The sequence below is a fragment of the Ruminococcus sp. FMBCY1 genome (assembly GCF_023921805.1).
GTDB lineage: Bacteria > Bacillota > Clostridia > Oscillospirales > Acutalibacteraceae > Ruminococcoides > Ruminococcoides intestinale_A.
Window position 1 is genome coordinate 2,245,032 of the sequence record NZ_CP074197.1, and the last position, 57,671, is coordinate 2,302,702.

Here is a 57,671-nt window from a genome sequence, read left to right on the forward strand (position 1 = left end):
TTGAACTTATCGATAAACTTAAGAAAGACTACGACTGCAGCGATTATGCGGTACAGCTGCAGGATGACTACAAAAGATATTACCCGAATAACGACCTTGCGTCTAATGTAATTGGATTTACAGGCAGCGATGAACAGGGTCTTGAGGGTATTGAGTATGAGTACGATACTTATCTTAAAGGTACAGCGGGCAGAATCGTAACCGCCAAAAACTCAATAGGTACTGAAATGCCTTTTCAATATGAGCAGAATGTTGCAGCTAAGGACGGTAATAACCTTTATCTTACAATCGACTCAACAATTCAGTCTATTTGTGAAAAATATATGGCACAGGGTATCATTGATAATGATGTTCTTAACAAAGGCGTATGTATATTGATGGATGTAAATACAGGCGCTATTCTGGCTATGGTTACGGCAAACGGTTATGACCTTAACAATCCTTATCAGCTTTCAGACGAAGAACAGAAAAAAATAGACGCTCTTCCCGAAAATGAACAGGATGCAGCGGAAAGTGCGGCTTTGTCAGCAATGTGGCGTAATAAGGCTGTTGCCGATACTTACGAGCCGGGTTCTGTATTTAAAATGTGTACAGCGTCAATGGTTCTTGAAGAAGGTCTTGTAAATCCGGACACAAGTACATTTTATTGTGCGGGTTCAATGACAATCGCTGATGCCGATCCTATTCATTGTCATAACCTTGCAGGCCACGGCACACAAAGCTTTACAGAGGCAATAGTAAACTCTTGTAACCCTGCTTTTATGCAGATGGGACAGTTGCTTGGCATTAACAAATATACACAGTATTATAAAGCATTCGGTTTTGCGGACAAAACAGGAATTGACCTTCCCGGTGAGGCTGATGACCAGTTCTTTACAGATATGGATGAAGTTGACCTTGCGGTAGGTTCATTCGGTCAGAACTTTAAAATCACACCTATTCAGATGATTACAGCTTGTGCCGCTGTTGCAAACGGCGGTTATGTACTCCAGCCTTATGTGGTTTCAAAAATCACAGATTCAGATGGCAATGTGGTAAAAACCGTTGAAAAGACAGTTAAGCGCCAGGCTGTTTCAAAAGAAACATCTGATAAGATGAACGAAATTCTTGAATACAACACATCAACTGCAGGTTCGACTTCGGGTTATGTTGCCGGTTATCGTGTAGCAGGTAAGACAGGTACTTCCGAGAAAAAGGGTGGGGAAATAATCAGTAACTATAAGGAAGACTATATTGCATCTTTCTGCGGATACGCTCCTGCCGATGACCCTCAGGTTGCTATGCTTGTATTCTTTGATACACCAAACGGTGCTTCATACTACGGTTCTCAGGTAGCATCTCCTGTATTTATCAATATTATGACAGAGGTTCTTCCTTATCTTGACATTAAAACAAGCTACTCGGATGACGAGCTTGAGTATATTGATACAGTAGCCGGTTCTTATGTTGGACTTTCAGTATCCGAGGCTACAACAAATGCAGAAAATGACGGCTTTACAGTTACTGTAAAGGGCGAGGGCAATAATGTTATTTCTCAGATCCCTGCTCCGTCATCACAGATACCTAACGGCGGCAACATTGTGCTTTACACAGATGAGGCAAGTACAGCCGAAAAAGTAACAGTACCGAAGCTTGTGGGATATTCGGTTTCTGAGGTAAATGCCGTTGCAAGCTCATACGGACTTAATGTAAGCCTTGTGGGTGCGGCATCGGGCAGTGTAGTAAGTACATCACAGGATATAGCAGAGGGCACTATGGTAAGCGAAGGCTCACTTATTACCGTAACCTTCAGTTCGTCGGTGAGTGTGAACGATTAAAATTTGCGGTTCAGAGGGGACTGCAATGTTAAATAAACCATTGGGCAGGGCTTTGATTATTCAAGCCCTTTGCCCGTATGAAAGGAACGATAATTAATGGTATATGGAATTTGGACTTTTGCAGCGGCTATCGTTGCATTTATTATTTCTGCGGTTGCGGGTGCATTTTTAATTCCAATGCTTCGCAAACTTCACTTTGGTCAGACTATTCTTGAAGACGGCCCTAAGTGGCATAAGAAAAAACAGGGTACTCCGATTATGGGCGGTTTTATGTTTATTATAGCTATTACAGCCGTTACATTAATAAGCACAATTGTATATATGTGCATCGGTAAGAATTTCATAAACCTTTATTTTGCGGATATTAATAAAGAAACCGTAATGATATTTGCGGGACTTTTCCTTGCCCTTGCAAACGGTGCTATCGGTTTCATTGATGACTACACCAAGGTAGTAAAAAAGCGTAATTTAGGTTTGACAGCAAAGCAAAAACTTATTTTACAGTTTGCCGCCGCTATTGTTTATATTATTATTCTTGCAGTTGCAGGCTGCGGCACTGCAACAACAATTCCTTTTGTTGGCAGAGTTGACCTCGGATTTTTCTACTACATTATTTCGGCAATTGTAATTGTCGGCATTGTCAATGCGGTAAATCTTACCGACGGCGTAGACGGTCTTGACGGTTCAATTACATTTTTTGTATGTATAAGCTTTATGGTAATAGCATGTATGATGAGCGCTCTCGGTGTAACAGCGTGGAGTGCGGCATCGGCAGGTGCTTGCCTTGGTTTCCTTGTTTGGAACTTCCACCCTGCAAAGGTATTTATGGGCGATACAGGTTCACTTTTCCTCGGCGGACTTGTATGTGCAATAGCTTTTGCTGTTGATATGCCTATACTTCTTCTTCCGATAGGTATTGTTTACCTTTGTGAGATGTTCTCTGTTATTTTACAGGTTAGCTACTTTAAGGCTACCCACGGCAAAAGATTATTTAAGATGAGCCCTATTCACCATCATTTTGAGATGTGTGGCTGGAGCGAGGTTAAGATAGTAAGCGTATTCAGCATTGTAACAGCAATATTCGGCGTGATTTCTGCGTTGATTGTTTACTTTGGTGTAGTTGCTTAATTTATTTTTTCAGACTGACGGGAGGTTTTGCGAATGGCTCCGTATCTGAATATGATACTCAAGGCTGATATAAACAGAATATATGACGAGAAATATCTTGAAGCAGAGCAGGCTAAGAAAGAGAAATTCTTTAACGCTCCTAAAAAGAATTCCGCAAATTCTACAGGTAAAAAGCGCAGAAGAAAGCCGGGTTGGATTACAACGGGTATGGGTATAGATTTGCCGTTCTGCATTATTATTCTTGTGTTGCTTACAATAGGCTTGATTATGATGTTTTCGGCAAGTTACCCGGTCGCATACTATAGCCTTGGCAACAGTTACTACTACCTTGTAAGACAGTTGATTTTTGCCGCTATCGGCGTAGCGTGTATGTTTGGTATTTCGTTTTTTAACTATAATAAGCTGCACAGAGTTGTTCCTCTTATTATGGGTATTTCATACCTTGCTTTGATAATTGTACTTATCGTGCCGTCAGGCGAAGCAGGCGTACACCGTTGGATTCCTTTAGGTCCTTTTAATATTCAGCCGTCAGAGATTGCAAAGTTTTCTACAATACTTTTCTTTGCTCATTGGTGCAGTAAGCATTATGATAAAATGCAGTTGCCGAAATTCAGTGTACTCCCCGGTATTACAGTATTCGGTACGACTGCAATGTTACTTTTCCTTGAGCCTCACTACTCGGGTATCGTTATTATTGCAATGCTTACCGTCCTTATGCTTTACATTGGCGGTATGAAAACAAGATACCTTGCAATAGGCGGTATTATTCTCGGCGCATTGGTAATTGTGCTTGCTATGACAGGCGGACTTACATATGCTATGAGCCGTATGGACGGTTGGGGACAGTCGCTTGAATACACAACCGAAGATATGTGGCAGACAACATGGCAGACAAGAAACTCACTTTACGCAATCGGTTCCGGCGGACTTTGGGGTCTCGGACTCGGTCAGTCAAGACAGAAATTCCTTTATTTGCCTGAACCGCAGAACGACTTTATTTTTGCTATTGTAGTTGAGGAACTCGGACTTGTGGGTGCAGTCCTCATACTTCTTATATTTGCACTTCTTGTATGGAGAGGAATTACACTTTCACTTCGTTCAAAAGATAATTTCGGAAAACTTTTGGGTATAGGTCTTACTTCACAGATCGGTTTGCAGGTAATACTTAATATTCTTGTAATTACCGACTGGTTGCCTAATACAGGTATCAGCTTGCCGTTCTTCAGTTACGGCGGCAGTTCGCTTATTATGCTGCTTGCGCAGATGGGACTTGTGCTTTCGGTTTCAAGAACGGCAAACATCGAAAAGCAGTAAGTGTTTGGAGGTATATAAATGAGAGTTTTACTTGCAGGAGGAGGCACGGCAGGACATATAAACCCTGCTCTTGCCATCGCAGGATTTATAAAGCAGAAGAAACCCGATACGGAATTTCTTTTTGTGGGCAACAAGGGCGGTATGGAAGAAACCCTTGTTCCGCAGGCAGGATATAATATGAAATTCATTGTTATCAGCGGTTTTAACCGTAAGCTTTCACCGAAAGGCTTGGTTGACAATGTAAAAACTGTAAAAAGAACAATCACTTCTTCTATTGACGCAAAGAAAATTATAAAAGAATTTAAACCTGATATTTGCATCGGTACAGGCGGATATGTTTCAGGTCCGGTTATCAGAGCTGCCGCAAAGCTCGGTGTAAAAACCGTTATTCACGAGCAGAATGCTTATCCGGGAATTACAAACAAAATGCTCGCAAAAGAAGTTGACAAGGTAATGCTTGCAGTGCCCGACGCTAAAAAGCATTTTGATAAAAAGGCGGATTTTGCCGTTACGGGTAACCCTGTAAGAAGTAAAATCCTTACAGCAAACAGGGAAGAGGCACGGGCAAAGCTCGGTGTTGACGAAAGACCTGTAGTGCTTTCATTCGGCGGCAGTCTTGGTGCAAGAAAAATTAACGAGGGTGTAGCCGATTTAATTGCAAGGAGCGGAATAGACGGAAGATACCAACATATTCACGCTTACGGCAAATACGGAAAATGGTTCCCCGACCTTTTGAAAGAAAAGGGCTGTGACCTTGAAAAAGCTGACAATCTCGATATAAGAGAGTTTATTAATGATATGGATGTTTGTATGGCGGCTGCGGATTTGGTAATCTGCCGTGCAGGTGCTATTACACTTAGCGAAATTCAGGCACTCGGCAAACCCGCAATTCTTATTCCGTCACCGAATGTTGCGGAAAATCATCAGTATCACAATGCTATGGCGCTTGTTAATGCAGGTGCTGCCGATATTATTGAAGAAAAGGATCTTACAGGCAGATTGCTTATGCAAAAGGCAGACAATATGCTTTCAAATCCCGAAAAACTTGCCGAATATGCAAAAAATGCAAGAAAAACCGCTATAACAGACGCTAACGAGAGAATTTACTCCGTTATAAAAGGTGTGCTTGGTCTTGTGTAACACATTTTGCATCTGATACATAGAATGTAAAGGTATTTTATGTAGGAGGGTGTTATTGTGTCAAGACTTCTTGTTACGGGACGGGAAAAGCTCAGCGGTGAAGTTAATGTTCAGGGTGCAAAAAACAGCGCCTTGCCGATTATTGCGGCTTCGGTTCTGACAAAGGGCGAGAATGTGCTTTTCAATTGTCCCGCTCTCTCGGATATTGAGGCATCCTCGCAGATTCTTCGCTATCTCGGCTGTAATGTAAAGCGATTTCATACTACTATGCTCATTACCGCTGACGGATTGTGCAGAAATGACATTCCTGATGTTCTGATGAGAAAAACAAGAAGTTCAATTATTTTTTTAGGTGCTGTTCTTGCACGGACGGGTGCGGTCAAACTTTCGTTCCCCGGCGGATGCGATCTTGGACCTCGTCCTATAGATATGCACCTGAATGCACTCATACAAATGGGTGCGGAAATTGTAGAAAAACATGGCGTAATAGATTGTACTGCACCAAAGGGGCTGAAAGGCACAAAAATAGCTCTTTCGTTTCCGAGCGTAGGTGCAACCGAAGATATTATGATAGCCGCAAGTACCGCTGACGGTACAACTACAATTATAAATGCCGCTTGCGAACCTGAAATTTGCGACCTTGCAGATTATCTCAACAGTTGCGGAGCAAAAATCAGCGGCGCAGGCGAGGGAGTTGTTGTGATAGACGGTGTTTCGTCGCTTAACGGCACTCAACACACAATTATTCCCGACAGAATAGTTGCGGCAACTCTTATGTCTGCTGCGGCTGTTACTCAATCAAAAATTACGCTGAAAGGAATTGTGCAGAGTCATCTCGGAACAGTTATTCCCGTTCTTGAGGAGGCAGGCTGCAAGATACGCTCAAGCGGCGGAAATCTTACGATATCCGCACCGCAAAAACTTTCGGCTATCAGAACTATTCGTACAATGCCGTATCCCGGTTTTCCTACCGATGCTCAAGCACCTCTTATGGCAGTTGCAAGCGTAGCGGAAGGAACTACCGTGTTTGTCGAAAATATTTTTGAAAACAGATACCGACATACAGGCGAACTTTCCAGAATGGGTGCAAAGATAAAAACAGAAGGAAAGGTTGCCGTTGTAGAGGGTGTGCGGTCACTGTACGGAGCAAAAGTTGATGCGCCCGATTTGCGTGGAGGAGCGGCACTGGTAATTGCCGCACTTTCGGCAGACGGTGTTACCGATATAGGTAATTCGGAGTATTTGGAAAGAGGATATGAAAATATAGAGCTTATGCTCGGTTCTTTGGGTGCGAGTATATCAAAGCTTTAGGATGGGTATATTTGTAAGGAGGATAATATGGCAGAAGATAAGAGGAAGGAGCTTTCGGCGGAAGAACGCAGAAAAATCGGAAAGCAGCGAAAGCAGGCTGCCAAAGAGGCACAAAAGTACCGAAAAAACAGGGAAAAGGCAGTAAAATCCTCCGCTAAACAGGAAAATAAAGACAGTGCCAAAAAGCAGAATGAGCCTAAAAAACAAGGCGAAAACAAAAAGCCGAAAACCGCACCGTCAAAGAAAAATTACAATGCACAAAAGGCAAAAGCAACAAAAAATAATACAAAATCCGAAAAAAAGACAGAGAACAAATCTCACAGCAAAATTGAGCAAAAACTCAATGAACAGATGAAAAAGCAGAGAGATGATCTCAGTCAGGAAGAACGCTTTATAAGAAAAAGTGAAAAGAAAATCAAAAATCTAAAGCCAAGGGCTTATGATGACGGTTTTTATATAGATGAATTCGGTGAGCGCCAAAAGCAGCAAAGAGTTGCCCAAAGTATTCACGAGCAGGAAAATGAAAAAGTTAAGCGCCTTAAAAAGCCTATGACTTCAAATCAAATTAAAAAACGCCGAATTATGGCGTCGGCAATTACCTGCGGCGTGGTGCTTTTAATCGGCGTAATTTTGTCGCTTACAGTTCTTTTTAAAACCGAAAAAATTGAGGTAGAGGGAAACAGCTTTTACAGCGAAGATCAAATACTTTCGTATGCAAATGTAGCTTTGCAGAGTAATATTTTTGTGGGTAAAATGACTGCAACACCCGATAAAATTGCAGAGAAACTGCCTTATGTCGAATCTGCAAAAGTTGATTTTGTAGTGCCCGATACAATAAAAATAACCATAACGGACGCTGTTCCGTCTTATGTTATTATAAATGACGGAAAATTCCTGCTTATCAGTTCAAAAGGCAGAATACTTGATGTTATGGCTGACAATTCGTCAAACTACCCCGTACTTTCAAGCAGTTCACTTAAAAATACAACAGTCGGCGAATATGTATCATACAGCGATGAAAATGTGCCTGTAATTCTTGAAGAAATTTCCGACTCGTTAAGCAAAAATGAATTTAAAGGAATAACGGGTATTGATGTTACAAATACAGCGAATATAGAGCTTGTTTATGACAACAGAATAGCTGTTATTATCGGTTTGCCGGAAGATATTGATTACAAAATCAGAACGGCAATGGCGATAATAACCGAAAAGCTTGACCCTAACAAAACAGGTGCAATTTACGGTACTCTTGATGTTTCATCTTGCAGTACGACAAAGACATCAAGATTTAATCCTAACGAAACAATAGCGGTTACTACTGCGCCTGTCGGTACTACAATTGCGTCACAGGCTGCTGACAATACTTCCCCTGCTGTAACAACACCGCCTGCTACACTTGCCACTAATAGCAACGGCAATTATGTAGGCAGTATTCCTGCAACCGGCACAGATATAGGAAACGGTATTGTTGCTTTTGATACTGACGGCGACGGTATTGCAGAATGTTTTGATACCGACGGTGACGGATACGCCGATGTATATGGCTCGCTTAATTCGTCAGGCTCGAACGGTTCAGACAACAGCTCCGACAGCTATTCTGACGGCAGTGACGGATACAACAGCGGCGAACCGTCAGAAGATTATTCGACGCAGTATGATGACCCGAATAATTCGTATTTATAATTCTTATATGTAAATATTTGACATAATAAAAAGCATTTTAGAGAAAAATATATTTGTGTAAACAAATAGGAATAAAATGGAATCAGCAAATTAAAAAAAACACGCAAAAGCATTGATATTTTTACAAAAGTGTGTTAATATATGAATTATAATCGCCTTAAATGTGATATTATGATTTATAGACGGGATGAATATAGATAACAAGGAGGATGTTTAAATGGCTTTTGAACTTGAATTGGAAAATGAGTATATGCCTAAAATTAAAGTAATCGGTGTTGGCGGCGGCGGCGGTAACGCTGTAAACCGCATGGTTGATATGGGAGTTAAGAATGTTGAATTTATCGCTGTAAATACAGATGAGCACGTTCTCAGACTTTCAAAGGCTTCACAGAAGGTACAGATCGGTGAGAAACTTACAAAGGGTAAGGGTGCCGGTTCTAAGCCTGACATTGGTAAGAGCGCAGCTGAAGAAAGCAATGACGAAATTGCAGCTCTCCTTAAGGATACAGATATGGTATTTGTTACTGCCGGTATGGGCGGCGGCACAGGTACAGGTGCAGCTCCTGTTGTAGCTAAGATTGCCAAGGATATGGGTATTCTTACAGTAGGCGTTGTTACAAAGCCGTTCGCTTTTGAGGGCAAGAGAAGAATGACACAGGCTGAGCAGGGTATTGCAGAGCTTTCTGCTTGCGTTGATTCACTTATCATTGTTCCAAACGAGAGATTAAAGTATGTTTCAGAAACAAGCATCACACTTCAGAACGCATTTGCTATTGCAGATGATGTTTTAAGACAGGGTGTTCAGAGTATTTCTGACCTTATTCTCCTTCCGGGTCTTGTAAACCTTGACTTTGCCGATGTTACTTCTGTAATGAAGGATGCCGGTTATGCTCATATGGGTATGGGCAGTGCAACAGGCAAAGATAAGGCTACTGTTGCTGCTGATATGGCTATTTCAAGCCCACTTCTCGAAACTTCAATTGACGGCGCTAAGGGTCTTATCATTAACATTACAGCTTCTGCAGATGTAAGCCTTGATGATATTGACGCTGCATCCACAATGATTAAAGATAAGGTATCTGAAGACGCTAACATCATTTGGGGTGCTGTTATTGACGATAAGATGGAAGATGCTATCAGCGTAACTGTTATTGCTACAGGTTTTAATGCCGACAGTCAGGTTGCTAAGAAAAAAGTTGAGGACAGTTTCCTTACAGAGGAGAAAAAACCAACTTCCGCACCTGCTGAAAAGTCAAAGAAAGATGTTACAGACGATGATGACGATACTTTCTATGACATTATGTCAATCTTCAATAAATAATTATACTTAAACTTTATGGAGCTGTAAAAAAACAGCTCCAATTTTTTAAAATTGTTTATGCAGAAACCGCATAACATAATGCAAAAATATTATAATTCGCATTATGCGGAGTGTTGTATTTATTGGGGGAATTGTTTATAATAAAAACATAATTAAAATATTCTTGCAGGTTGGTGACGATTGACCTGTTGTATGTACTGATTAGTAATAGTTGAAAATTTAATTTTATTAATTATGGCAATTTATCGCTGTAATTATTATCTTAGTATTAATATTTAGGAGATAATTATGCAGTTATTTAAGAATTTTTGTGACTATACACTTGATAAAAACGGTGTGCTTGAAAAATTTGAATTAAAGTATCCCGATAATTACAATTTCGGTTATGATGTTGTAGATGAAATGGCAAAGTGCGCACCAAACGATATTGCTGTTCAGTGGACAAATGTTCATAATGAAAGAAAGACATTTACTTTTTCTGATATTGCAACTTTGAGTAATAAAGCGGCTAACGCATTAAGAAATAACGGAGTAAAAAAAGGTGATAAGGTACTTGTGATTTTAAAGAGAAATTACGAGTATTGGTACATTGTGCCTGCTTTGCATAAACTCGGTGCGGTTGTTATTCCCGCAACAAATATGCTTACCCTTGATGATATTACCTACCGTATTGAAACTGCTAATATTAAATTCGCAGTTTCAACTCCTGATGATGTTACAGCCGAAACTTTGGTGCAGGCAAAGACAGTAAAATCTCAACTTGAAAAAGTATTTGTGGTTCGCAGAGATGTTGAGGGCAGCATTAACCTTACAAAGGAAATTGAAAATGCTGACGAAAACCTTGAAAGAGTACAGACGAAAGCAAAAGAGCCGATGCTGATTTATTTTACATCAGGCACAACGGGTTATCCAAAAGCGGTAATGCACAATCATACCTATACTTTAGCGCATATTGTGACCGCAAAATTTTGGCAGAATGTCAAGGAAAACGGGCTTCACCTTACGGTAGCGGAAACAGGCTGGGGTAAAGCATCATGGGGTAAAATTTACGGTCAGTGGCTCTGCGGTTGCGGAGTTATGGTGTATGACTTTGATATTTTTTCACCTGAAAAACTTTTAAAGGTGATTGAAGATTTTAAGGTAACTTCTTTTTGTGCACCTCCTACGGTTTACAGATATTTTATCAAAAAAGATATGAAGAAATTCGATTTGTCACACCTTGAGCACATTACAACAGCAGGTGAGGCACTTAATCCGGAAGTGTTTGAGCAGGTACATAAGCAAACAGGATTGCAGATTATGGAGGGATTCGGACAGACCGAATCTGTATTAATGCTCGGTAATTTGGTCGGAAGTACGGCTAAAATTGGTTCACTCGGCAAGCCCACACCCCTTTATAATATTATGATTGCCGACAATGAGGGTAACAGACTGCCTGCAAATGAAGTCGGAGAAATCGTTGTAATTCCGTCAGAAAATCAACACGGCATATTTATGGGTTATTGCGGAAATGAAGATTTGTACGCAAATGTGTGGAAATACGGCATATATCATACAGGTGATACTGCTTATATGGATGATGACGGCTATTATTGGTATGTGGGCAGAATTGACGACCTTATTAAAACAAGAGGTTACAGAGTAGGTCCGTTTGAAATAGAGAATGTGCTTATGGAGCATCCTGCCGTTATGGAATGTGCGGTAACGGGCATTCCCGATAAAGCAAGAGGTCAGGCGATTAAGGCGACAATCCACCTTGCCAAAGGATTTGATAAAAGCAAAGAGCTTATGCAGGATATAAAGCACTTTGTAAATTCAAAGGTTGCATCATATAAGCATATTCAGCATATTGAATTTATTGACGAAATGCCAAAGACTATCAGCGGTAAAATAAAGAGAATAGATATTAGAGATATTGACAGAACAAAACTCTGTTGATGATTGTGATAAGTAATCTCTATAAGCAAAAAAAGCCTTGCTTTCAATCTGAGAAAGCAAGGCTTTGTCTGTGTAACTGTTAAGTTGTGGTTTAGAAAAATACTTTGCAGATATATTCTGATAAACTATAATTCTACCAACTTTTTTAATAAATAACCTAAAACTAAGCATAAGACAACGAAAAATGCCGTTCTAAAATCAGAACGGCATTGGTTTTCGACTTGTCTGTATTAGTTTGCTCTGGTAACCTTACCTGAACGTAAGCAACGGGTGCAAGCATATACACGCTTTGGAGAGCCATCAACAATAGCCTTTACACGCTGTACATTAGGCTTCCAAGTTCTGTTGGAACGTCTGTGTGAGTGAGATACCTTGATGCCGAACTTTACATCCTTACCGCAGAAATCACATTTTGCCATGCGTCTGCACCTCCTTAAAAATCATTTTTCACATCTAACTTTGTTATAATAACAGAAAACGAACAAAAATGCAAGTGTTTTTTTAAAATTTCTTTTCTTGTTTTTTTATTTGCTTTATTATATAATAGTAATTATATATAGCTTAGGTGTGATTTTTATCTTTATGATAGATAAATTTTGCTCTGAAATATCGCTTAAATGGCTGTTTTTTGCTTTTGCTTGTTTTGTGGAAAATTAATGTCTTTAAAAACAAAATCAATTGCTAAATAAAATTTTGGAGGATAATTATGTTACAACAGATTTTTTCAGGCTCGTTTAATTTTTACGATGTTGTAGCCTATCTGGTAGCAGTTTTACTTATTATATTTTTAATTTTGCCGTTTCACGAGTGGGCGCACGCTTTTGTTGCGTATTTACTCGGTGACAAAGAGGCAAAAAGCCGTGGCAGATTAACTCTTAATCCTATAAGCCATATTGATATGGTAGGTGCGCTTGCAATGATATTTGTCGGCTTCGGTTGGGCAAAGCCTGTACCTATCAATCCCAATAACTTTAAAAAACCAAAGCTGGGTATGGCGCTTTGCGCTCTTGCAGGCCCTGTGGCAAATCTTCTTGCGGCATATGTAGGTTTGGTTATTTATTATATTTTAGCTTTTGCGTTCCCGTCATTCTTTTATTTGAATGACATAGGACTTATGATAAGAAGTTTTTTTGTTTTTTATGCATCTTGTAATGTCAGTCTTGCGGTATTTAACTTTATTCCGATTCCACCGCTTGACGGTTCAAAGATTTTATTTGCATTCTTGCCTTATAAGGCAATTGCATTTATGACAAAGTATGAAACAATTTTCTCTTTGGCACTTATCTTTTTAATCTTTACGGGCGGTCTTAGTACGGTGCTTGGTTTTGCCACAAACGGAATTTTGAATTTCTTAAGCGATATGGCATTGAGCCCTGTCAGATTTTTTGCAGAATTATTTTAAGAGGTAGAGCTATGGATTCACAGCCGTTGCAATACAGGTTGGAGGCATTTGAAGGTCCGCTTGATTTATTGCTTACCCTGATTTCAAAAAACAAAATAGATATTTACGATATACCGATAGCCGAGCTTATTGAACAGTACCTTGAGCAAATTAAGGTTATGCAGGAAAATCAGCTTGACATTGAGTCGGAATTTCTTACGATGGCGTCAAGACTTGTTTATATAAAGTCAGTAATGTTGCTCCCTAAGTATGAAGAAGAGGTTGAGGAGCTTAAAAAGGAGCTTACAGGACAGCTTATCGAATATGCAATCTGCCGTCAGATAGCCAAGAAATTCAGCGAGATTTACGATTACGACAGCTTTTGCAGAGAGGCGTCGCCTGTTGAATATGATCTCACATACAACCGTATTCATCCGAGCGAGGATATAGCAAAGGCATATGTAAGTGCAGTCGGAAGAGGAAAGCGTAAACTTCCGCCGCCGGAATCGGCATTCAGCGTAATTGTGGCACGAAAGTTTGTGTCTGTAAGCAGCCGAATTATTCATGTAATGCGTAAGCTGTGGAAAGGCAGAAGAATAGAGTATCAAGAACTTTTTGACGCCTGCGAAGAAAAGAGCGAACTTGTAGCGACTTTTCTTGCTACACTGGAACTTGTAAAAGGCAAGCGTGTTAGAGTTGACGGTGACGGCGACCACGCAATCGTTTATATGATAGATAACAAGGAGAACAAAAATGTATGATAAAAAAGCGGCAGTCGAGGCAATACTGTTTGCAAACGGTTCGCCGGCAGAGCCTGACAAAATAGCACAGGCAATAGAAGTGAAACCATCACAGGCCGAAAAATTAATTTTAGAGCTTATGGATGATTACGAAAAGCAGGAGAGGGGCATAAGAATAATTAAGCTGAATAAATCCTATCAGATGGTATCGGCTAAAAAATTTGCTCCCGAAATCCGTAAAGTTATGGACTTGCGCAGAAATACTCCGCTTTCGCAGGCGGCGCTTGAGGTGCTTGCCGTTGTTGCATACAATCAGCCTGTTACAAAGGCTTTTGTTGAGCAGGTGAGGGGCGTTGATTGCAGTGGTGTTTTGGGCAGTCTTACCACAAAGGGACTTGTCGAGGAAAAGGGCAGACTTGAACTTCCGGGCAGACCGTTGCTTTACGGAACAACCGAGAACTTTTTAAGATGTTTTAATCTTGAAAGCATAGAAAATCTCCCTCCGCTTCCCGAAAGTGACAAGACTGATAATTCAGACGAAAAATCCGAAGAAGAAAAGTCAAAAGAAAATAACAACGATGTTGAAAATACCGAAGTTGAGAAATAATTATGGCGTCAAGCAAGGAATATTTGCAGTTTGTTTTAGGACAACTCTCCGATTTGGAAGAAATTACTTATCGTGCTATGATGGGTGAATTTATTATTTACTATCGTGGTAAAATAATAGGCGGAATATATGATGACAGATTACTTGTAAAGCCTGTAAAATCCGCAATCCAATATATTCCGACAGCTGTATATGAGCTGCCGTATGAGGGAGCAAAGGAAATGCTTTTGGTGGATGAAGTTGATAATAAAGATTTTTTGACAGGTTTATTCAATGCAATGTATGACGAATTACCGATGCCAAAGGCGAAAAAGTAGGCAGTATTTATATTAAATCAGTAAGATTAAGTAAAATTGCTTTTAAAATGATAAACTAAACTCGGAGGAGGTTTTGCCTTGCTCTGGCTGTATATACTGCTGGGGATAGTCTTGTTTTTTGCAATAATTCTTGCTATTCCCATAAAGGTCTGCGTTCAATATAAAAAACAATTCTTTTGCAGACTTCGCATAGGCTTTGTAAAGATTATTCTTTATCCGCCTGTGCCAAAGAAAAAGAAACCCAAAAAGAAGAAAAAAACCGAACAACCGCAAAAGCCTGCTCCTAAAAAAGAGGAAAAACCTAATGATAACTTCTTAAAAGAGTTGGGACTTTCGGGGATTGTAAATCTTTTTACAAGGATTACAGAGCTTGCCGCAGGTGTATTAAAAGACTTTTTTGCACACATAATAATCAAAAGCTTTGCGTTAAGCATAAAAGTCGGAGGAAAAGACGCTGCCGATACGGCTATAAATTACGGCAAGGTTTGCTCGGTTGTCTATCCGCTGACAAGTGCGGTTATAAGTTCAATGAAATATACGCATTACGGTGTGGATATTCTTCCCGACTTTACGGAGGGTGCAAAAACCAAGATTGAGTTTTTTGCGATATTTAAAACAAGAATAGCACATCTTGTTAAAATAGTATTAAAACACGGCTTTAAGGCATTAAAAATGCTTATGGAGCTTAAAAATATAAAAGACAATTAACGATATTTATCGCATATCTGTTTGTGCAGTTATGACGATTATTCAATACAAAGGAGAATTACTATGGAACATCCTATCGGAAATCTTATGGACACTACTATGAACAAAATTAAGGAAATGGTAGATGTAAATACTATTGTCGGCGAGCCGATTACCGCTCCCGACGGTACACTCATTATTCCTGTTTCAAAGGTAACCTACGGTTTTGCGGCAGGCGGCTCGGATCTTCCTACCAAAAAAGAAAATAAAGATTGCTTTGGCGGCGGCAGCGGCGCAGGCGTTACAATTCAGCCTGTTGCATTTTTAACTGTTTATCAGGGAGAAGTAAGACTTGTTTCCGTTGACAACAACGGCAGTACCGCAGAGGGCATTGTGGGTATGATCCCGGATGTTCTTCAAAAAGTAAAGGGAATGTTCAGCAAGAAGAAAGATGCCGATGATTTCTCGGAAATAACACAGGACGATATAGATATGGTGTAATTTATGGCAAAGCCTTCGCATAAAATTAGTTCGGAGGCGAGCTTATGAAAAAAATACTTTCCGTTATAGTTGTAGTTGTGGTGACATTAACGCAAACCGTACAGATTACGGCGTTTGCGCAGGAAACCGACAAGCCGGCAGTAAATGCACAGGCTTGCGTGCTTTATTGTGTTGATGACGGGAAAGTGTATTTTTCTGTAAATGAAAATAAAAAAATGAAACCTGCAAGTACCACAAAGCTGATGACTTCACTCATTACGCTTGAGTATGCCGATTCTGCCGACAAGGTTGTTGCTTTTACCAAGGATATGACAGCCGAGGGCAGTTCGATGTACCTTAAAGTGGGGGAAAAGGTTAAACTCAGTGATTTAGCGGCAGGAATGATGATGGCATCGGGAAATGACGCAGCAAATGCGGCGGCAATTTCTATTGCGGGCAGTGCAGAAAAATTTTCCGAGCTTATGAACAATCGGGCGGCTGTAATAGGAATGAAAAACACACATTTTGTTACACCGAGCGGACTTGATGACGAAAATCATTATTCTACGGCTTACGATATGGCTTTGCTTATGAGCTATGCGCTTGAAAACGAAAGTTTTGCAAAACTGACTTTGCAAAAAAGCGTTACGGTAGAATTCAGCGAACCGCAGTCAAAGAGAACAACCTATACAAACCATAACCGTCTGCTCTCTATGTATGAGTATTGTACGGGCGGAAAAACAGGCTACACAATGGCGGCAGGCAGATGTTTAGTTTCTTCCGCAAAAAAGGACGGACTTACATTTGTTTGCGTTACACTCAATGACAGAAACGATTGGAATGACCACATAGCTCTTTATAATTACGGCTTTTCCAAACTTGCCTGTGTTGAGTGTGATGATTCCGATTATTACCTTGAAATTCCGTGTGTGGGCGGTGATGACGAGTGCATCGGTGTTACGGGTACAAAGGGCAAAAATGTTGTAGTGCCTTTTGACAAGAAAAGCAATGTTGTACGAACCGCATATGTCGATAATTTCTTGTATGCACCTGTTAAAGACGGAGATATTGTAGGCAGAATAGAATACACGCTTGACGGCAAAACGCTTGCAAGTACAAATTTAACCGCTGTTGAATACAGCAATACGCAGAATAAAAACAAAAGTATTTGGACTAAGATAAAGGATTTTTTTACATATGGCAAAGAATGAACCAATAAGACTTCAAAAGTTATTATCACAATGCGGTATAGCATCAAGAAGAAAAGCAGAGCAGATGATTATTGACGGTCATGTAAAAGTGAACGGCAAAACCGCTCAACTCGGCGACAAGGTAAGACCGACAGATAAGGTATTTGTAAACGGTAAGCGTGTGCTTACCAACGCAAAGCCGTCTTACCGCTATATTATGCTCAATAAACCGAGAGGATTTATTACTACAATGAGCGATGACAGAGGCAGAAAATGCGTTGCTCAACTTGTGGAAAATGTGGGCACAAGAGTTTACCCTATCGGCAGACTTGACAAAGATTCGGAGGGAATGCTCATTCTCACAAATGACGGTGAGCTGGCAAACAAAATTATGCACCCGAAGAACAGCGTTTATAAAATTTACAGAGTAACAGTCCGTCCGTCTATTGACGAAGATCAGCTTGTTAAGCTTGAAACCGGTATTGAGCTTGACGGAGTAAAGACAGCCCCTGCAATGGTGCATGTACTTCATCAGGAACCGGGCAGAGTTGTACTCGAAATGATACTTCATGAGGGCAAGAACCGTGAAATCCGCCGTATGTGCGAGGCTGTGGGCCTTGAGGTTGCAAGACTTAAAAGAATACAAATCGGCGGCGTAAAAATGGGTATGCTGAAACAGGGCGATTGGCGTGACCTTACCGAAATTGAGGTAAAAAAACTGCTTTCAAACCCGTTTGTAAACGGAAAACAGCTTATTTAATCCAAAGCCTTAAAAACTTAACTTTTGGGGCAAAAAATCAAATAAAATCACAAGTTAAAATGCACAGTAAATCAGAATGTTTGTGCAAAATCATTGTTGTAAATATTCAAATTTTAAAAATAGCTTTGCTTTTTCCTTGTAGTTTGATAAATATTAGGATATAATGATATATGTGGTAAATTAGTATGCCGACTTATGCTATTTGTCGGCATATTCAATACATTGTATTGGAGGATGTTTAAGATGAGTATTGAAAAAATCAATCAGGCAAAGGCTGAAATCGCATCTACTTCTGCTTATAAAACAATAACAGAATTTTTTGATGCAGACAGCTTTACTGAAATTGATGCTTTTGCAAAGTCCGGCGAAGGTTTTGCAGAGGTTGTTGCAGGCTTTGGTACAGTTGAGGGTATGCCTGTTTACGCTTTCGCACAGAACAGCGACATTTGCGGCGGTGCTATGAGTAAGGCACAGGCTGCAAAGCTTAAAAAGATTTATGATCTTGCACTTAAAACAGGCGCTCCTGTTGTAGGTTTTTACGACAGTGTCGGCGGCAGACTTATGCAGGGTAATGAGCTTCTTGCAGGCTGCGGTCAGGTTCTTAACAGCGCTGCTGCGGTTTCGGGTGCGGTTCCGCAGATTTCGGTAGTTCTCGGAACTTGCCTTGGTACAAACGCTCTTAACGCAGCAAGTGCGGATTTTGTTATTATGAGTGAAAAGGCACAGCTTTCTCTTGATGTTACAGGCGAGAATGCAAGTGCGGAGTACAACGCAGAGCACGGTATTGCTTCTGTTGTTGCAAAGGATTCTGCTGAGGCTGTAGCTAAGGCTAAAGAGCTTGTTCTTTATCTTCCGTCTAACAATCTCAATACTGCTCCGGAGTCATTTGAGGAAGAGCCTGCAGACTGCGATTGCATCGTAGGTTCAACTGTTGACGGCGGCAGTGTTTATAAACTTTTTGACAACTACGGCAAAGACGCTAAAGTCAGACTTGCCCGTCTTGGCGGTTCGGTAGTTGGTATTGTAAAGACAAACGGCGGTGTGCTTTCATGTCCTGCAACAACGAAGATTGCAAAATTTGTTCGTTTCTGCGACGCTTTCTCACTTCCGATACTTACATTTGTTGACTGTAAGGGCTTTGAATCAATTAAGTCAGCTGCAAAGGCTGCTTCGGCTTATGCAGAGGCTACAACAGTTAAGATTTCTGTTGTATATGGTCAGGCTATCGGTTCAGGCTACATTGCACTTGCAGGCACAGGCGCAAACGCAGATATGGTTTACGCACTTCCACAGGCTGTTATTTCTCCTGTAAATGTTGAGGCTGCGGCATTTATTCTTGCAGCTGACGCTATGAATGTTCCTGTTGCAGAGCAGAAGGCAGTTGCCGAAAAGTTTGCGGCAGAAAATCTCTCTGCTTTCAACGCAGCACAGAACGGCTATGTTGACGGTATTGTTGAACAGCAGGATTTAAGAAAAACTCTTATTTCCGCTCTTGATATGCTTGCAGGCAAGAGAGTTCCTACAGTTGCTAAGAAACATTCAACAATCTGATAAATATGTTTGTTTAAATAAAGGGGATATTTAAAATGAAAAATTTAAGAATTACAGTAAACGGTACAGCATACGATGTTCAGGTTGAAGAGCTCGGCGGTTCTTCAGCTCCTGTTGCAGCAGCTCCTGCTCCGGCAGCGGCACCCGCACCTGCAGCAAAGCCGGCAGCTCCTGCAGGCGCAGCAGGTTCAGTAGTAGTATCAGCTCCTATGCCGGGTACAGTTGTTAATGTTGTTGTTTCAGCCGGTCAGTCAGTTAAAGCCGGTGACGACCTCGTATTTATTGAGGCTATGAAGATGGAAACTCCTGTAAAGGCTCCTCAGGACGGTGTAGTTGCAACTGTTGATGTTGCTAAGGGTGAGTCTGTAGATTCAGGTAAAACACTTGTTACTCTTAACTAATAACTGACGAAAGGGATGTCCGAAATGGCAAAGAAAATTAGAGTTACCGAAACTGCCCTGCGTGACGCACATCAGTCACTTATTGCTACAAGAATGACAACAGAGGAAATGCTCCCGATTCTTGATAAGCTTGACAAAATCGGTTATTATTCACTTGAGTGCTGGGGCGGTGCAACATATGACGCTTGCCTTCGTTTCTTAAATGAAGACCCATGGGCAAGACTTCGTACAATTCGTGAGCATTGTCCGAATACAAAGCTGCAGATGCTTTTCAGAGGTCAGAATATGCTCGGTTACCGTCACTATGCCGATGACTGCGTAGAGTACCTCGTTCAGCGTTCGGTTGCTAACGGTATTGATATTATCAGAATTTTTGACGCTCTTAACGATATTAAGAACCTCAAAACAGCTATTAACGCTGCAAAGAGAGAAAACGGCAAGGCAGAGGCTCAGGTAGCAATCAGCTACACAACAGGCCCTGTATTTACTGATGAGTACTATGTAGAGTACGCAAAGAGAATTGCCGATGCAGGCGCAGATTCTATCTGCATTAAGGATATGGCTGCATTGCTCACACCAACAGCAACAGAGAGCCTTGTTAAGGCTATTAAAGAGGCTGTTGACCTTCCTGTTCAGCTCCATACACACTACACATCAGGTCTTGCATCAATGTGTCTTTTAAAGGGTGTTGAGGCAGGCGCTGACGGTATTGATACTGCTATCAGCCCACTTGCACTCGGTACTTCACATGCTCCTACAGAGTCAATGGTTGCCGCTTTTGCAGGCACACCGTATGATACAGGTCTTGACATTAAGCAGCTTGCTGAAATTCGTGCTTACTTTATGACTCTTCGTGAGAAATACTTTAAGAACGGTCTTCTTGATCAGAAGATGCTTGCTACAGATGCTAAGGCTCTTATCTATCAGGTTCCGGGCGGTATGCTTTCTAACCTTCTTTCACAGCTTAAGCAGGCAGGCAAAGAAGACAAGCTTACAGAGGTACTTGAGGAAGTTCCGAGAGTTCGTAAAGATGCAGGTTACCCACCGCTCGTTACTCCTACATCACAGATTGTTGGTACACAGGCTGTATTCAATGTAATTACAGGCGAGAGATACAAGATGTGTACAAACGAGTTTAAGGGTCTTGTTGCAGGCGAGTACGGCACAACACCAATGCCGATTGATCCTGCATTCCAGAAGAAGATTTGCGGCGATAAGAAAATTATTACTTGCCGTCCTGCAGATTTACTTGAGCCGGAGCTTGATAAGCTCAGAGGTGAGATTTCACAGTGGATTGAGCAGGAAGAGGATGTTCTTTCATACGCTCAGTTCCCGAAGGTTGCTCTCGACTTCTTTGAGAAGAGAAGAAATGCCGAAGTTGGCATTAACGGCGATAAGCTCGACAAGAAAAATATGGTTCATCCTGTTTGATAATTTAATCAGATTATTTACTCCCTTCGTATTTACGGAGGGAGTTTTTGTATATGATTTTGTTTAGTCTAAATAACTAACAATTTAATCGAAAAATTATACAATAATACACTTGTTTGATATTTAATGATATAGTACAATAATCGTAAGAAATATGACTTATGTCTTAAAGGAGGCTATATTATGAAAAAACTTATAAGCGGTATTATGGCAATAGCAATTTTGGCAAGTGCTATTCTTTGCGGCACAACAACAGCATTTGCGGCTGATACGGGAAACTCAGCCGTTGGTGATGTAGAGATGTGGAATCACGATTTTAAAAATAAGTTAACAGGAGAACTTATGTGGGCGATTGATGATATTGCGGATACAGATACGGTTGCGGTTAAAATTAATTTAACTTCATATTGTGAAGATATATATACATTTGCAGATAAAAACGATCGCTTAGATGAGATTATTGTAAATGAAGACGGCAGAAAGACTTATAGTGATGAATTATTGCGTGATTATGAGGAATATAAAAATAATATAAGAAGTCAGAAGCCCGATGATAAAAAGAAAATTATTGATGAAAAATATTCAGTATCAGAAATAAAATATTTTTCCGCAAGTGAATGTTTATTCTGCATTTCAACAAAAGAACAGATATTAAACCTTGGTGATGCCGATATAAAGGTATCTATTGATCTTGCAGATAAAGACTACTACAGTGTTGATAACAAAATTACATGGGATGAATTTTTTAAGATTGAAAAACTGACAAGAGAATATATTGAACAAACTTTAGCTTACCCTTGCCCTGAAAGCGATTATGATATTTTTTATTTGAAATTATCTGCAATAAGCGAAGAAGTTAAATTTGATTATATTTTAGTTGAGGATCATTATTCATCAAACAATAATATTAAATCTTTAAAAACAGGAAATTTTGTATATCCTATTTATGAAGATTCACCTGTGGGCAATTACTTTTATGCTGATAATAAAGTACAAAATATTGTTGAATTATACACTAACGGTGTTATTGATATTGATACTTTATATTATTTTAATGGCAGATATTACGGCGATCTTAATGCCGATAAGTCAACAAATGTAAATGATGTTACAAATTTGCAGATGTATCTTAGCGGTTCTCTTTTTGTCGAAGAAGATTCAATATTTGATGAAAACAGATATAAAATTTATTGTGACTTAAACGACGACGGAAAAATTGATGTAAACGATGTTACTGTTCTTCAAAAGTATATTTCAATGACAGTATAATGTTCTTTAAAAATTAGGAATTATGAATACTTAGTCAGGCAATTATAAAAGATTGGCAAAACAATTTACTAAGCCATAATTTATTCACAACTATCTAAAAACAATAAAACTAAAGGTTGAAAGAATTGGTAATACTCCAATTTTTTCAACCTTTTTAAGTTATACAATAGCCGCACAAAGCGCTGCACAGCATATGTTTTTGCAGCCTGCTTTTTTAAGAACCTTACAACATTCTCCGAGTGTGTTGCCCGTAGTAATAATATCGTCAATTATAAGAATATTCTTGTCAGCCACTGCTTGACTGTCAATTACACGGTACACACCTTGAACATTGCTTTCTCGTTCTTTTCCTTTAAGCGTATGTTGAGCTTTATTTTTCTTATGCTTTTCAACAAGTTCTGCATACGGAATGTTAAAAATTTCCGCACATTCTTTTGCAAGAAGTTCCGATTGATTATATCCCCGTTCACGCATATTTTTATAATACATCGGTACGGCGGTAATAATATCAAAACAGCCGACACCGTATTTTGCGATTATTTCATTAGCCAAAGGTATGGCAAGTTGGCGGGAATATGACGGATTTTCATAAAATTTAAAGTTTTTTACACCGCTTGAAAATATACCGTCATATTTAAACGGCGCTATTGTTTTGTATCCTCCGACAGCGTAAGTTTCATAGCCTTTTTGCGGAAATTTACTCTTACATTCTTTACAGGCGTAGTCATTCCTGTCAATAACTTTTTCGCAGTATGGGCACTTTACGGTGAAAATTATGTCCTGCAAAAACAGCATTGCTCTTTTAATATAACTGTTCATCTCGCAGTAAAAATTCCTTTAATCCGCTGTATCTTTTTGTACGGCGGTTATTTTGTACCATATATTCTACCGTTTTTGGATTTCCGACAAGCACAAGCGTTTTCTTGGCTCGTGTAACGGCTGTATAAAGTAAATTTCTGTAATAAAGTTGAGGAGGCCCTTGAAACATAGGTATAATTACGCAGTCAAATTCGTTACCCTGGCTTTTATGTACAGTGACCGCATATGCAAAGTCAAGATCGGTTGCGTATTCATAAGTGTATTTGGCTGTCTTGTCGTCAAAAATAACTATAAGCGTACGGCTTTTGCGGTCGATAGAATCAATAATTCCTATGTCGCCGTTAAAAATTCCCGAACCTTGCTCTCCGTCATCTCTTATCCAGGTTATATCGTAGTTGTTTTTTATCTGCATTACCTTGTCGCCAATTCTGAATGTTTTTGATGCAATTTCAATTTCAGCTTTATCGGCTGATTTTGGATTAAGAGCCTTTTGAAGTCTGAAATTCATTTCGGCAGTGCCAAGTTCGCCTTTCTTTGACGGACAAAGCACCTGAATATTGTCAAATGCAGAGTAACCGTAAGCCTTTGGTAATCTTTGTGCGCAAAGGTCAACTATTACTTGAGAAATTTCGGCTTTGTTATTCCTTAATAAAAAGAAAAAGTCTTTATCTGATGCATTGAGAACGGGCATTTCGCCGTTGACTATTTTATGTGCGTTTGTAACAATAAGACTTTTCTGTGCCTGACGGAAAATTTCGTTTAACCTTACAACCGGTACAATTCCGCAGTCGGTAAGGTCGCCGAGTATGTTGCCCGGCCCTACGGACGGCAACTGGTTAGAGTCGCCGACAAGTATAAGACGGCAACCGATAGGCAAGGCTTTCATAACGCTTTCAAAAATAAAGGTGTCAACCATAGAAACCTCATCAACTATGAGGGCGTCACATTTAAGCTGATTGCGTTCGTTTTTATTAAAAATAGGTTTATCGTGCTTGTCCCAGCTTACTTCAAGCAGACGATGAATAGTTTTTGCCTCAACTCCCGTTAAAGCACTCATTCGTTGAGCCGCTCTTCCGGTCGGTGCGGCAAGCAAAACTTTTTTGCCGTTGTTTTGCAATATCTTAATAATAGCGTTTAATGTTGTGGTTTTACCTGTGCCCGGACCGCCTGTCAGCACAAGCATACCTTTTGTGAGTGCCTGTGTGATTGCCTCTTTTTGCAGTGCGGCATATTCTATTCCGTCATTTTTTTCGCATTTTTCAATTTCGGTGTCAATATTTTTAATTTGTTCAGCCGCAAATCCAAGCAGCATTTTCACTCTTGAGGCTATATAAAGTTCACAAAGATGGGTGTTAGGAGAAAAAATAAATTCTTTATCGTTTACATTGTCTTTGATAAGCGAGCGGTCGAAAATCATTTCCTGCATTGTTGAAGCAATAAGTGCTATGTCAACTTTCAGAAAATCTGCGGCTTTTTTGCAGAGAACCTCAAAAGGCAAACAGGTGTGGCCGTTGCCCTCGTTGTGAATTAAAATATATGCAATGCCTGCACGAATACGCTCTGTACTCTGCTCGTCAAAATTTCGCTTTTTTGCAATGAAATCGGCGGTCTGAAAGCTGATGCCGAACTCTCCGTTGCAAAGTATGTACGGGTTTTCTTTAATTTGTTCAATAGCGGAAGTTCCGAGTTCTGTGAAAATTTTGACAGCCGCAGCATTGCCTATTCCGTATTCGCCGAGGAATAATATAAGCGAGCGGATACCCGTGCTTTGCTTTAGCTGCAGAGAAAAATCTTCTGCCTTTGATTTTGAAATTCCCTTGAGCATTGCTACTCTTTCGGGTTCGTTTTCCATAACATCAAGAGTTTTTTCGCCAAATTCAGATACAAGCCTTTGTGCGGTTGTTGCGCCTATTCCACGGATTGCACCGGAAGAAAGGTAACGCAGAATCCCTGCTGTACCGCTCGGACGGCAAAGCTCACAGACCTGGGCAGAGAACTGTCTGCCGTAATTCGGGTGGTCTTTGTAGTTGCCTGTGAGCTTTAAAAGGTCGCCCTGATGTACTCTCGGCATAATGCCGACAGCTGTTATATAGTCGTCATCGTCCGATATTTCAACAACGGTATAACCGTTTTCTTCATTTCTGTAAACTACGCTTTCAACATAGCCTTCAAGCTGTAAAAGTGTATTGTCATCCATAAAAACATACCTGTTTCCTTAAAAAATACAGCGGTATTTTGCCACAATTATAATTATTATAGCACTGTTTTTTTGCTTTAACAATACACCTTGCGATTATTCGTTTAAAAGATGTATAAGTTCAGTCTTTTTTATCATACGAATAAATCCGTATTCTTTGCACAAGGCTTTACAAATGTTTTCGGTTTCTTCGTCCATATCGCAGTCAAGGCAAAGTATGCAGTCTTTACCGCCACGACAAAACCATCTTAATCTTGACGCCGCACCTCGCAATATAAATTCGGCATTTTGATTTTCTCCTTCAAGCGGAGTAACAATAATGATTGAGCAATTATTTTTGTTTTTATAAAGGAAATATGTAATTTCCCTTACGCAGTATATTATTCCCATAACCGCAAAAATAATCAGTATGGCAGTTGAAATCGCTGTCATAAAATCACCTCAATATATTTTATTATTAAGTGTGAATTTGGTGAGGTATATTTACTGTTGTTTTGCAGACAATAAGAGGGCGAACAGAACTGCAACGGCGCAGTGTTCGCTAATAATGTATGAGGTGATTTACAATGATGAACAATTCCTATGTAAACCGTAGCATTAAATGCACCGTAAATAACTGTTCTCATAACAACGAGGCAGAACACTACTGCTCACTTGAAACAATTAAGGTTGGTACACATGAATCAAACCCAACAGTATGTCAGTGCACAGACTGTCAGAGTTTTGAGTTAAAACAGGGTTGCGGTTGTAAGTAATCTTGCGGTAAAGCAAAAAGCTGTATCCCTTTGCGGGGTACAGCTTTTACTTATATACCGAGAATTATTATGCAATACAGCTTTTTAACAATCGGCATTTTACCGATTGTTTTATTCCTGAATGTTAATACATAATTAAGAACAATTTTATATTCTTTATCAGAAATATTGTGCGTGGAAAACTTTGCTTTGGTACAGATATTTTCAATTTTTTTCGGTATTCTGACTTTTGCATGAACGGAAAGTTTATTTAAATATCTGTAAATGCAGATTACTCTTGATTTATAATCTTTGTGAGTAAAACTGTATTTTCTGTAATACCGTATTAAAATAATTCTTAAGATTGCCAAAGCTATAATCAGTAAAATAATTATAACAATTATGGCAGGTGTTGAAATTTTTGCCTTTACTTCTGTTTTTACAGGCTTAGTATTTTGTGCCTGTGTAGTAGGCTGAACGGTAGGAGAGGTTGTCTGTGCCTGCGTTGTTGTTTGCACTGATTCGGTAGCTTGCGGCACTTCAAAATCAGATGATGTAGCGTCAAGAGGAATCCAGCCGATTCGTTCGTCAAAGTATTCCACCCAAGCATGGGCATTGTCTGAGGTGACAATAGCTTTACCGTCAACAACATCGGCGCAATACCCTGTTACATATCTTGCGGGAACGCCTAAGGCTCTTAACATTACGGCGGCGGCATTTGCAAAATGCATACAATAACCTGTTTCGGCATCGTTTAAAAACCATTCTGCAACATCTCTGCCATCGGGTACTTTTTGTGTATTGAGAGAATACGATGCGGAATGTGAAACAAAGTCCTTAACCGCCGCAACCGTTTGAGAAATATCACTCTTGGATAAATCTTTAATATTGTTGCGCTCGGCAATTTCAAGCATTGCCTGTTTGGTATCGTTTGGCAGAGATAAATAGCATTGTGCAAAATCATCGTATTTTGAGGTGCCACTTATTTCTATTCGTGAAAAGTCGTTAATATTTTCCTCGGAATACGGTATAACAAACATAGTGTAGTTTGTTGCCTTGTCGGTGTTTGCTATGAACACATCGCATACAGGCGAAAAATTGTTGTTGATATAATTAAGATAATAGGGTGTGTAAATAACATTTTCTTTGTTTACGGTGTCAATGGTTACGGTTTCTGCCTCTTCGAAATACTGCGTCATAATAGTCATAATAAAGGATTGATAATCCTGCGGATAGTTGTCTGCCTGCTCATCGGTAAGTACAGACCATTTGTTGTTTTCGTAATTTGCATATGCCATACTCTTAAGGTAAATTCTGCCGTCTGTACTTGATGTGACAGTCATAACCTTTTTCCCTGTTTGAGTAAGTGCGCCTGCATTTGAAAAATCTACTTCGGAGCTGACATTATTTCCTACTTCGGCAAGAGCGGATGAGATTTTGCCGCTGCCGTTGTAAGTTTTCATTCCCGTGAGAGTTTGTACTGTATTCAGCATATTGTCCTGCCACTTCGGTCTTTCGTAATCGGCAACCGGATTTATTACAGCCAAAACAGTAATGAGTACAGCCAAAATAACGGCACAAACCGCAGTTATTACACCGCTGTGTGCATAGTTTAATTGTCTTGTCTGCGATGAAAAGTAAAGCGCAAACAGAACTGTAAATATTATAAGCAGCGGTACAAGGTCGGGCAAAGTGTTTACAAGTACAAAGCAGGGTACAAGTAACACAATGCTCAAAAGTCCTGCAATTTTGATTGATTTAATTCGTGATATTAAGAAAGAAAACAATCCGTTCAGAATTAATGACAGCAAAACAAAGAACCCTGTAGCGTCGTTCGCTATATAACTTGCAAATTTGATGTTGCTGTAAACAGGAAGATAAACCGAATACAGTTCAAGCAGTTTGTTAATTGCGTAGTTTGCCTGTGCAAAAATACGCTCATTTGCAAAGACAAATACCAAAAATGCCACAAAAGCGATTACTGTCATACATAAAGCGTATTTCAAATTGTTTTTTACAAAGGCTGACAGCAGGCTGAAAACAATTGAAAATAATACAGCCGCCATAATCAGTACCGAAGCTTCGAGTTTAACCGAAAATGCGCTTGCATAGCAGAGTATGGGGCAGACCGACAAAAGAACTACGCATATACCGTCTGCCAGAGTGGAAAGCAAATATTTTTTCATTTTGCCACCTCCTCGGAGTCGGCAAAAATACTGTGAATTTCTGCATTTGAAGTATCTGCGTTACCGAGATTTTGCCGTGTGTAAATTGCTTTGTATATGGAATAAATATTTGTTTGAGGGGTAAGGGGATATGCACCTGCATTTTTGGTAGTACACACCGTACACGGAATTTCATTTTTTATTGCGTTCTTGCAAACGCCTGCAAATTTCGCCAAAACTTTATTGTTGTTTTCGGGGTTGTCGCCAAGCATAAGCATAATTTTAAAATTCTTGTAAATCGGCAGGCTCGGTTCTCGAACCATTAAATTATCATTTTTGGCAGATAATTTCCAGTGAACATTACGCAGATTGTCGCCGTCACGGTATTCTCTGATTTCGTAATCATCAGAAAATCCGCCTCCGGCTTTCTTTTTGTATCCTATAATAGCTTGTTTGCCCGTCAGGACTTCTTCGCTGCAATTTGCGGTTTTAGGAATTACAAGTATTTCTGCCGCGGTATTAAACCTTACGGGAATAAAAAAGATTCCGAGCATATCGTAAATCTTAAGCCATCTTGTTTGTGTTTCGACTAATCCGCAATCTTTGCCGATTTTTGAAAGCGGAATATTTACGGGTTTATTTATCATTCCGCTGTATTTAAACGCTGTTTTTTTCGATTTGTCGCAAAAACTGTTCTTTGAGTAAACAAGAACTTTAATCAAAGGGCAGAAAAGACCGTTGCGGTTGTTTGCCGCAAGATTAATTACAACATCATCGCCTGCATAAATGACCTTGGAAGCATAAAGAGAAAAACCTTTGACGGCCGAATAAATCATAAAAGGCAGACTGCATAACAATGAAAGAACAGGCAGACAAAGTACAACAATCAGCAGAAAATTGGAAAACCAGGCATAATAAAAAACCGCAAACGAAAATGATATTGCAAGAACCGCAATATATATAAGTATGTTCTTTATCATTTTTCCCTCACTAAATTTTGGGTTGTCTTGTTGTTCTCAAAATCTCATTAAGAGCTTTTGTAACGCTGATTTTTTTAGCGTTTGCCTCTGCGCTCAAAATAACACGATGACTTATGGTAGCAACAAAAATATTTTGAATGTCACGGGGGACAATGTAATCTCTGTCGTCCGCAAATGCCGCCGCCTTTGCCATATCTTTAAGTGAAAGTGCGGCTCTTGGACTTGCACCTCTTTCAAAAAGGCTGTTCTGTCTGGTGGCTGTTACGAGCATTACAATGTATTTTGCCATATCTTCGCTTACAAAAACTTCTTTTACTTTGTTTTGCATATTAATAAGTTCTTCAACAGTAACTGCTTGTTTTACCTTATCAAGAGGGTTTTGTCGACTGCGGTTAATAAGCATTTGACATTCAGCCTCAAAATTAGGGTATCCCATTGAAATTCTTACTGTAAAACGGTCGGTTTGAGAGTCAGGCAAAAGTTGTGTACCCGAGGCACCAACAGGATTTTGGGTTGCAATTACGGAAAAAGGATTTTCAAGCTGATAACTGTGTCCGTCAACGGTAACTTGCCTTTCTTCCATTGCCTCAAGCAAAGCCGCTTGAGTACGGCTTGAAGTACGGTTAAGCTCATCTGCCAAAAACAAATTACAGAAAATAGCTCCTTTGTTAAAATGCATTTTTCCGCTTTCTTTGTTAAAAGAAGAAAATCCCGTTATGTCTGACGGCAGAGTATCGGGAGTAAACTGTATTCTGCCGTACTTCAGTCCGAGAGCCTTTGAAAAAGCAAGAGCCATAGTGGTTTTGCCGACGCCCGGTATATCCTCTATAAGAATATTGCCGTTTGCGAGCAGAGCAAGCATTGTAATAATAATTTCCCTGTCTTTGCCGTTAATAACTTTTCTAACTTCATTTAAAACAGATTTAAATTCATTCATATTTTCACCATAATTTCTACTTTTTTAGATTAATTTATAAATAAAATATGTGTTTTGTGTGAAATGATTTGTATATATTATATATTACCTTATTTTCCAAAAATCTGCAATACAAATACAAAATATTTACAAACAGAATATAGCAGAATAAAAAGGGAACCCGTCAAGGATTCCCTTTGAAAAATATCAGTTGTTAATTTCGTGCTTTTGTTTTGAATATTCACGGTAAAGTGTTTCACTTATTGCCATTTTTTGAATTATATTTTTGACTGTATTGTCAAGCCCGCTGTTTTCGCTGTAGTCGGCAGGGTAAATGTAATCAACTCTGCCACGCTGTAATAAATCTTCTACTTTTGCGTCTTTCTTTTGATATACGGCAATGGAATATCCTCCGTATGCTTTCATCATTTTCATACACGGTACATCGGAAAGACCGTCGCCGATATAAATCATATTGCAAAAAGGAATACGCTTGCTGTCGTCGGGCATTGATTTGTTGAGGTCGTTATCGTTGGCAACATCAAGAACACCTTTGTTTATGCGGTACACAAATTGAGTTTTATTTGTGTAATTAACATCGGTTTTCGGCCATATTCCGTTGCCGTTTTCATCGTAAAGAAATTCACAGGCGAAAATACTTTTAAATTCGTTCGCAATATCCGTACCTTCGATAATCTCTTTAAGACCGGACGAAATAACATAGTGCTCGACACATACGCCGAGTTTTTTACCGAAATTGTTTATTCGTGAAAACCATTTTGAAACTCCGTCAAAAAGTTCGACTTTTTTGCCTGTTTCAACAAGTTTTTCCCTTAATAAAGGAATGTTCTTATCTTTAGATATTTTAACCATTGCATACATATATGCAAGGATTGAATCCATATGCTCCTTGTGCCCGATTTCGTTGGCGTAATTCCAAAACTCTTCCTCGGTTATGCCAAGACTCGGAATAAAGCCGTATCCCTGCATATCTTTTGTACAAAGCGTTTTATCAAAATCATACATTATTGCAATAATAGGCTTTCCGTTCATAATAATCCTCTTAATTGGCAGAATATGTTGTAATTTCTACAGAAGTTACTTTTACATCTTCCGTAGGTTTATTTGTCGATGAGTCAACAGCTACAGATGCGATTGAATCCACTACATCCATTCCCTCAATTACCTGTGCAAATACGGTGTGACCTCTGTCAACTGCATTGTAAGCGCCGTCAAGGTATGGGTTACCGCCGTTATCGTCATAAAGCTTTTTGATGTCATCACTGATTACATCTGTGTTGTAGCAGTATGTGCCGTACTGCTGAACAAAAGCGGAGAAAAGCTCGGAATCTTTATAATTTTCAAGCTGTGCTTTAATGTTTGCCCACTGATTTTCAAAGGCAGAAAAACCACCGTTGTTTTTATAAGCTTCGGGTGTTGTCTGATTGATAAAGAACTGACTTCCGTTTGTGTCAGGACCGCTGTTTGCCATTGATACCGCACCTCTTATGTTAAAGAGTTTGTCGCAGAATTCATCTTCAAAACTTTCACCGTATGAGCTTGTGCCGCCTGTGCCGTTGGCATTTTCGTAGTCACCGCCCTGAATCATAAAATCATTGATTACTCGGTGGAAAATGGTGTTGTCATATTTGCCCTCTTTGGAAAGATTAATAAAGTTTGTAACGGTTTTTGGCGCTTGGTCCGCAAAAAGGCGGAGCTTTATGTCACCCTTTGAGGTGTGCATAATCGCAATAGTGTCGCCGTCGTTAGGAGCGTCAAGCTGGAAACCTACTTTATTGTCGTCGTGATTTATAGAAGGATTAATACCTACGGTTGACGGAACAATGCCCATATCTTCAAGTGCGGATACGGCAGGCTGTCCGACTTTTGCTTCGTCAATTGTGGCAACGGCAGCGGGAGTTGCTTCTGTTGCTTTTGAATTTTCGGATTCGCTTTTATCGTTTGAGCAACCGACTGCAAATGCAGGAATAAGTGCAAGTGCCGCAATAAGGCACAAAGTTTTTTTAATTCTGTTGTATTTCATAGTGTATTGATTCCTTTCGGTACATATTTATACATTTTTATCATAACATACTTTAAAAAAAAATGCAACTTTTTAAGCAAATGAGCCGCTTTTGCGGCTTCTTTAAGATTGATTTAAAAAATAAATACCTGTATTGTTTTATTATGCTTTGTGTGTTACAATAATAAAGTATAGCTATGCGGTCGGTTTTGAATTTATGATTTAACAGAGAGTTTTTATTAAATGATTTGCAGTATTTAAAATAAATCCGATTGCATTGAATGTATAGGGGTTATACTATGATAGAATTAGAAAAACTTAACAGAAACGAGGCAGTGCGTTATCTCGGAGGAGCGGGAATCAGGCTTAATTACCGAATGGATGTACTGATGGATGAATGCGAAAAGGCTGTGCTTGAAAAAGCGTCGCCAAAATATCTTTATGTAGAAAAGGATTTGCCGTGCCCGCAGATTATGGGCGGAAAAGATATAGAATCACACTTAAACGGTTGTGAAAAAGCTATTGTTATGTGCGCCACCGTCGGTTCAGAGGTGGACAAACTCATCAGAATTTCGCAGATTTCCGATATGGCCCGTGCTGTGGTAATGGACAGCCTTGCAAGTGTTGCCGTGGAGCAGGTCTGCAATGCTTTTGACAAGATAATTGCGGAAAAATACAGCGATTATAATATGACATTCCGCTTCAGCCCGGGCTACGGAGATTATCCTATTGAATTGCAAAAAATAATTTTGCAAATGCTTGATGCGCCAAAGAAAATAGGACTTTGCACAAACGATAACTTTTTGCTTACACCGACAAAGTCTGTTACGGCGGTGCTGGGACTTTCAAAAAATCCTATAGAAAGAAAAAAGCGTGGCTGTGCCATCTGTAATATGAGAGAAACCTGTAAATTCAGGAGAAAGGGACTTCATTGTGGGGTTTAGAGAATTATTAAAGGAAAAAGAATTTATTATACTTGACGGTGCGACAGGCACTATGATTCAAAAAAGCGGTGTACAGTATGACGAAGTGCCCGAAACGCTTAACATTACACATCCCGAACTTATTGCGTCATTTCATAAAGCTTATGTAGATGCGGGCGCAGATGTTGTGTATGCAAACACCTTTGGTGCGAATGCGTACAAACTTGAGGGATGCGGCTACAGTGTTGAAGAAATTGTAGGAGCAGGTATCAGCATTGCTAAAAACGCTGTCGGTGACAGAGCGCTTGTTGCCCTTGACATCGGTTCAATCGGTCAGTTGCTCGAACCTGCGGGTTCGCTTACTTTTGAACAGGCTTATGAATATTACAAACAGCTTATCCTTGCAGGTAAAGACGCTGATGTTATAGCTTTTGAAACTATGACGGATCTTTATGAACTTAAGGCCGCTGTACTTGCCGCAAAGGAGAACAGCGACAAGCCAATATTCACCACTATGACATTTGAGCGTAATATGCGTACTTTTACAGGCACATTGCCGTCTGCTTTTGCCGTAACTATGGAAAATCTCGGCGTTGACGCTCTCGGCGTAAACTGTTCGCTTGGACCTGATGATCTTGAGCCGATTGTAAGTGAGATTTCCAAGTACACAAATCTTCCTATTGTAATTAAGCCGAATGCAGGTTTGCCGGACCCTAACACCAATGAATACGATGTTATGCCCGATGATTTTGCAAAGTCATCTCTGTCACTGTTAAAGTATGGTGTTAAAGTTCTCGGCGGCTGCTGCGGTACAAATCCCGAATATATAAAGGCTCTTAAAGACGCTCTTGCAGATAAAAAATATCAGCCGTCAAAAAGTCAAGTTGATACAATAGTATGCAGTGCAAGTTCTGTTGTTGAAGTTAATCATCCGAGAATTATCGGCGAAAGAATCAACCCTACAGGCAAAAAGCTGTTTAAACAGGCACTTGTTGATAATAATATTGATTACATTCTTACACAGGCACTTAGTCAGACGGGCGCAGGTGCGGAAATTCTTGATGTCAATGTAGGTCATCCCGAAATTGACGAAAAGCAGATGATGGTGCGTGTGCTCAAAGCAATTCAGAGTGTTTGCGATGCACCTCTGCAGATTGACTCTACCAAACCCGATGTACTTGAGGCAGGACTTCGTGCTTATAACGGCAGACCGATTGTAAACTCGGTAAACGGTGAGGAAAAAAGCCTTAGCACGGTTTTACCGCTTGTTAAAAAATACGGTGCTTGCGTTGTCGGTCTTACACTTGACGAAAACGGTATTCCAAAGACAGCGGAGGGCAGATTTGAAATTGCAAAAAGAATTGTAGAGAGGGCAGAGGCAATCGGCATTGACAGAAGAGATGTTTTTATTGACTGCCTTACAATGACGGTTTCTGCCGAACAGTCTGCCTGCAGACAGACGCTTAATGCTTTGCACAGAGTAAAAACCGAACTTGGCTGTAAAACCTGTCTCGGTGTTTCAAATATTTCATTCGGACTTCCGAATCGTGACCTTGTTACAAGAACTTTCCTTACTATGGCTCTTGAAGAGGGACTTGACTTACCGATTATTAACCCGAATATTGATTCTATTACGGGTGCGGTAAGAGCATACCGTGTGCTTGACGGTATTGATAAAAACTCTATGGATTTTATTGCCGCATATAACGATGCGGTACAAGCACCTGCCGCAAATAATAATTCTGCCGCATCCGATTTGGATATTATGACCGCTGTTTTCAACGGCTTGAAAAAAGAAGGTGCGTTGCTTACAGAAAAAATGCTTGCCGAAACAGGCGACGCAATGAAAATAGTAAACGAAATGCTTATTCCTGCCCTTGATAAGGTGGGAGAGGGTTTTGAAAAGAACAAAATCTTTTTACCTCAGCTTATTCAGAGTGCAAATGCCGCACAGGCTTGCTTTGATGTAATTAAATCACATATTTCCAAAACAAGCGGAGAAACCGTAAGCAAGGGCAAAATCATTGTTGCAACCGTTAAGGGTGATATTCACGACATAGGAAAGAACATTGTAAAAGTATTGCTTGACAACTACGGTTATACGGTTGTTGACCTCGGTAAAGATGTTGACCCTCAACTTGTTGTCGATACTGCAATTGAGCAGGATATAAAGATGATTGGTTTGTCTGCTCTTATGACAACTACCCTTAAGAGTATGGAAGATACAATCAAACTTGTAAGAGAAACAAAAGAATTACAGAATCCCGACGGAAGCAGTAAATGCGTAATTTTTGTCGGCGGTGCTGTACTTACGGAAGAATATGCTATGAAAATCGGCGCTGACTACTATTGCAGAGATGCTAAGGAAAGCGTAGATACGGCTAAAAAGGTATTAGGTTAAAACAAAAGGGCAGTTCCGAATCAGGAATTGCCCTTGGTTATATTTATTATGCAAATTTCAGTTCTCAAATGACGAAATCTATAGCATTTAATAACTGTTATATTTTGTTATGGAAAACTCGTTAATCCATTGAAAATGCTAAACTTTTCATTGGTGTTCTGTCCATCACATCTTGTATCGTGTTATATCATTTTACCCTTGATTACGAACCCTCATAAGGGAAAATACAAGGGAAAGAAAATCTGGTGGCAACTAATAACAAATTATAAAAATGGCAATTGGAACTGGATGAAATGCTTTTAATACATTGTCGGTTATAATGACGATGTTACTGCGTTTTTTGCAAAAGTGCAAAAGATATAAAAGAGGTGGAAAATTATTGAAATATAACGAATTATATCATACAATAGTAGTGTTTTTGTACAAGTCAATTTGATAGAAAAGGGGGAGAGAAGGAACTGTGTATTTCGATTTGTATAACCAAAATATAGGCAAACTTATGGAATATGAATAATGGACTTATAGTATATAGTTTCAAGAAAAAACAACCAGATGAAGTACCAGTACCAGTGCCGGTTCCTGAAGAAGAGAAATATGATAACTATGTATATGTTTCGCAATATCAACCATCACAAGAGATACAATTTTGGGGAACTGTAGCAGCTGTTCTTATAGTTGGAGGAACACTTGCAGAAGATGTGATTACAGGTGGTGGCGGAATTGCAGATGATGCCGCATCATTCTATCTTGCATACAGGTTGATGTTTGGACTATAACAAAGGAGATTTTTTATGTCGTTTAATTCACAATTTAAACTTATTTTTGGTGAAACATTTCAAACAGAGGGTTTTCGATATTGCTCAAAATTGAATGTTTTTGTTAAAATGCTCAATGAAGATTTGATGGCTTTTTTTGGAGTAAAAACAGCTCCGGCATGGAATAAAGGGGCAAAAGGATTTTTCCTTACTGCAGGAATTATTTCTACCTATCATTCCTCTATCGATAAAAAATCAATATTGTATGCTGGACAGGATTTAAATTCATTCCTTCCACGAAATGAAGCAAGAGTAAGTTTTGAATATACCGAAGATACAATGGAAGAGATTATTTCAGCGACGGCTTTATATGTGAAGGAACGTTTGATGCCTATATTCAATCGAGTTTATGATTTAGATTCTTTTATTGATTTTTTAAAGGAATATTCGATTAATAAATTGCGCACATGTGATACTTTTGAAGGGGAATCTCTTGTCTTGATTAAAACAGATAACCATGATGATTTTCAAACGTATTTCCAGCAGCATCTGGATGAATTATACGCACAAATTGATGCAGGAAATGTTGGTGATGGCTATACGAAAGAAATGGCTTATGATGATTTGTTTCATGGTATTATCGAAAGTATTGTATATCCTCGGGATAAAGTATATTCTGACAAGAGTTTATATAATGAGGCGCTGGAAGAGGCTGAGAGAAGAAAAAGTGAAAATATGAAAAAATTATATAGCTATCAAATATTGAAGAACTGATTACTATAGCAATTAATCAAATTGATTTCAATAATGGAAGTTTAGTGTGATTTCTTGATGATGAGTGTTCTGAACTTCATTTTTGAAAAAATTAAGCAATGACTATTGCAAGAGCAAATAAAGCAGAAAAAATAATTAAAGGTAGTCTTTTCTTTGTTTTCTTCATAAAAATGTCCTTTCTTTAAGAATAATGTTATATTGTTTATAAAATTATATTATATCTAAATTAAGTATTTGTCAAATTAGGTAAAAAAAACACATATTTTATCTACGCAAATAAGAAAAGAGCATTGCTTTGCAATTTGACAAAAAATTAAATTTGATGTATAATATTGTGTGTTAATTTGTATAATATTTTAAAATTAGACGATATGTTTGTATTAAATTTTATATAATCAGATAAAATTTGCAGGGGACAATTAAAAAATGAAAAAAATAAATTATCGTAAGCTTATTCTTGCTTTGGCTGATGTTTTTATTATTGTGGTAAGCGGTATTGTGCTTAATTTTGCTATGTCGCTTATATTTCCGGAACTTTCGGAAGCAAGCAGAGGACTGTTATATACAATAATAGTAAACTTAGCACTGTGTATGCTTATTATGTACGGTGCAGGTGCGTATAAAAGACTTTGGCGATACTTTAATGAAAAGGATTACTTGGTTTGCGGTTTGGCGATGTTCGCAGGCTTCGCTTTGGGCTATCTTATTATGTCGATTTTGCAGATACAGCAATCTGTTTTGTTTGTTACTTTATATGCAATTCTCGCAACAGGCGGAGTGCTCTTATTCCGATTTATATTTAAGCGTACTTTCCTTGATTTAACTGAAGTCGGCAGAGCGGATAATTGTGAGCGTACGCTTATTGTTGGCGCAGGCAATGCAGGCAGAATGATTCTTACCGAAATTCAGAATGCAAGTTATGACGAAAACAGTCCCGCACGCAATCTTATTGCGGTAGGTTTTGTTGATGATGATGAAACAAAACTTAACAGAAGCATTAACGGTGTGCCTGTTCTCGGTTTTTGCAGAGAAATTTCTAAGATTTGCAATGATAAAAAGATTACAAATATTATTGTGGCTGTTCCGTCTTGCGAAGAAGAGGAAAAGCGCAAAATCCTTGATTATTGCTCGGAAACTACTTGTAAAATCAAGATAATTCCTTATTTGAGCGAGCTTTTGTTTGACGATAAGCACACAGAGCTTATTTCACAGGCTAAAGAAATTAAAATTTCAGACTTACTTGGCAGAAAGCCGATTGAATTTGATAAAAAAGAAATAAAAGAATTGGTTACGGGAAAAATCTGTATGGTTACAGGCGGCGGCGGTTCTATAGGCAGCGAGCTTGTAAGACAGATTGCAAAGTATTCGCCTAAGCAGGTAATTATTGTTGACATATACGAAAATAACGCATATGATATTCAGCAGGAACTTGTGCTTGAGTACGGCAACAAACTTAATCTTGTAACTTTGATTTCATCTATCCGTGATTACGACAAAATGGAACTGATATTTAAAACATATCGTCCTCAGCTTGTATTTCACGCAGCTGCCCACAAGCATGTTCCTCTTATGGAAACCGTGCCGGAAGAGGCAGTTAAAAATAATATTTTCGGTACTTTTAATGTTGCAACACTTGCAGAAAAGTACAAAGCCGATAAATTTGTTATGATTTCAACCGATAAGGCTGTAAATCCGACTAATGTTATGGGTGCAACCAAAAGAGCATGTGAAATGATAATTCAGCACAAGGCTCAGCACAGCACTCATACCGAATTTGTAACCACTCGTTTCGGTAATGTTCTTGGGTCAAACGGTTCGGTTATTCCCTTGTTCAGGCGTCAGATTGAAAGCGGTTCACCTGTAACCGTTACTCACCCTGACATAATCAGATATTTTATGACTATTCCCGAGGCTGTTTCGCTTGTTCTTGAGGCAGGCGCTATGGCTCACGGCGGCGAGATTTTTGTTCTTGATATGGGTGCGCCCGTAAAGATTACAACTCTTGCCGAAAATCTCATTCGTATGTACGGCAAGATTCCATATAAAGATGTTCCGATTGTTTTCACGGGCTTAAGACCGGGCGAAAAACTTTTTGAGGAACTTTTGATGGACGAAGAAGGACTTAAGTCTACCGCAAACGAAAAGATATTTATCGGTAATCAGATAAATATCAATTCCGCAGAACTGCTCAAAAAACTTGATGAGCTTAAAGTTGTTGCTAACAGCAACGACAGCGAAAAAACGGTAGAACTTCTTGCGGATCTTGTACCTACTTTTAACCATAAGACAAACTGATATATTTATTCATCAGCAAAGGAGAGAATACATAATGTGTGGTATTGTTGGATATGTTGGACCTAAAGACTGCAGTGATGTGCTTGTAAGCGCACTCACAAAGCTTGAATACAGAGGTTATGATTCAGCGGGTATAGCTGTTTTTGGAAAAAACGGCATTGAAACAGTTAAAACAAAAGGTAAACTTAAAAATCTTGTTGACAAGATGGCAGTTGAGGGTAAACCGGAGGGTCATGTAGGTATAGGCCATACAAGATGGGCAACTCACGGTGAGCCGTCAGATGTAAACTCACATCCGCACAGCGGCGCAAGAGTTACCATTGTTCATAACGGAATTATTGAAAATTACATTGAATTAAAAGAATTTTTAACATCAAAGGGCAGAACTTTCCTCAGTGATACAGACACCGAGGTTGTTGCACAGCTACTTGATTATAAGTATAACGGAAATCCGCTTGAAACTATCGACAGCGTAATGGCTGAACTTAAGGGCTCTTTTGCTCTCGGTATTATGTTCAAAGATTTCCCGGACAGAATTTTTGCCGTAAGAAGAGAGAGTCCGCTTATTGTTGGCGTAGCTGACGGCGAAACCTTTATTGCGTCCGATGTTCCTGCAATTCTTAAATACACAAAGAATTACTATCTTCTCGACCATGATGAGATTGCTACACTTACAGCAGACGGCGTTTCATTTGTAGATGAGCACCTTGACCCTATCGAAAAAGAGTTAAAGGTTGCGGATTGGGATATGGAGGCTGCCGAAAAGGGCGGTTATCCGCATTTTATGATTAAAGAAATCAAAGAACAGCCGGAAGCTATCAGAACCACCGTTGCTCCGAGAGTAAGAGCCGGATTGCCTTGCCTTGAAGAATGCGGTATTACACTCGAAAAATTAAGAGAATTTAAATCAATTTCGGTTGTTGCCTGCGGTACAGCTATGCATGCCGGTCTTGTAGGTAAATATATTATCGAAAGTATTGCGAGAGTACCTGTTACAGTTGATATTGCGTCAGAGTTCAGATACAGAAATCCTATTGTAGGTGAAGGCGACCTTGTAATTATTATTTCGCAGTCGGGTGAAACTGCCGACAGCCTTGCCGCAATGCGCCTTGCAAAGCAGAAAGGAGCAACTACTCTTGCTATTGTAAACGCAAAGGGAAGTTCAATTGCACGAGAGGCGGATATGCTTATTTACACTCTTGCAGGCCCTGAAATTTCTGTAGCGTCGACAAAAGCGTATATTACACAGCTTTCCGTTATGTATCTTTTTGCCTTTGAGCTTGCTCTTGCAAAGGAAACCGTAAGCGAAGCAGAGTGCAAAAGACTTGTGTCTGCACTTCTCAAAATGCCGGAAGCTGTTAAGTATGTTATTGAAACAACAGAGGAAAAATGCAAGTATGTAGCGACAAAACTTATCACAACAGACAGCTTGCTCTACATTGGCAGAGGTCTTGACTATGCTCTTTCAATGGAAGGTTCGCTTAAACTTAAGGAAGTATCATACATTCACTCCGAGAGCTATGCGGCAGGTGAATTAAAGCATGGTACAATTTCTCTTATTGAGGACGGTATGCCTGTAATTTCTGTTGCAACACAGAGTGACCTTATTGCAAAAACTATCAGTAATATTGTTGAGGTTAAGTCGAGAGGTGCTATGAATATTCTTGTTTGCTCGGAGGCTTGTGCAAGAACTCTTGAGGACGGTATTGCGGATTATGTTATTAAAGTTCCGCAGACAGATGAACTTCTTATGCCGATTTCTGCGGTTGTTCCGCTCCAGATTCTTGCTTATTACACAGCGGTCAATAAGGGTAATGACCCTGATAAGCCAAGAAACCTTGCAAAATCAGTTACTGTTGAGTAATTTACAAAAATAAACATTAGAAATTTTATTTTAAAAACCAAGTGACGGAATGGCTGTCACTTGGTTTTTGTTTTCTTTATTGGAAAAAACGAACGCTTTAGCGCTTTAAATTTCAAAAAATTCTCTTAAAACACCGCCTTGCACTTGTATTTTTTACTTGTATTATGTATAATAATTGATGTATATGGATTTATTGACAGAATATTCTGTTTTTTCGGAGGCTTTTAGTATGACAGCTAAAAATATAAAAAAATTTTTTACAGCATTTGTTTGTGCGGCACTTGTTGCTTGTACTGCCGTTGTTTGCAGTGCGGCGGGCAGTAAAATACAGATTGAAAAACTTGATAATATGACAATTCAACTGCCCGACAATATGCTTGGCATAACAAGGGACAGCAAGAGTACCGACAAGTATTTTTCCGTTTTCGGACTTGATTATGACAAAACAATGTCTGATTTCAAGAGCAGTGATATTTTTATGCAGGCTATGGATAATCAGGCAACCACGACGGTCACGGTTACTATGACACGCAACGGTGACAGCGAGGGTATTAAGAATTATAAACTTCTTTCGGACGAAAAGCTTTATGAAGTGAGAGAAAGCTTTATTTCTCAAGAGGAATATATCAGTTGCACACCGGATCAGGCGCAAGACCTTGTATGGCTTATATTTGACCTTAATGTAGAGAGCGGCAGTGACAGAATCAAGACTTATCAGGCAAACACCGTTTATGACGGAATGAGTATTAATATTACTATTCAGCATAACGGCGGCGATGTTACATCTGCCGATTATCAAACTTTAAAGTCAATTCTTTCAACCGTTACTTTTAATGCAAAAGCTGACCCGGAAAGCGACTTTACAAAATATGTTTACATAGGTATAGTTGCTGTTGTTATTATTCTTTTTATCATAGTTATGATTGCAGGTAAAAAGACAAGAAAGAAAAACAAAAAGAGCAAAAACGAAAAAATTTTGCGTGAACTTACCGATAAATACAAATCAAACAATAAACCTGTAAAAAAATTACAGGAAGATGATATTGTCAGCATTCATCAGGCTTATGATGAGTTAAAAGAAGAAAACAACGACATAAGCAGTGGCAGAAAAGACGATGACCTCTTTGACGATTACAAGGACATTGACGAAGAAGAAGTAAAGGTTAAGATTTACGAAAAGCCGACAGTTTCGGATTATGAAATTGACGAAATAGTAAATGAGAGCAAAGAAAGGCTTAAGAATGAGGGCGCAGATGTTGAAGTAATAGAAACAAGTGCCGAAAAACTTGAGCCGCAGGAAGTAATTGAAGACCGACTTGAAGAGGCTAAGGAGGATTTACAGACCGAAGAGGTTGTTCAAACCGTGGCTGTTGACGAACCCGAAGATGAAAACGATGCTGAAGAAAACTCGGAAATAACCGAGGAGGCAGATGCGGATGCTACCGATACAGCCGTTGAAAATCAATCGGTCGAAGATAAAGAAAACGCTGACTTTGAAATTGAATCGGAAGAAAAAGTAATTTCGGACGACGGAAAATACGAAGAAGCTGCACAGGCAGAAATTTCAACAGAAGAAGAACCGACAGACGAAATAGAAGAAACAATTGAAGAAGTTGAATCTGAATACGAAGAAGAAACGGAAGATGAAGTCGAAGAAGAAAACGAGGAAGAACTGAGAAGAGAGGCTGAAAAAAATACAGCCGATGATTTTGATGAAGGTTATGATTTCTTTGAGGAAAAGCCGAGAAGAATTGTAGGTATCATTGATGTTGACAGTTCAGACCTCAAAAATGCGGTCGATTACGATGTTCTTTCAGAGGAAGAAAAGCGTGCCGTAGAGGTTGAAACCGCTGTGGATAACGATAAGACAGAAAGCTTTATTGCGGCTGCGGAAAAAGCAGGTAACGGAATAAAGAATTTCTTTGTACACTGCGGATATTTCTGCACAAATGTTTCAAGACTTATAAAGCGTAAGCATGCTGCTAAAAAGCGTAAAAAAGCTGAACTCGAACGCAGAGAAAGAGAGCGTGTGAGAAAACAGCAGGCTGCGCAAAGGCGTGACGGCAACGGTCTTGTAAAGGTACACAGCGCCACACAGAGAAGACCGCAGCCTAACGGCAGAGCATCTCAGTCAGCTCGCAGAACACCAAACAGAAAACCACAGCAGAACAATAACAGAAGAAAGTAATCAGAGGTGATTAAAATAAATACTTTAGTAATTAAAAACGCACACATAGTTTCACCGTCAGACGGACTTGACAAAGTTGCCGATGTTCTTGTAAAAGACGGCAAAATCACAAAAATTGCAGAGAACATCTCTACAGAGGGCAATGTGATTGATGCAGACGGCTTAACACTTATTCCGGGTATTGTGGATATGCATGTACATCTTCGTGACCCCGGTCAAACTCACAAAGAGGATATTATAACAGGCTGTAAAGCAGCTGCTGCGGGCGGTGTTACAAGTTTACTTGCAATGCCTAACACAATTCCTACTACGGATAATGCCGAAACCGTAAAATATATTCTTGACAAGGCAAAGAATGCCGACGCCAATGTTTATGTGGCAGGCAGTATTACAAAGGGACTCAAAAGTCTTGAACCGACCGATATTGAAGAACTTAAATCAGCAGGTGCAATTGCTCTTTCGGATGACGGCAGACCGGTTGAAAACACAAAGTATTTAAGCGAGGCAATGAAAAAAGCTCCGCAGCTCGGCATGACGGTTGTTGCACACTGCGAGGATCTTTTCCTTGCAGACGGCGGTAAAATCAACGGCGGCGAAGTAAGCAAAAATCTCGGCGTAAAGGGTATTCCTGCCGCAGCAGAGGATTGCGGTACCGCAAGAGAAATTGCACTTGCGGCGGCGCTTGATGTGCCGATACACATTTGTCATGTCAGCACAAAGACAAGCGTTGCACTTGTAAGAGATGCAAAGAGAAGAGGGGTTAAGGTTACGGCAGAAACCGCACCGCACTATTTCTCAATGACAGAAAAAGAATTGCTTGCAAAGGACGCAGATTTCAGAATGAATCCGCCTCTCCGCACACATGAAGATGTTGTTGAAATAATAAGCGGTCTTAAAGACGGTACGCTTGACGCTATTGCAACCGACCACGCACCGCATACACCGGAAGAAAAGTCCGATTTTGAAAAAGCACCGAACGGTTCTATCGGTATGGAAACTTCATTTGCGGTATCATACACATATCTTGTAAAAACAGGACTTCTTACAATTTCGGAGCTTGTTGAAAAGATGAGCACAAATCCTGCCGAAATTCTCGGAATCAATGCAGGACATATCAAAGTCGGTGTGCCTGCAGACCTTGCACTCGTTGATTTGAACGAAGAATGGGTTGTTGATGTAGATAAATTGCACGGCAAGAGTAAAAATACTCCTTTCAAGGGCAAAACGCTCTGCGGAAAGGTTAAATATACAATTTTGGGCGGAAAAACCGTATTTGAAGATAAATAATCGGAGCGCTCGCAGATTAAAGGAGATTTGGCAAAATGGCACAAAAAGGTGATTTGTTATCAGTAAGAGAAGATATACGAGTTGTTGACGCTACAATTCGTGACGGCGGACTTTGTAATAATTTTGAGTTCCCCGACGAATTCGTAAAGGCTTTATACAAAGCAAATGTTAAAGCCGGTGTTGATTATATGGAGTTCGGCTATAAGGCATCTAAGGAACTTTTCAACGAAAAAGATTTTGGTAAGTGGAAGTTCTGCAACGATGACGACATAAGAGAAGTTGTTGGCGAAAACAATACAGACCTTAAGATTGCAGTTATGGCTGATGTTGGCAGAACAGATTTTAAGAATGACATTCTTCCAAAGAACGAAAGTCCGATTGACCTTGTAAGAATTGCAACATATATAAACACAATTCCTGCGGCAGTAGAAATGATTGAGGACTGCGCAAAGAAAGGCTATGAAACCACAATCAACATTATGGCTGTTTCAAAGGCGAGAACAGAGGATATTATTACAGCTCTTGATATTCTCGGCAAAAGCCCTGTAAACGCATTTTATATTGTAGACAGCTACGGCGCTTTATATCCCGAAGAATCAAGAAAACTCGCAGAGTTATATTGTTCATACGGTGAGAAGTACGGCAAGTCAGTCGGTATTCATGCACACAACAACCAGCAGCTTGCTTTCGCAAATACTATTGAGGCTATGACACAGGGTGTCAGCTACCTTGACGCAACAGTAGACGGTATGGGCAGAGGTGCAGGCAACTGCGCACTTGAGCTTCTCTTAGGTTTCCTCAAAAATCCTAAGTACAAGGTTGACCCGATTCTCAAGATGCTTGAGTATACACAGCAGTTCAGAGAAAGCGGAGTTAAGTGGGGATACGATGTTCCTTATATGCTTACAGGTCAGTACAACACTCACCCCCGTCCGGCTATCTCATTTGTTAAGGATGACAGAAAAGATTACACAAACTTTGCTCACGAACTTTTTGACATTATCAACAGCTGATGCAGCATATAATGAGATTAAATCCATCTCCGTTTGCAATGATTGAAAACAGAGAAAAAACCATTGAGTTAAGACTTAATGACGAAAAACGCAGACTGATTAATGTCGGAGATGAAATTACTTTTATAAATACGGAAGACAACCGAAAAACATTAAAAACGGAAATTGTTAATATTTATAAATTTAAGTCTTTTGAAGAATTATACGCTGATCTTCCTTTACTTAAATGCGGGTATACAAAGGAAGATGTAAAGACTGCCTCACCCGAAGATATGCTTGCATATTATTCGGCAAAACAGCAGGAAAAATACGGCGTATTGGGAATAGAGATAAAAGTAATATCGTAAGCGTTATTACTGAATTTAAAAGGAGAGTAAAAAATGGCATTTGACAGACTTATTGATAAAATCGCAGAAATGCAGAATCCTACAGTTGCAGGTCTTGACCCAAAGCTTGACTATGTACCTGAATTTATCAAAGAGGAGTGCTTTGCAAAGTACGGCAAAACTCTTGAGGGTGCGGCTGCCGCTTTGTTTGAGTTCAACAAGGCTCTTATTGACGCTCTTTATGAGGTAGTTCCTGCAATCAAGCCACAGGCTGCTTACTACGAAATGTACGGTTGGCAGGGCGTTAAGGCACTTGCAGACACTATCGCATATGCAAAGTCAAAGGGTATGTTTGTTATTACAGACGGTAAGCGTAACGACATCGGTACAACAATGGAGGCTTACGCTGCTGCTCACCTCGGATCAACCACAGTTGCAGGCGAAGAGGTAGAGGCTTTTGGTGCAGACGCACTTACAGTAAACGGTTACCTCGGCACAGACGGTATCAAACCGCTTGTTAATATCTGCAAGAGCGGTGATAAGGGCATTTTTGTACTTGTTAAGACATCTAACCCAAGTTCAGGCGAATTACAGGATAAGAAACTTGATGACGGCACAACCGTTTATGAGCAAATGGGTAAAATGTGCGAAGAGTGGGGAACAGAGCTTGAGGGCAAATACGGTTACTCGGGTGTCGGCGCAGTAGTAGGCGCAACATATCCTGAGCAGCTTGCCGAAATGAGAGCTAAATGTCCGCACACATTTTTCCTTGTACCGGGTTACGGTGCACAGGGCGGCGGTGCAAATGATGTTAAAAACGCATTTGATGAAAACGGTCTTGGTGCAATCATCAATTCAAGCCGTGGTATTATGTGCGCATGGAAAAAACAGGGCATTACCGAGAATGATTTTGCAAAGGCTGCTTACAACGAGGCGGTTCGTATGCGTGACGAAATTATCGGCTGCATAGGCAAAATTAAGAAATAATACAATAAATTGTTGTTTTTATGTATTAAACACAAAATATTGTTGACTTTGCTAAAAGTTGGCGGTATAATTTAATAGTCAGTATTAGTTAAAACTGTAAATAAAATATATTTTCAAGGGAGATTTTTAATATGGCAAGAGTATATAACTTTTCTGCCGGTCCTTCAATGCTTCCGGAGGCAGTATTAAAGACAGCAGCAGATGAAATGCTTGATTATCATGGCAGCGGACAGAGTGTAATGGAAATGTCACACCGCAGCAAAACATATGATAAAATCATTAAGGACGCCGAAGCTTTACTTCGTGAGATTATGAACATTCCTGACAATTACAAGGTTATGTTCCTCCAGGGCGGCGGTTCTACACAGTTTGCTATGGTAGCACTCAACTTTATGAACAAGAACAATAAGGCTGACTACATAATCACAGGTCAGTGGGCTAAAAAAGCTTACAAAGAGGCTGCTCGCTATGGCGATGCTAAGGCTGTTGCTTCTTCGGAGGATAAAACTTTCTCTTATATTCCTAAGACAGATAAGTCAATGTTCAGAGAGGACGCCGACTATGTGTATATTTGTATGAACAATACTATTTACGGTACTGTTTATCACGAACTTCCGGATACAGGCGATATTCCGCTTATTGCAGATATTTCATCTTGTATTCTTTCAGAGCCTATTGATGTAACTAAGTTTGGCGCACTCTTTGCAGGTGCTCAAAAGAATATGGCTCCTGCAGGTCTTACAATCGCAATTGTTCGTGAGGACCTTATCGGCAATGCTATGGATATTTGTCCTACAATGCTCAACTACAAAACTCACGCTGACGCCGATTCACTTTTCAACACACCTCCTTGCTACACAATTTATATTGCAAAGCTCGTTCTTGAGTGGATTAAGAACGAAATCGGCGGTCTTGACAAGATGAAAGAGCTTAACGAGAAAAAGGCTAAACTTCTTTATGACTTCCTTGATAATTCAGAACTCTTTAAGGGTACTGTTGTTCCTGAGGATCGTTCACTTATGAATGTTCCGTTCGTAACAGGCAATGCTGACCTTGATGCTAAGTTTGTTAAAGAGGCAACAGAGGCAGGTCTTGTAAACATCAAGGGTCACCGTACAGTTGGCGGTATGAGAGCTTCTATCTACAATGCTATGCCATATGAGGGTGTAGTTGCTCTTGTTGACTTTATGAAGAAGTTTGAGGCAGAAAACAAGTAATTTTTGCTCAAACAATCTGCTTTAAATAAAATAAAAGAGGATGAATACAATGTTTAATATACTTACTCTCAATAAAATTGCTGCCGTTGGCACAAGCCGCCTTGGTGACAATTACGCTTACGGTGACGATGTTCAGAATCCTGACGCAGTTCTCGTAAGAAGTGCTGCTATGCACGATATGCAGTTTGAAGATAATCTCCTTGCCATTGCAAGAGCAGGCGCAGGTACAAACAACATTCCTAAAGATGTTTGTTCAGAAAAGGGTATTGTGGTTTTCAATACTCCGGGTGCTAATGCAAATGCTGTTAAAGAGCTTGTAATTGCAGGTCTTTTACTCTCTTCAAGAAGAGTAATGGAGGGTGCAGACTGGGCAAAGACACTCAAGGGCAACGGTGACGCAGTAGGAAAGATGGTAGAAAAAGGCAAGAGCCAGTTTGTAGGTCCTGAAATTAAGGGCAAAACTCTCGGCGTAATCGGTCTTGGCGCTATAGGTATTCTTGTTGCCAACTGTGCCGTTGCACTCGGTATGGATGTAATCGGTTTTGATCCGTTTATGTCTGTAACAAACGCATTAAAGCTCAATCCTGCCGTTAAGCTTATGAAGAGCGGCGAAGATGTAATGGTAAACTGTGATTACCTTACAATCCATGTTCCTCTTACAGCTGACACTAAGGATATGGTTGATGCAGATATGATTGCTAAGATGAAAGACGGCGTTCGTATTCTCAACTTCAGCCGTGACGGTCTTGTAAATTCAACAGCTGTTCTTGAGGCTGTTAAGAGCGGTAAGGTTGCTAAGTATGTAACAGACTTTGCAACTGATGATATTATCGGCGAAGAGAATATCATTTGTCTTCCACATCTCGGTGCATCAACTCCCGAAAGTGAAGATAACTGCGCAATTATGGCTTGCGATGAGCTTAAAGAGTACCTCGAAAACGGTAACATCGTAAATTCTGTAAACTATCCTGCACTTTCACTTGCAAGAACAAATACAGAGAATGTTCGTTTCTGCGTAATGCACAAGAATGTACCTGAACTTCTTAAGAAGGTACTTTCAGAGGTAAAAGGCAATGTAGAAAATATGCTTTCAAAGAGCCGTGGCGACTACGCTTATGCAATTATTGATGTTGCAGGCGGTAACCCTGAAAACGCTGCTGCTATTGCAGCTATTGAAGGTGTAATCCGTGTTCGTGCTATCTAAAAGCATAATATAATGAAGTCATAGGGCGGCAGAGCTATTCTGTCGCCCTTTTAAAGTTTTGTTTTAATGTCCTATTTTAAATGTTGGGGTAACATTAATAGATTATGGTTTAACTCGTGCGCTAAACCATACTTTCCCACAATTTTTGATAAAGAATTTTTTTGAATTGAGGAATGAAAATGAGAGGAATAAAAAAATTATCTGCAATTACGCTGACTGCCGTGCTTGCATTTTCTTCTACAGTTACTGCATTTGGCGCAGAAGTAACAGAATCGGTTTCTTACAGCAAATGGGGCAGTAAAACCGTATGCGAAGCATTGGGAATAGATACTGCCGAATACTACAAATGGATTGTAAATCACGATAATGATTCAAGCAATGATTATCAGACTTACACTGTTTCTAAAAATTATGATTCATCTGTAGGTACTGATTATTATCTCGGTACAAAATATACATCGGGCGACCATCGTACACCAAAAGGAGATACCAAAGGGTACTTTAATACAGATTTATATTCACCAAACAGCGGATATTACTGTGTAGGTTACGGCAGACAAGACGAGCTTAACGGTTCATCGTACAAGCCGCAGATGAACTGCACAGGATTTGTATGGCATATACTTTACAAGTCGCTTGCAAATACCAAGGCACAAAAGGGTCAGTCGGTAAGCTATGCATACGCAAACACTCATATTCCGAGTTATTCGTATGCGGCTTATGATACGGGTCAGGATACATGGATTAATTGGGCGGGCAATAACAATATCAAGACATATTATTTTGACGGTACAAGTGCCATTAATAATGCATTGAACAGCGGAGTGCTTGAAAAAGGCGATATTATTTTTATGCTCGGTACGGCTGACGCTCATGTCGGTATTTTTTACGGCAATAATTCAAAAAATAACAAGTTCTGGCATTCTCAATATAAAAATGTAAATACAATCACAAATATTGAACCGAGGGGTACTTGCTACGGATTGTATGTATTTAAAACAGGTTGTTCAAACGGTATTGATCTTAATATTCAGCTTAACAGCACACAAAGCGGATTAAAGGGTACTTCATACGATTATTCACAGTTTGAATACACGGTTTATGCTGACTCGGCTTGTAGAAAGCCTGTCGGAAAAATTGTACCGCAGTCTGACGGATTCGGTGCATTTGGTTTGACGAGCAGTCAACAGTATTCTTCATCAAGTGCGGTTGCGAGAGGTGTGCCTGTTGCAAATACTTCTTATTGGTGCAAAGAAACAAAAACACCGAACGGGTATGTTGCAGACAACACGGTATATAAATTTGAAAAGTCTACATTGACATGGGGCGGTACGGAAAGATACTATGCAGGTGTAGCTGTAAATGAAAATAACCATAAATTAAGCAAAATAAACAAGACACCTAAAATAGCACTCCGTATTCAGAATGTGTCATCTTATTCCGAATTGACCGATAATAATGAAAATTATTCACTTAGCGGTGCGGTTTATGAAGTTTATAATTCCGATAACACTTTTTGCGGTTATATGAAAACAGGCGAAGACGGCTGGGTATGCGCAACCTCAAAAGAAAAAACCGACGATGTAAATAATATTAAATGGAATGAAAGTGCGTTCGATTCAGCTCTTTATATGCCATACGGTAATTATTACGCAAAGCAGGTTGTTGCTCCGAAAGGCTTTGAATTATTTTCTGACAGAATAATTCTTGATAATGTTTATCAATATACATGGAGCGGTCTTACGGTTTATTATGCTCAAGCTGAAAATACACCAATAAAGTTGGATACTTCGACAGTAAGAGTAAATCTTACAAATGAGTTTAAAGCCCCGATAAACTGTGCGGAGTTTGAATTGTTTTCAGATGTGGAATGTCAAAATCTTATTGATACGGCAATAACAGACAATAACGGTATAGCCGAATTTGCTAAGCCGTTACAGGTTGGCACTTATTATATTAAGCAGAAAAAATCAGCTGTCGGTTATTTTTACGATTCGGCAGTAACGGAAGTTGTTGTTAAAGAAGAAAATATCGGCAGTAATACTGACATATCGTTATTTGCAAAAAGCAAGGGCGATGTAAATAAAGACGGCAATATTGATATTACAGACAGCACGGTAATTCAGCTGTTTGTTGCAGGCGAAAAAGCAGAGGACGGTTCGGATTTTGTTGATATAAATGATACCGTCAGCTTTGATAATGCCGATATTGACGGCAACGGAATAATAGATATCAACGATATTACTAATCTTCAGATAATAATTTCAAAGAATAACTGATATTATTTAGTGAAAACTTCCTTTGACATCTGCAAAACCAAAATAGTATAATATATAAAGATGTGTTGCACTACTGCGTAATTCCAATCAGTAGTGCAGCACTTTTTTGTTTTAAGAGGTGTTTTTATGAAAAAAATAAAAGAAAAAGATAAAATGGAAATTTTGCCTGTTAAAAGCCTTATGCTTAGAATGGGTGTTCCTATGATACTTTCTATGGTACTGCAAGCAGTTTATAATATTGTTGACAGTGCTTTTGTATCTAATATGGAAGATAACGGTGAACTTGCGCTTAATGCGCTTACGCTTGCCTTCCCTTTGCAAATGTTAATAGTTGCAATCGGCATAGGTACAGGTGTGGGTGTTAATGTTCTTGTAGCAAAAAGCCTTGGAGAGGGTAACAGAAACTATGCCGATAAGGCTGCGGGTAACGGTGTATTTCTTGCTGTTGTTATTTACGCAGTGTTTTTAATATTCGGATTGTTCGGTGTTAAATTATATATCGGCACGCAGACTGCAAACGGAATTGTTTTGGAAATGGCGTGTGATTATTTAAGAATATGCTGCGTATATTCTTTTGGACTTGTATTTTTCTCTCTTTATGAAAAACTTTTACAAGCAACAGGCAAATCGGTATTTTCGACAATTGCACAGATCTGCGGCGCAGTTGCAAATATTATTCTTGACCCTATTATGATTTACGGTTTGTTAGGCTGTCCGAAATTCGGTGTAAAGGGTGCTGCATACGCTACGGTTATCGGTCAAATTATTTCACTTGCGGTTGCTTTTATTTTTCATATAAAGTTTAACAAAGATATAACCAATAATGTTAAAAACATTAAGCCGTCGGCAAATACAATACTGAACATTTACAAAATCGGTTTGCCTGCAATAATTGCACAGGCACTTATGTCGGTTATGACTTACGGCTTTAATCTTATTTTGGGTACGGTCAGTGAGGCGATGGTAACAGCTTACGGATTGTACTATAAAATACAGCAATTCATACTTTTTGCAGCGTTCGGATTAAGAGATGCCATAACTCCGATTATGTCATATGCGTTTGGAATGAAGAGTAAAAAGAGAATTGACGACAGTATAAAATTCGGCTCAATTTACACAACAGTAATAATGTTTGTAGGTCTGGCGGTAATAGAAATTATAGCTAATCCGCTTTCAAGTGCTTTTGGACTTTCGGGTGAAACACAATTGTTATGTATCGGCGCAATGCGGATTGTTTCTGCAAGTTTTATATTTGCCGGCATTAACATAGCTTTTCAGGGAATGTTTCAGGCAATTAACGGCGGAATGCAGTCGCTGATAGTTTCAGTTTGCAGACAACTTGTGTTTGTATTGCCTCTTGCGTGGATATTTACTGTGCTTGTCAATAAATCAATTTGCGGCGAATGGATAATTTGGCTTTCCGTACCTGTTGCAGAGATTTTGTCTGCCGTTATTTCGGTTGTATTGATGAAAAAGTTATACAAAAAACAGATTAACAATAAAACAGAAGCATAAAAATTCCCCTGCATACTCAAAAATATGCAGGGGAAAGTTTTAATTTTGGTCTTTTATAAATGTAAATGATGTTGTGTTATCGTACGAATAGGTGAGAGTTTGCCTTGTCGCTTCATAACTCAGCTTTTCGCTGTTGCCGTTTAGTGTAGCGTCAACGCTTGTGCCGCTGAAAACATAACTGCCTTTATATTCAATACCCGCAAGCGTTGCGGTACAGCTGCCGTTTCCTTTAAAATTAAATTCAAAATATCCGTCCTTAAGCTCAAGCTCGCTGTATTGTACGGTTTCTCCGTCGATAACGGCAGATACAGGGACCCATTTTCCCTTTAACACCTCATTTTCGCTTTTATCACCGCAACCGCTGAAAAGAAAAATTACAGCAAAAAGTGATAAGAAAACAGGTAAGGTGCGCTTTATAATACATTTCATTGTGACACATCCCGATATTGATATAATATATATTATTTTATCATTTTTTGCGTTTTTAGTCAATTTACGGAATGTAAAGTATTTCTAACATATTAATGATATGAATGTGCAAATTGTAAGAATTTATATGAATTACTGGTGACCTTTAAGTTTTGACACCGCTTTTTTCAGTTCCTGCGGTATATCGTCGGCACTTAGTGTATCGTGAATTTTGCAAGTGCCGGCTTTTTGCGCAGTTTCGTAATACCAGCATTTGTAATCTAAAATTCCGAGAGTTTCATTCAGTTTTTCCATTTGAGCAAGTACGGCATCTCTTTGCTTTCTGATAAGCTCAAGTCGCTTGTCAATTGAAGAATCCCCCTCGAGAGTCCAATCTATAAAAACTTTGATGTCTTTAAGCGACATACCTGTTCTTTTAAGACATTCAATGAGAGTTAATAATTCGTAATCGGAATCGTCAAAAATGCGGATACCGCCGTTTGTACGCTTTACATTAGGCATAAGTCCTTCTTTGTCATAATATCTAAGAGTTGACGGCTGCATATCAAGTCTTTTTGAAATTTCACCGATTGTGTATTGCATAGTTTTGCACCTCTTAAGTTAAAGTAAGCTATAAGTATTTTATCACCTTGAAATTATGATGTCAATAAAATCATAACCGTATACCATTTGGCAATTTGCTGCAAATAATATGATTTTTTATCTCTGCATAATTGACAAATTGCAAGCAAAATGCGATAATATAAAGGTATATTTGTCGGGTAATTTGCCCGAATAAATTGTAAGGAGATATGATTATGGCAAAGGAGCTTGCTAAATCCTACAAACCGTCTGAGTTTGAGGACAGAATTTATGATTTCTGGATGAAGGGCAACTACTTCCATGCAGAAGTTGACAAAGATAAAAAACCATACACAATCGTTATGCCGCCGCCAAACATTACAGGTCAGCTGCATATCGGTCACGCACTTGACCTTACACTTCAGGATACTCTCATTCGTTGGAGAAGAATGCAGGGCTATGCTGCACTTTGGCTTCCGGGTACAGACCATGCGTCTATTGCGACAGAGGCTAAAATCGTTGAGGCTATGCGCAAAGAGGGCGTTACCAAAGATGATTTAGGCAGAGAGGGTTTCCTCAAGCGTGCCTGGGAGTGGAAAGAAGAGTACGGCGGAAGAATTACCCGTCAGTTCCGTAAACTCGGTTCAAGCTGTGACTGGCAGCGTGAGCGCTTTACAATGGACGAGGGTTGTTCTAAGGCGGTTAAGGAAGTTTTCGTAAAACTTTACAATAAAGGACTTATCTACCGTGGTGAGCGTATTATCAACTGGTGCCCGCATTGCTGCACATCAATTTCAGACGCAGAAGTTGATTTTGCAGAGCAGGAGGGCTTTTTCTGGCATCTCCGCTATCCGTTAAAGGACGGCAGCGGTTATGTTGAGCTTGCTACAACAAGACCTGAAACACTTTTGGGCGATACTGCGGTTGCAGTAAATCCCGATGATGAAAGATATAAAGACATTGTAGGCAAAACACTTATTCTTCCGCTTGTAGGCAGAGAAATTCCTGTTGTTGCCGATGCATATGTTGAAAAGGATTTTGGTACAGGTGTAGTTAAAATTACTCCTGCACACGACCCTAACGACTTTGAAGTCGGCTTAAGACATAACCTTGAGGTAATCAATGTTATGGACGATACAGCCCATATGAACGAAAATGCCGGTAAATATCAGGGTATGGACAGATACGAGTGCCGTGAAGCAATCGTTAAAGACCTTGAAGAGGGCGGTTTCCTCGTTAAGATTGAGCCTCACACTCACAATGTAGGTACTTGCTACCGTTGTAAGACAACTGTTGAGCCGAGAGTGTCAAAGCAGTGGTTCGTAAAAATGGAACCTCTTGCAAAGCCTGCAATCAAGTGTGTTAAGGAAAAGCAGACACAGATTATTCCGGAAAGATTTGAAAAAGTATATTATCACTGGATGGAGAACATCAAGGATTGGTGTATTTCCCGTCAGCTTTGGTGGGGACACAGAATTCCTGCTTGGTATTGTGACGATTGCGGTGAGGTTATCGTAGCAAAGGAAACTCCCGTAGTTTGCCCTAAGTGCGGTAAAAACCATTTGCATCAGGACGAAGATACTCTTGATACATGGTTCAGTTCGGCTTTATGGCCGTTCTCAACACTCGGCTGGCCTGACAAGACACCTGAGCTTGAGTATTTCTATCCTACAAATACACTTGTAACCGGTTATGATATTATTTTCTTCTGGGTTGCAAGAATGATATTCTCTGCTATTGAGCAGACAGGTCAAGCACCGTTCAAGACCGTATTTATGCACGGTATTGTAAGAGATGAGCTTGGCAGAAAGATGTCTAAGTCACTCGGTAACGGTCCTGACCCGATTGATGTTATCAACAGATACGGTGCCGATGCGCTCAGATTCTTGCTTGTAACGGGTAACTCACCGGGAAATGACATCAGATATTCGGAAAAGCGTATCGAGGCTTGTGCAAACTTTGCCAATAAGCTTTGGAATGCTGCCCGTTATGTTCATATGAATATCGACGATTATGATGTTGAGAACAAACTTCCCGATACTCTTACAACAGAGGACAAGTGGATTGTTTCTAAATTCAATACAGTGGCTAAGGAAGTAAACGAAAACCTTGAAAAATTTGAGCTTGGTATTGCTGTTCAGAAAGTTTACGAGTTCATTTGGGATTGTTACTGCGACTGGTATATTGAACTTGCTAAGACAAGACTTTCGGGTGACGGCGAGGACGCTCAAAATGCAAGACAGGTACTTCTTTATGTACTTGATCAGATTTTAAGACTTCTCCATCCGTTTATGCCGTATGTAACAGAAGAAATTTGGCAGACTATTCCTCACGAGGGTGAAACCGTTATGCTTGCTAAGTATCCGGAGTTCAAGGCAGAACTTGACTTCCCGGAGGATGTTGCCGAAATGGAAAGAGTTATGGACGCTATCCGTGCTATCCGTAACCGCCGCAGTGAGATGAATGTTCCTCCGTCAAAGAAAGCTAAGGTTTATGTTGCAACTAAGTTTGCGGATACATTTACCAACGGCACACCTTTCATTCAGAAACTTGCTTCTGCAAATGAAGTTGAAGTTGCGGAGAGTTTTGACATTGACGGTGCAGTAACGGTTGTTACCGCTGACGCAAAGATTTATATTCCGCTTAGTGAGCTTGTTGACAAAGACGCAGAACTTGCAAGACTTAACAAGGAGCTTGAGCAGGTTAAGAAAAGACTTGCACAGAGCGAGGGTAAGCTTAACAATGCAGGCTTTGTTGCAAAAGCACCTGAAGCCGTTATCGAAAAAGTAAAGGGTCAGGCTGCAAAGGAAAGAGAGCAGATTGCACTCATTACTGCTGCCATTGACGCATTAAAATAAAAATTAAGGGTGCTGTCGCAATAACAGCTCCAAAAAGAAAAGCCGGGTAGCCCGAAAGGGTTGCCCGGTTAGTGCTTTCTATAGTATAATTTAATTGCAAACAAAACCACAAAGAAAGCAAGTAAATTATACAACAATGAGAAGCAGAAATCAATTGGTTTTACCATTAAATTTAGAAATAAAAATCGAGAAAAATGATCCGTAAGAAAATTAGCGGAAATATGTGATGAATTAGATTACACAAAGCTCTATTCTTTGTACCTGAGAAGCTGGCGAAAAATAGATCCGGCAGTTTTGTTTGAGATACTTGTGTTTGCATATATGAACGGCATTTATTCAAGCAGGGATATTGAAAAAGCATGCAAAAATGATATTCGCTTTATGTGGCTTTCGCAGGAGGAACCTGTTCCGAACCACTCAACCTTTGCAAGATTTCAAAATGAAAGGCTTGCCGGAGTAATTGAGGAGTTGTTCTGTCAATTGGTTGAAAAACTC

49 protein-coding genes (2 of these 49 cut by a window edge) are annotated in these 57,671 nt (G+C 39.6%); 38 read left to right on the top strand and 11 right to left on the bottom strand.

The genetic code is table 11. From position 1 onward, the window contains the following. The 8 genes from KGF34_RS11095 to KGF34_RS11130 form a co-directional block, all read left to right on the top strand. A protein-coding gene (locus KGF34_RS11095) for a penicillin-binding transpeptidase domain-containing protein (protein WP_252559075.1) crosses the window boundary here: on the top strand, nucleotides 1–1,817 show its 3' portion. The gene continues 454 nt to the left of window position 1, outside the view; only the last 1,817 of its 2,271 coding nucleotides appear in the window; the start codon falls outside the window, past its left edge; its stop codon occupies nucleotides 1,815–1,817. Between the two features lie 96 nt (nucleotides 1,818–1,913). Further along, complete coding sequence (gene mraY / locus KGF34_RS11100) at nucleotides 1,914–2,945, top strand: phospho-N-acetylmuramoyl-pentapeptide-transferase (protein ID WP_252559078.1); 1,032 nt, start codon at nucleotides 1,914–1,916, stop codon at nucleotides 2,943–2,945. A 33-nt stretch (nucleotides 2,946–2,978) separates the two neighbouring features. After that, nucleotides 2,979–4,259 (top strand): putative peptidoglycan glycosyltransferase FtsW, encoded by a 1,281-nt coding sequence (locus KGF34_RS11105; protein ID WP_252559080.1) that lies wholly within the window; start codon nucleotides 2,979–2,981, stop codon nucleotides 4,257–4,259. An 18-nt stretch (nucleotides 4,260–4,277) separates the two neighbouring features. Then, nucleotides 4,278–5,399, top strand: a complete 1,122-nt coding sequence (murG, locus tag KGF34_RS11110; protein WP_022234962.1) for an undecaprenyldiphospho-muramoylpentapeptide beta-N-acetylglucosaminyltransferase — start codon at nucleotides 4,278–4,280, stop codon at nucleotides 5,397–5,399. A 57-nt stretch (nucleotides 5,400–5,456) separates the two neighbouring features. Continuing rightward, on the top strand, nucleotides 5,457–6,710 hold the full coding sequence (gene murA / locus KGF34_RS11115) for a UDP-N-acetylglucosamine 1-carboxyvinyltransferase (RefSeq protein ID WP_022234961.1): 1,254 nt from the start codon (nucleotides 5,457–5,459) through the stop codon (nucleotides 6,708–6,710). Nucleotides 6,711–6,737: 27 nt separating this feature from the next. Then, a complete protein-coding gene (locus KGF34_RS11120) occupies nucleotides 6,738–8,393 on the top strand; it encodes an FtsQ-type POTRA domain-containing protein (protein ID WP_252559083.1) in 1,656 nt (551 codons plus the stop codon). A gap of 217 nt (nucleotides 8,394–8,610) precedes the next feature. Further along, a complete protein-coding gene (gene ftsZ / locus KGF34_RS11125; protein ID WP_022234959.1) occupies nucleotides 8,611–9,714 on the top strand; it encodes a cell division protein FtsZ in 1,104 nt (367 codons plus the stop codon). A gap of 288 nt (nucleotides 9,715–10,002) precedes the next feature. After that, nucleotides 10,003–11,652 (top strand): AMP-binding protein, encoded by a 1,650-nt coding sequence (locus tag KGF34_RS11130; protein ID WP_252559086.1) that lies wholly within the window; start codon nucleotides 10,003–10,005, stop codon nucleotides 11,650–11,652. A gap of 230 nt (nucleotides 11,653–11,882) precedes the next feature. Here KGF34_RS11130 and rpmB read toward each other — a convergent pair whose 3' ends face one another. Beyond that, a complete protein-coding gene (gene rpmB, locus KGF34_RS11135) occupies nucleotides 11,883–12,071 on the bottom strand; it encodes a 50S ribosomal protein L28 (RefSeq protein WP_022234957.1) in 189 nt (62 codons plus the stop codon). A 287-nt stretch (nucleotides 12,072–12,358) separates the two neighbouring features. On the opposite strand from rpmB, the gene KGF34_RS11140 reads away from it, so the two are divergent. From KGF34_RS11140 to KGF34_RS11195, 12 genes are all read left to right on the top strand, one after another. Continuing rightward, complete coding sequence (locus KGF34_RS11140; RefSeq protein ID WP_186935841.1) at nucleotides 12,359–13,054, top strand: site-2 protease family protein; 696 nt, start codon at nucleotides 12,359–12,361, stop codon at nucleotides 13,052–13,054. A gap of 11 nt (nucleotides 13,055–13,065) precedes the next feature. After that, the gene (locus KGF34_RS11145; protein WP_252559101.1) at nucleotides 13,066–13,794 is read left to right on the top strand and encodes a segregation/condensation protein A; all 729 of its coding nucleotides are present in this window, start codon (nucleotides 13,066–13,068) and stop codon (nucleotides 13,792–13,794) included. Then, entirely contained in the window at nucleotides 13,787–14,380 is a 594-nt protein-coding gene (gene scpB / locus KGF34_RS11150) for an SMC-Scp complex subunit ScpB (RefSeq protein WP_252559110.1), read from the top strand. Before KGF34_RS11145 ends, scpB begins: the two co-directional genes overlap by 8 nt. A 2-nt stretch (nucleotides 14,381–14,382) precedes the next feature. Beyond that, nucleotides 14,383–14,697 (top strand): TfoX/Sxy family protein, encoded by a 315-nt coding sequence (locus KGF34_RS11155; RefSeq protein WP_249375942.1) that lies wholly within the window; start codon nucleotides 14,383–14,385, stop codon nucleotides 14,695–14,697. Between the two features lie 78 nt (nucleotides 14,698–14,775). After that, nucleotides 14,776–15,405, top strand: coding sequence for a DUF2953 domain-containing protein (locus KGF34_RS11160; protein ID WP_252559111.1), 630 nt, complete (start codon nucleotides 14,776–14,778; stop codon nucleotides 15,403–15,405). A gap of 63 nt (nucleotides 15,406–15,468) precedes the next feature. After that, nucleotides 15,469–15,885, top strand: coding sequence for a GerW family sporulation protein (gene ytfJ, locus KGF34_RS11165; protein ID WP_022234950.1), 417 nt, complete (start codon nucleotides 15,469–15,471; stop codon nucleotides 15,883–15,885). A gap of 44 nt (nucleotides 15,886–15,929) precedes the next feature. Next, nucleotides 15,930–17,075, top strand: a complete 1,146-nt coding sequence (locus KGF34_RS11170) for a D-alanyl-D-alanine carboxypeptidase family protein (protein WP_252559113.1) — start codon at nucleotides 15,930–15,932, stop codon at nucleotides 17,073–17,075. Further along, the gene (locus KGF34_RS11175) at nucleotides 17,062–17,814 is read left to right on the top strand and encodes a pseudouridine synthase (protein WP_022234948.1); all 753 of its coding nucleotides are present in this window, start codon (nucleotides 17,062–17,064) and stop codon (nucleotides 17,812–17,814) included. Before KGF34_RS11170 ends, KGF34_RS11175 begins: the two co-directional genes overlap by 14 nt. Nucleotides 17,815–18,057: 243 nt before the next feature. After that, on the top strand, nucleotides 18,058–19,365 hold the full coding sequence (locus KGF34_RS11180) for a carboxyl transferase domain-containing protein (RefSeq protein ID WP_252559116.1): 1,308 nt from the start codon (nucleotides 18,058–18,060) through the stop codon (nucleotides 19,363–19,365). 35 nt (nucleotides 19,366–19,400) lie between these two features. Next, entirely contained in the window at nucleotides 19,401–19,766 is a 366-nt protein-coding gene (locus KGF34_RS11185; protein WP_022234946.1) for a DUF2118 domain-containing protein, read from the top strand. Between the two features lie 24 nt (nucleotides 19,767–19,790). Continuing rightward, nucleotides 19,791–21,197, top strand: coding sequence for an oxaloacetate decarboxylase subunit alpha (locus KGF34_RS11190; RefSeq protein WP_186935853.1), 1,407 nt, complete (start codon nucleotides 19,791–19,793; stop codon nucleotides 21,195–21,197). 183 nt (nucleotides 21,198–21,380) lie between these two features. Next, a complete protein-coding gene (locus KGF34_RS11195; RefSeq protein WP_252559120.1) occupies nucleotides 21,381–22,466 on the top strand; it encodes a dockerin type I repeat-containing protein in 1,086 nt (361 codons plus the stop codon). 159 nt (nucleotides 22,467–22,625) lie between these two features. On the opposite strand, the gene KGF34_RS11200 is transcribed toward KGF34_RS11195, so the two are convergent. From KGF34_RS11200 to KGF34_RS11210, 3 genes are all read right to left on the bottom strand, one after another. After that, nucleotides 22,626–23,285, bottom strand: a complete 660-nt coding sequence (locus KGF34_RS11200) for a phosphoribosyltransferase family protein (protein WP_252559121.1) — start codon at nucleotides 23,283–23,285, stop codon at nucleotides 22,626–22,628. Continuing rightward, nucleotides 23,269–25,482 carry an ATP-dependent RecD-like DNA helicase gene (locus tag KGF34_RS11205; RefSeq protein ID WP_252559125.1) on the bottom strand — a complete coding sequence of 738 codons (2,214 nt, stop codon included), beginning with the start codon at nucleotides 25,480–25,482 and terminating at the stop codon, nucleotides 23,269–23,271. The genes KGF34_RS11200 and KGF34_RS11205 overlap by 17 nt, the downstream gene beginning before the upstream one ends. A gap of 96 nt (nucleotides 25,483–25,578) precedes the next feature. Then, nucleotides 25,579–25,914 carry a hypothetical protein gene (locus KGF34_RS11210; protein ID WP_022234448.1) on the bottom strand — a complete coding sequence of 112 codons (336 nt, stop codon included), beginning with the start codon at nucleotides 25,912–25,914 and terminating at the stop codon, nucleotides 25,579–25,581. Between the two features lie 134 nt (nucleotides 25,915–26,048). Between KGF34_RS11210 and KGF34_RS11215 the strand changes: the two genes are divergently transcribed. Continuing rightward, nucleotides 26,049–26,237: a DUF1540 domain-containing protein gene (locus KGF34_RS11215; protein ID WP_252559128.1), complete on the top strand. Its 189-nt coding sequence runs from the start codon at nucleotides 26,049–26,051 to the stop codon at nucleotides 26,235–26,237. 50 nt (nucleotides 26,238–26,287) lie between these two features. Here KGF34_RS11215 and KGF34_RS11220 read toward each other — a convergent pair whose 3' ends face one another. The 5 genes from KGF34_RS11220 to KGF34_RS11240 form a co-directional block, all read right to left on the bottom strand. After that, nucleotides 26,288–28,402: a transglutaminase domain-containing protein gene (locus tag KGF34_RS11220; protein WP_252559133.1), complete on the bottom strand. Its 2,115-nt coding sequence runs from the start codon at nucleotides 28,400–28,402 to the stop codon at nucleotides 26,288–26,290. Further along, nucleotides 28,399–29,217 (bottom strand): DUF58 domain-containing protein, encoded by an 819-nt coding sequence (locus tag KGF34_RS11225; protein WP_252559136.1) that lies wholly within the window; start codon nucleotides 29,215–29,217, stop codon nucleotides 28,399–28,401. The genes KGF34_RS11220 and KGF34_RS11225 overlap by 4 nt, the downstream gene beginning before the upstream one ends. Nucleotides 29,218–29,371: 154 nt before the next feature. Then, on the bottom strand, nucleotides 29,372–30,298 hold the full coding sequence (locus KGF34_RS11230) for a MoxR family ATPase (RefSeq protein WP_022234444.1): 927 nt from the start codon (nucleotides 30,296–30,298) through the stop codon (nucleotides 29,372–29,374). A 186-nt stretch (nucleotides 30,299–30,484) separates the two neighbouring features. Next, nucleotides 30,485–31,330, bottom strand: a complete 846-nt coding sequence (locus tag KGF34_RS11235; protein ID WP_022234443.1) for an HAD family hydrolase — start codon at nucleotides 31,328–31,330, stop codon at nucleotides 30,485–30,487. 10 nt (nucleotides 31,331–31,340) lie between these two features. Further along, on the bottom strand, nucleotides 31,341–32,321 hold the full coding sequence (locus KGF34_RS11240) for a peptidylprolyl isomerase (RefSeq protein WP_252559139.1): 981 nt from the start codon (nucleotides 32,319–32,321) through the stop codon (nucleotides 31,341–31,343). A gap of 278 nt (nucleotides 32,322–32,599) precedes the next feature. On the opposite strand from KGF34_RS11240, the gene KGF34_RS11245 reads away from it, so the two are divergent. The 15 genes from KGF34_RS11245 (at nucleotide 32,600) to KGF34_RS11315 (ending at nucleotide 53,328) form a co-directional block, all read left to right on the top strand. Beyond that, complete coding sequence (locus tag KGF34_RS11245) at nucleotides 32,600–33,244, top strand: methionine synthase (RefSeq protein ID WP_186935865.1); 645 nt, start codon at nucleotides 32,600–32,602, stop codon at nucleotides 33,242–33,244. Continuing rightward, entirely contained in the window at nucleotides 33,234–35,624 is a 2,391-nt protein-coding gene (locus KGF34_RS11250) for a homocysteine S-methyltransferase family protein (protein WP_252559154.1), read from the top strand. Before KGF34_RS11245 ends, KGF34_RS11250 begins: the two co-directional genes overlap by 11 nt. 506 nt (nucleotides 35,625–36,130) lie before the next feature. Continuing rightward, on the top strand, nucleotides 36,131–36,400 hold the full coding sequence (locus KGF34_RS11255) for a hypothetical protein (RefSeq protein WP_252559157.1): 270 nt from the start codon (nucleotides 36,131–36,133) through the stop codon (nucleotides 36,398–36,400). A gap of 15 nt (nucleotides 36,401–36,415) precedes the next feature. After that, nucleotides 36,416–37,153: a hypothetical protein gene (locus KGF34_RS11260; protein ID WP_252559161.1), complete on the top strand. Its 738-nt coding sequence runs from the start codon at nucleotides 36,416–36,418 to the stop codon at nucleotides 37,151–37,153. Nucleotides 37,154–37,579: 426 nt separating this feature from the next. Then, nucleotides 37,580–39,448, top strand: a complete 1,869-nt coding sequence (locus tag KGF34_RS11265; RefSeq protein WP_252559163.1) for a nucleoside-diphosphate sugar epimerase/dehydratase — start codon at nucleotides 37,580–37,582, stop codon at nucleotides 39,446–39,448. Nucleotides 39,449–39,482: 34 nt separating this feature from the next. Further along, nucleotides 39,483–41,312: a glutamine--fructose-6-phosphate transaminase (isomerizing) gene (gene glmS / locus KGF34_RS11270; protein WP_022234436.1), complete on the top strand. Its 1,830-nt coding sequence runs from the start codon at nucleotides 39,483–39,485 to the stop codon at nucleotides 41,310–41,312. A gap of 229 nt (nucleotides 41,313–41,541) precedes the next feature. Then, entirely contained in the window at nucleotides 41,542–43,500 is a 1,959-nt protein-coding gene (locus KGF34_RS11275) for a hypothetical protein (protein ID WP_252559166.1), read from the top strand. Nucleotides 43,501–43,515: 15 nt separating this feature from the next. Next, entirely contained in the window at nucleotides 43,516–44,787 is a 1,272-nt protein-coding gene (locus KGF34_RS11280; protein ID WP_252560226.1) for a dihydroorotase, read from the top strand. Nucleotides 44,788–44,822: 35 nt separating this feature from the next. Beyond that, nucleotides 44,823–45,800 carry an aldolase catalytic domain-containing protein gene (locus KGF34_RS11285; protein ID WP_252559167.1) on the top strand — a complete coding sequence of 326 codons (978 nt, stop codon included), beginning with the start codon at nucleotides 44,823–44,825 and terminating at the stop codon, nucleotides 45,798–45,800. An 11-nt stretch (nucleotides 45,801–45,811) separates the two neighbouring features. Beyond that, entirely contained in the window at nucleotides 45,812–46,147 is a 336-nt protein-coding gene (locus KGF34_RS11290; protein WP_252559170.1) for an ASCH domain-containing protein, read from the top strand. Between the two features lie 33 nt (nucleotides 46,148–46,180). Further along, nucleotides 46,181–47,113, top strand: a complete 933-nt coding sequence (gene pyrF, locus KGF34_RS11295; RefSeq protein WP_252559173.1) for an orotidine-5'-phosphate decarboxylase — start codon at nucleotides 46,181–46,183, stop codon at nucleotides 47,111–47,113. A gap of 131 nt (nucleotides 47,114–47,244) precedes the next feature. Then, entirely contained in the window at nucleotides 47,245–48,330 is a 1,086-nt protein-coding gene (gene serC, locus KGF34_RS11300) for a 3-phosphoserine/phosphohydroxythreonine transaminase (RefSeq protein ID WP_252559174.1), read from the top strand. A 49-nt stretch (nucleotides 48,331–48,379) separates the two neighbouring features. Next, complete coding sequence (locus KGF34_RS11305; RefSeq protein ID WP_186935885.1) at nucleotides 48,380–49,534, top strand: 3-phosphoglycerate dehydrogenase family protein; 1,155 nt, start codon at nucleotides 48,380–48,382, stop codon at nucleotides 49,532–49,534. A gap of 179 nt (nucleotides 49,535–49,713) precedes the next feature. Further along, nucleotides 49,714–51,813, top strand: a complete 2,100-nt coding sequence (locus tag KGF34_RS11310; RefSeq protein ID WP_252559177.1) for a SpaA isopeptide-forming pilin-related protein — start codon at nucleotides 49,714–49,716, stop codon at nucleotides 51,811–51,813. Between the two features lie 126 nt (nucleotides 51,814–51,939). After that, a complete protein-coding gene (locus KGF34_RS11315; protein WP_333780936.1) occupies nucleotides 51,940–53,328 on the top strand; it encodes an MATE family efflux transporter in 1,389 nt (462 codons plus the stop codon). 39 nt (nucleotides 53,329–53,367) lie between these two features. Here the strand turns inward: KGF34_RS11315 and KGF34_RS11320 are convergent, their stop codons facing one another. Continuing rightward, complete coding sequence (locus KGF34_RS11320; RefSeq protein ID WP_249375921.1) at nucleotides 53,368–53,757, bottom strand: hypothetical protein; 390 nt, start codon at nucleotides 53,755–53,757, stop codon at nucleotides 53,368–53,370. Between the two features lie 132 nt (nucleotides 53,758–53,889). Then, nucleotides 53,890–54,339 carry a MerR family transcriptional regulator gene (locus KGF34_RS11325; protein ID WP_022234425.1) on the bottom strand — a complete coding sequence of 150 codons (450 nt, stop codon included), beginning with the start codon at nucleotides 54,337–54,339 and terminating at the stop codon, nucleotides 53,890–53,892. A gap of 215 nt (nucleotides 54,340–54,554) precedes the next feature. Here KGF34_RS11325 and KGF34_RS11330 point away from each other — a divergent pair, with 215 nt between their 5' ends. Beyond that, nucleotides 54,555–57,176, top strand: coding sequence for a valine--tRNA ligase (locus KGF34_RS11330; RefSeq protein ID WP_252559179.1), 2,622 nt, complete (start codon nucleotides 54,555–54,557; stop codon nucleotides 57,174–57,176). Nucleotides 57,177–57,470: 294 nt separating this feature from the next. Continuing rightward, on the top strand, nucleotides 57,471–57,671 hold the 5' portion of the coding sequence (locus KGF34_RS11870) for a transposase (RefSeq protein ID WP_333780935.1). The gene runs 255 nt beyond the window's last position; the window shows 201 of its 456 coding nt (coding positions 1–201); the start codon lies at nucleotides 57,471–57,473; its stop codon lies beyond the right edge, outside the window.

Coding starts and splice junctions, on each gene's coding strand:
- mraY (WP_252559078.1), top strand. CDS start 1,914: ATGGTATATGGAATTTGGACTTTTGCAGCGGCTATCGTTGCATTTATT.
- KGF34_RS11105 (WP_252559080.1), top strand. CDS start 2,979: ATGGCTCCGTATCTGAATATGATACTCAAGGCTGATATAAACAGAATA.
- murG (WP_022234962.1), top strand. CDS start 4,278: ATGAGAGTTTTACTTGCAGGAGGAGGCACGGCAGGACATATAAACCCT.
- KGF34_RS11120 (WP_252559083.1), top strand. CDS start 6,738: ATGGCAGAAGATAAGAGGAAGGAGCTTTCGGCGGAAGAACGCAGAAAA.
- ftsZ (WP_022234959.1), top strand. CDS start 8,611: ATGGCTTTTGAACTTGAATTGGAAAATGAGTATATGCCTAAAATTAAA.
- KGF34_RS11130 (WP_252559086.1), top strand. CDS start 10,003: ATGCAGTTATTTAAGAATTTTTGTGACTATACACTTGATAAAAACGGT.
- rpmB (WP_022234957.1), bottom strand. CDS start 12,071: ATGGCAAAATGTGATTTCTGCGGTAAGGATGTAAAGTTCGGCATCAAG.
- KGF34_RS11140 (WP_186935841.1), top strand. CDS start 12,359: ATGTTACAACAGATTTTTTCAGGCTCGTTTAATTTTTACGATGTTGTA.
- KGF34_RS11145 (WP_252559101.1), top strand. CDS start 13,066: ATGGATTCACAGCCGTTGCAATACAGGTTGGAGGCATTTGAAGGTCCG.
- scpB (WP_252559110.1), top strand. CDS start 13,787: ATGTATGATAAAAAAGCGGCAGTCGAGGCAATACTGTTTGCAAACGGT.
- KGF34_RS11155 (WP_249375942.1), top strand. CDS start 14,383: ATGGCGTCAAGCAAGGAATATTTGCAGTTTGTTTTAGGACAACTCTCC.
- ytfJ (WP_022234950.1), top strand. CDS start 15,469: ATGGAACATCCTATCGGAAATCTTATGGACACTACTATGAACAAAATT.
- KGF34_RS11170 (WP_252559113.1), top strand. CDS start 15,930: ATGAAAAAAATACTTTCCGTTATAGTTGTAGTTGTGGTGACATTAACG.
- KGF34_RS11175 (WP_022234948.1), top strand. CDS start 17,062: ATGGCAAAGAATGAACCAATAAGACTTCAAAAGTTATTATCACAATGC.
- KGF34_RS11180 (WP_252559116.1), top strand. CDS start 18,058: ATGAGTATTGAAAAAATCAATCAGGCAAAGGCTGAAATCGCATCTACT.
- KGF34_RS11185 (WP_022234946.1), top strand. CDS start 19,401: ATGAAAAATTTAAGAATTACAGTAAACGGTACAGCATACGATGTTCAG.
- KGF34_RS11190 (WP_186935853.1), top strand. CDS start 19,791: ATGGCAAAGAAAATTAGAGTTACCGAAACTGCCCTGCGTGACGCACAT.
- KGF34_RS11195 (WP_252559120.1), top strand. CDS start 21,381: ATGAAAAAACTTATAAGCGGTATTATGGCAATAGCAATTTTGGCAAGT.
- KGF34_RS11200 (WP_252559121.1), bottom strand. CDS start 23,285: ATGAACAGTTATATTAAAAGAGCAATGCTGTTTTTGCAGGACATAATT.
- KGF34_RS11205 (WP_252559125.1), bottom strand. CDS start 25,482: ATGGATGACAATACACTTTTACAGCTTGAAGGCTATGTTGAAAGCGTA.
- KGF34_RS11210 (WP_022234448.1), bottom strand. CDS start 25,914: ATGACAGCGATTTCAACTGCCATACTGATTATTTTTGCGGTTATGGGA.
- KGF34_RS11215 (WP_252559128.1), top strand. CDS start 26,049: ATGATGAACAATTCCTATGTAAACCGTAGCATTAAATGCACCGTAAAT.
- KGF34_RS11220 (WP_252559133.1), bottom strand. CDS start 28,402: ATGAAAAAATATTTGCTTTCCACTCTGGCAGACGGTATATGCGTAGTT.
- KGF34_RS11225 (WP_252559136.1), bottom strand. CDS start 29,217: ATGATTTATTCGGCCGTCAAAGGTTTTTCTCTTTATGCTTCCAAGGTC.
- KGF34_RS11230 (WP_022234444.1), bottom strand. CDS start 30,298: ATGAATGAATTTAAATCTGTTTTAAATGAAGTTAGAAAAGTTATTAAC.
- KGF34_RS11235 (WP_022234443.1), bottom strand. CDS start 31,330: ATGAACGGAAAGCCTATTATTGCAATAATGTATGATTTTGATAAAACG.
- KGF34_RS11240 (WP_252559139.1), bottom strand. CDS start 32,321: ATGAAATACAACAGAATTAAAAAAACTTTGTGCCTTATTGCGGCACTT.
- KGF34_RS11245 (WP_186935865.1), top strand. CDS start 32,600: ATGATAGAATTAGAAAAACTTAACAGAAACGAGGCAGTGCGTTATCTC.
- KGF34_RS11255 (WP_252559157.1), top strand. CDS start 36,131: ATGAATAATGGACTTATAGTATATAGTTTCAAGAAAAAACAACCAGAT.
- KGF34_RS11260 (WP_252559161.1), top strand. CDS start 36,416: ATGTCGTTTAATTCACAATTTAAACTTATTTTTGGTGAAACATTTCAA.
- KGF34_RS11265 (WP_252559163.1), top strand. CDS start 37,580: ATGAAAAAAATAAATTATCGTAAGCTTATTCTTGCTTTGGCTGATGTT.
- glmS (WP_022234436.1), top strand. CDS start 39,483: ATGTGTGGTATTGTTGGATATGTTGGACCTAAAGACTGCAGTGATGTG.
- KGF34_RS11275 (WP_252559166.1), top strand. CDS start 41,542: ATGACAGCTAAAAATATAAAAAAATTTTTTACAGCATTTGTTTGTGCG.
- KGF34_RS11285 (WP_252559167.1), top strand. CDS start 44,823: ATGGCACAAAAAGGTGATTTGTTATCAGTAAGAGAAGATATACGAGTT.
- KGF34_RS11290 (WP_252559170.1), top strand. CDS start 45,812: ATGAGATTAAATCCATCTCCGTTTGCAATGATTGAAAACAGAGAAAAA.
- pyrF (WP_252559173.1), top strand. CDS start 46,181: ATGGCATTTGACAGACTTATTGATAAAATCGCAGAAATGCAGAATCCT.
- serC (WP_252559174.1), top strand. CDS start 47,245: ATGGCAAGAGTATATAACTTTTCTGCCGGTCCTTCAATGCTTCCGGAG.
- KGF34_RS11305 (WP_186935885.1), top strand. CDS start 48,380: ATGTTTAATATACTTACTCTCAATAAAATTGCTGCCGTTGGCACAAGC.
- KGF34_RS11310 (WP_252559177.1), top strand. CDS start 49,714: ATGAGAGGAATAAAAAAATTATCTGCAATTACGCTGACTGCCGTGCTT.
- KGF34_RS11315 (WP_333780936.1), top strand. CDS start 51,940: ATGAAAAAAATAAAAGAAAAAGATAAAATGGAAATTTTGCCTGTTAAA.
- KGF34_RS11320 (WP_249375921.1), bottom strand. CDS start 53,757: ATGAAATGTATTATAAAGCGCACCTTACCTGTTTTCTTATCACTTTTT.
- KGF34_RS11325 (WP_022234425.1), bottom strand. CDS start 54,339: ATGCAATACACAATCGGTGAAATTTCAAAAAGACTTGATATGCAGCCG.
- KGF34_RS11330 (WP_252559179.1), top strand. CDS start 54,555: ATGGCAAAGGAGCTTGCTAAATCCTACAAACCGTCTGAGTTTGAGGAC.